General features: G+C 60.3%; 49 protein-coding genes, 1 tRNA gene and 3 rRNA genes (2 of these 53 only partly in view). 21 read left to right on the top strand and 32 right to left on the bottom strand.

All coding sequences use genetic code 11. From position 1 onward, the window contains the following. The 4 genes from pnp to RVM26_RS17880 all read left to right on the top strand — a co-directional run. Positions 1-1,330, top strand: partial view of a polyribonucleotide nucleotidyltransferase gene (gene pnp / locus RVM26_RS17865; RefSeq protein ID WP_081193556.1) — the 3' portion only. Its footprint begins 833 nt before the window's first position; the window shows 1,330 of its 2,163 coding nt (coding positions 834-2,163); its start codon lies beyond the left edge, outside the window; it ends in the stop codon at positions 1,328-1,330. 118 nt (positions 1,331-1,448) lie between these two features. Continuing rightward, entirely contained in the window at positions 1,449-2,618 is a 1,170-nt protein-coding gene (locus RVM26_RS17870; RefSeq protein WP_498939968.1) for an MFS transporter, read from the top strand. A 198-nt stretch (positions 2,619-2,816) separates the two neighbouring features. Then, complete coding sequence (locus tag RVM26_RS17875; RefSeq protein WP_498939970.1) at positions 2,817-7,790, top strand: diguanylate cyclase; 4,974 nt, start codon at positions 2,817-2,819, stop codon at positions 7,788-7,790. A gap of 30 nt (positions 7,791-7,820) precedes the next feature. Beyond that, positions 7,821-9,221 carry a hypothetical protein gene (locus tag RVM26_RS17880; protein ID WP_498939971.1) on the top strand — a complete coding sequence of 467 codons (1,401 nt, stop codon included), beginning with the start codon at positions 7,821-7,823 and terminating at the stop codon, positions 9,219-9,221. Between the two features lie 95 nt (positions 9,222-9,316). Here the strand turns inward: RVM26_RS17880 and RVM26_RS17885 are convergent, their stop codons facing one another. The 11 genes from RVM26_RS17885 to dksA form a co-directional block, all read right to left on the bottom strand. After that, the gene (locus RVM26_RS17885; protein ID WP_498939973.1) at positions 9,317-10,495 is read right to left on the bottom strand and encodes an acetyl-CoA C-acetyltransferase; all 1,179 of its coding nucleotides are present in this window, start codon (positions 10,493-10,495) and stop codon (positions 9,317-9,319) included. Positions 10,496-10,721: 226 nt separating this feature from the next. Continuing rightward, complete coding sequence (gene panD, locus RVM26_RS17890) at positions 10,722-11,102, bottom strand: aspartate 1-decarboxylase (RefSeq protein WP_016915932.1); 381 nt, start codon at positions 11,100-11,102, stop codon at positions 10,722-10,724. A gap of 32 nt (positions 11,103-11,134) precedes the next feature. Next, a complete protein-coding gene (gene panC / locus RVM26_RS17895) occupies positions 11,135-11,995 on the bottom strand; it encodes a 4-phosphopantoate--beta-alanine ligase (RefSeq protein ID WP_498939975.1) in 861 nt (286 codons plus the stop codon). Between the two features lie 21 nt (positions 11,996-12,016). Next, entirely contained in the window at positions 12,017-12,808 is a 792-nt protein-coding gene (gene panB / locus RVM26_RS17900) for a 3-methyl-2-oxobutanoate hydroxymethyltransferase (RefSeq protein WP_096923345.1), read from the bottom strand. A 147-nt stretch (positions 12,809-12,955) separates the two neighbouring features. After that, positions 12,956-13,480, bottom strand: coding sequence for a 2-amino-4-hydroxy-6-hydroxymethyldihydropteridine diphosphokinase (gene folK / locus RVM26_RS17905; RefSeq protein WP_498939977.1), 525 nt, complete (start codon positions 13,478-13,480; stop codon positions 12,956-12,958). Continuing rightward, positions 13,477-14,862: a tRNA nucleotidyltransferase/poly(A) polymerase family protein gene (gene pcnB, locus RVM26_RS17910; protein ID WP_498939979.1), complete on the bottom strand. Its 1,386-nt coding sequence runs from the start codon at positions 14,860-14,862 to the stop codon at positions 13,477-13,479. The genes folK and pcnB overlap by 4 nt, the downstream gene beginning before the upstream one ends. Before the next feature lie 820 nt (positions 14,863-15,682). Beyond that, positions 15,683-17,068 carry a sigma-54-dependent transcriptional regulator gene (locus RVM26_RS17915; protein ID WP_189464097.1) on the bottom strand — a complete coding sequence of 462 codons (1,386 nt, stop codon included), beginning with the start codon at positions 17,066-17,068 and terminating at the stop codon, positions 15,683-15,685. Next, positions 17,046-19,991, bottom strand: a complete 2,946-nt coding sequence (locus RVM26_RS17920) for an ATP-binding protein (RefSeq protein ID WP_498939981.1) — start codon at positions 19,989-19,991, stop codon at positions 17,046-17,048. The genes RVM26_RS17915 and RVM26_RS17920 overlap by 23 nt, the downstream gene beginning before the upstream one ends. After that, positions 19,981-20,157: a hypothetical protein gene (locus RVM26_RS17925; protein WP_016915939.1), complete on the bottom strand. Its 177-nt coding sequence runs from the start codon at positions 20,155-20,157 to the stop codon at positions 19,981-19,983. The genes RVM26_RS17920 and RVM26_RS17925 overlap by 11 nt, the downstream gene beginning before the upstream one ends. A 1-nt stretch (position 20,158) precedes the next feature. Next, positions 20,159-21,058: a glutamyl-Q tRNA(Asp) synthetase gene (gene gluQRS, locus RVM26_RS17930; RefSeq protein WP_498939983.1), complete on the bottom strand. Its 900-nt coding sequence runs from the start codon at positions 21,056-21,058 to the stop codon at positions 20,159-20,161. 120 nt (positions 21,059-21,178) lie between these two features. Continuing rightward, the gene (dksA, locus tag RVM26_RS17935) at positions 21,179-21,616 is read right to left on the bottom strand and encodes an RNA polymerase-binding protein DksA (RefSeq protein ID WP_016915941.1); all 438 of its coding nucleotides are present in this window, start codon (positions 21,614-21,616) and stop codon (positions 21,179-21,181) included. A 201-nt stretch (positions 21,617-21,817) separates the two neighbouring features. On the opposite strand from dksA, the gene RVM26_RS17940 reads away from it, so the two are divergent. Both RVM26_RS17940 and sfsA read left to right on the top strand, forming a co-directional pair. Beyond that, positions 21,818-22,978 carry an aminotransferase class I/II-fold pyridoxal phosphate-dependent enzyme gene (locus tag RVM26_RS17940; RefSeq protein WP_144984255.1) on the top strand — a complete coding sequence of 387 codons (1,161 nt, stop codon included), beginning with the start codon at positions 21,818-21,820 and terminating at the stop codon, positions 22,976-22,978. Beyond that, positions 22,975-23,703 carry a DNA/RNA nuclease SfsA gene (gene sfsA / locus RVM26_RS17945; protein WP_227407489.1) on the top strand — a complete coding sequence of 243 codons (729 nt, stop codon included), beginning with the start codon at positions 22,975-22,977 and terminating at the stop codon, positions 23,701-23,703. Before RVM26_RS17940 ends, sfsA begins: the two co-directional genes overlap by 4 nt. Here the strand turns inward: sfsA and RVM26_RS17950 are convergent. The 6 genes from RVM26_RS17950 to RVM26_RS17975 all read right to left on the bottom strand — a co-directional run bounded on the left by RVM26_RS17950 (position 23,700) and on the right by RVM26_RS17975 (position 28,299). Beyond that, complete coding sequence (locus tag RVM26_RS17950) at positions 23,700-24,161, bottom strand: DUF4426 domain-containing protein (RefSeq protein ID WP_016915944.1); 462 nt, start codon at positions 24,159-24,161, stop codon at positions 23,700-23,702. The genes sfsA and RVM26_RS17950 overlap by 4 nt on opposite strands. 12 nt (positions 24,162-24,173) lie before the next feature. Then, complete coding sequence (metW, locus tag RVM26_RS17955) at positions 24,174-24,773, bottom strand: methionine biosynthesis protein MetW (protein ID WP_189464092.1); 600 nt, start codon at positions 24,771-24,773, stop codon at positions 24,174-24,176. Next, positions 24,773-25,969, bottom strand: a complete 1,197-nt coding sequence (metX, locus tag RVM26_RS17960; RefSeq protein WP_227407490.1) for a homoserine O-succinyltransferase MetX — start codon at positions 25,967-25,969, stop codon at positions 24,773-24,775. The genes metW and metX overlap by 1 nt, the downstream gene beginning before the upstream one ends. A gap of 55 nt (positions 25,970-26,024) precedes the next feature. After that, positions 26,025-26,618 (bottom strand): YggT family protein, encoded by a 594-nt coding sequence (locus tag RVM26_RS17965; protein WP_144984243.1) that lies wholly within the window; start codon positions 26,616-26,618, stop codon positions 26,025-26,027. An 87-nt stretch (positions 26,619-26,705) separates the two neighbouring features. Then, positions 26,706-27,533, bottom strand: a complete 828-nt coding sequence (proC, locus tag RVM26_RS17970) for a pyrroline-5-carboxylate reductase (protein ID WP_100732157.1) — start codon at positions 27,531-27,533, stop codon at positions 26,706-26,708. 67 nt (positions 27,534-27,600) lie between these two features. Then, the gene (locus RVM26_RS17975; protein WP_498939986.1) at positions 27,601-28,299 is read right to left on the bottom strand and encodes a pyridoxal phosphate-binding protein; all 699 of its coding nucleotides are present in this window, start codon (positions 28,297-28,299) and stop codon (positions 27,601-27,603) included. 34 nt (positions 28,300-28,333) lie between these two features. Between RVM26_RS17975 and RVM26_RS17980 the strand changes: the two genes are divergently transcribed. Then, complete coding sequence (locus RVM26_RS17980) at positions 28,334-29,374, top strand: type IV pilus twitching motility protein PilT (RefSeq protein WP_193462161.1); 1,041 nt, start codon at positions 28,334-28,336, stop codon at positions 29,372-29,374. 10 nt (positions 29,375-29,384) lie between these two features. On the opposite strand, the gene RVM26_RS17985 is transcribed toward RVM26_RS17980, so the two are convergent. Next, a complete protein-coding gene (locus RVM26_RS17985; RefSeq protein WP_193462162.1) occupies positions 29,385-30,527 on the bottom strand; it encodes an anhydro-N-acetylmuramic acid kinase in 1,143 nt (380 codons plus the stop codon). Between the two features lie 115 nt (positions 30,528-30,642). On the opposite strand from RVM26_RS17985, the gene tyrS reads away from it, so the two are divergent. Together tyrS and RVM26_RS17995 are read left to right on the top strand one after the other, a co-directional pair. Further along, entirely contained in the window at positions 30,643-31,842 is a 1,200-nt protein-coding gene (gene tyrS, locus RVM26_RS17990; RefSeq protein WP_498939988.1) for a tyrosine--tRNA ligase, read from the top strand. A gap of 474 nt (positions 31,843-32,316) precedes the next feature. Beyond that, positions 32,317-33,849 (top strand): 16S ribosomal RNA (locus RVM26_RS17995). Here the strand turns inward: RVM26_RS17995 and RVM26_RS18000 are convergent. After that, on the bottom strand, positions 33,847-34,005 hold the full coding sequence (locus RVM26_RS18000) for a hypothetical protein (protein WP_498939990.1): 159 nt from the start codon (positions 34,003-34,005) through the stop codon (positions 33,847-33,849). The two genes, RVM26_RS17995 and RVM26_RS18000, sit on opposite strands and share 3 nt — an antisense overlap. A gap of 138 nt (positions 34,006-34,143) precedes the next feature. Between RVM26_RS18000 and RVM26_RS18005 the strand changes: the two genes are divergently transcribed. The 3 genes from RVM26_RS18005 to RVM26_RS18015 all read left to right on the top strand — a co-directional run bounded on the left by RVM26_RS18005 (position 34,144) and on the right by RVM26_RS18015 (position 37,831). Beyond that, positions 34,144-37,036: ribosomal RNA gene (locus RVM26_RS18005) — 23S ribosomal RNA — on the top strand. Between the two features lie 133 nt (positions 37,037-37,169). Further along, positions 37,170-37,285 (top strand): 5S ribosomal RNA (gene rrf, locus RVM26_RS18010). Together the 16S, 23S and 5S rRNA genes form the textbook arrangement of a ribosomal RNA operon. Before the next feature lie 357 nt (positions 37,286-37,642). Beyond that, positions 37,643-37,831, top strand: coding sequence for a hypothetical protein (locus RVM26_RS18015; protein WP_287804711.1), 189 nt, complete (start codon positions 37,643-37,645; stop codon positions 37,829-37,831). 11 nt (positions 37,832-37,842) lie between these two features. Here RVM26_RS18015 and tnpC read toward each other — a convergent pair whose 3' ends face one another. Then, complete coding sequence (gene tnpC, locus RVM26_RS18020) at positions 37,843-39,291, bottom strand: IS66 family transposase (protein ID WP_498938507.1); 1,449 nt, start codon at positions 39,289-39,291, stop codon at positions 37,843-37,845. Positions 39,292-39,513: 222 nt separating this feature from the next. After that, positions 39,514-40,365: a Tim44 domain-containing protein gene (locus tag RVM26_RS18025; protein ID WP_144984767.1), complete on the bottom strand. Its 852-nt coding sequence runs from the start codon at positions 40,363-40,365 to the stop codon at positions 39,514-39,516. Between the two features lie 142 nt (positions 40,366-40,507). Between RVM26_RS18025 and RVM26_RS18030 the strand changes: the two genes are divergently transcribed. Further along, entirely contained in the window at positions 40,508-41,083 is a 576-nt protein-coding gene (locus RVM26_RS18030; RefSeq protein ID WP_498939993.1) for a cysteine hydrolase family protein, read from the top strand. On the opposite strand, the gene yaaA is transcribed toward RVM26_RS18030, so the two are convergent. Together yaaA and RVM26_RS18040 are read right to left on the bottom strand one after the other, a co-directional pair. Then, positions 41,080-41,865: a peroxide stress protein YaaA gene (gene yaaA / locus RVM26_RS18035; protein WP_287804707.1), complete on the bottom strand. Its 786-nt coding sequence runs from the start codon at positions 41,863-41,865 to the stop codon at positions 41,080-41,082. The two genes, RVM26_RS18030 and yaaA, sit on opposite strands and share 4 nt — an antisense overlap. Before the next feature lie 150 nt (positions 41,866-42,015). Next, positions 42,016-43,047 (bottom strand): aldo/keto reductase, encoded by a 1,032-nt coding sequence (locus tag RVM26_RS18040; RefSeq protein WP_498939995.1) that lies wholly within the window; start codon positions 43,045-43,047, stop codon positions 42,016-42,018. A gap of 249 nt (positions 43,048-43,296) precedes the next feature. On the opposite strand from RVM26_RS18040, the gene RVM26_RS18045 reads away from it, so the two are divergent. Together RVM26_RS18045 and RVM26_RS18050 are read left to right on the top strand one after the other, a co-directional pair. Further along, positions 43,297-43,794, top strand: a complete 498-nt coding sequence (locus tag RVM26_RS18045; protein ID WP_039183448.1) for a tetratricopeptide repeat protein — start codon at positions 43,297-43,299, stop codon at positions 43,792-43,794. A gap of 50 nt (positions 43,795-43,844) precedes the next feature. Then, positions 43,845-44,354, top strand: coding sequence for a hypothetical protein (locus tag RVM26_RS18050; protein WP_039183447.1), 510 nt, complete (start codon positions 43,845-43,847; stop codon positions 44,352-44,354). Here the strand turns inward: RVM26_RS18050 and RVM26_RS18055 are convergent. The 6 genes from RVM26_RS18055 to RVM26_RS18080 all read right to left on the bottom strand — a co-directional run bounded on the left by RVM26_RS18055 (position 44,351) and on the right by RVM26_RS18080 (position 47,658). Then, complete coding sequence (locus RVM26_RS18055) at positions 44,351-44,896, bottom strand: LOG family protein (protein WP_498939997.1); 546 nt, start codon at positions 44,894-44,896, stop codon at positions 44,351-44,353. The two genes, RVM26_RS18050 and RVM26_RS18055, sit on opposite strands and share 4 nt — an antisense overlap. A gap of 50 nt (positions 44,897-44,946) precedes the next feature. Next, a complete protein-coding gene (locus tag RVM26_RS18060) occupies positions 44,947-45,468 on the bottom strand; it encodes a DUF501 domain-containing protein (protein WP_193461841.1) in 522 nt (173 codons plus the stop codon). Positions 45,469-45,480: 12 nt separating this feature from the next. Continuing rightward, positions 45,481-45,783, bottom strand: coding sequence for a hypothetical protein (locus RVM26_RS18065; RefSeq protein ID WP_016915962.1), 303 nt, complete (start codon positions 45,781-45,783; stop codon positions 45,481-45,483). 39 nt (positions 45,784-45,822) lie between these two features. Next, positions 45,823-46,230 carry an acyl-CoA thioesterase gene (locus tag RVM26_RS18070; protein ID WP_498940000.1) on the bottom strand — a complete coding sequence of 136 codons (408 nt, stop codon included), beginning with the start codon at positions 46,228-46,230 and terminating at the stop codon, positions 45,823-45,825. Between the two features lie 64 nt (positions 46,231-46,294). Beyond that, the gene (locus RVM26_RS18075) at positions 46,295-47,101 is read right to left on the bottom strand and encodes a hypothetical protein (RefSeq protein ID WP_096921557.1); all 807 of its coding nucleotides are present in this window, start codon (positions 47,099-47,101) and stop codon (positions 46,295-46,297) included. Positions 47,102-47,226: 125 nt separating this feature from the next. Further along, positions 47,227-47,658 (bottom strand): hypothetical protein, encoded by a 432-nt coding sequence (locus RVM26_RS18080; protein ID WP_287804700.1) that lies wholly within the window; start codon positions 47,656-47,658, stop codon positions 47,227-47,229. A 38-nt stretch (positions 47,659-47,696) separates the two neighbouring features. On the opposite strand from RVM26_RS18080, the gene RVM26_RS18085 reads away from it, so the two are divergent. Beyond that, on the top strand, positions 47,697-48,860 hold the full coding sequence (locus tag RVM26_RS18085; RefSeq protein ID WP_498940002.1) for a MalY/PatB family protein: 1,164 nt from the start codon (positions 47,697-47,699) through the stop codon (positions 48,858-48,860). A gap of 23 nt (positions 48,861-48,883) precedes the next feature. Here the strand turns inward: RVM26_RS18085 and RVM26_RS18090 are convergent, their stop codons facing one another. Beyond that, a complete protein-coding gene (locus RVM26_RS18090; protein ID WP_287804696.1) occupies positions 48,884-49,828 on the bottom strand; it encodes a tetratricopeptide repeat protein in 945 nt (314 codons plus the stop codon). A 302-nt stretch (positions 49,829-50,130) separates the two neighbouring features. After that, a tRNA-Met gene (locus RVM26_RS18095) sits at positions 50,131-50,207 on the bottom strand. 276 nt (positions 50,208-50,483) lie between these two features. On the opposite strand from RVM26_RS18095, the gene phbB reads away from it, so the two are divergent. Further along, on the top strand, positions 50,484-51,230 hold the full coding sequence (phbB, locus tag RVM26_RS18100) for an acetoacetyl-CoA reductase (RefSeq protein ID WP_144984743.1): 747 nt from the start codon (positions 50,484-50,486) through the stop codon (positions 51,228-51,230). 99 nt (positions 51,231-51,329) lie between these two features. Here phbB and RVM26_RS18105 read toward each other — a convergent pair whose 3' ends face one another. Further along, complete coding sequence (locus tag RVM26_RS18105; protein ID WP_498940003.1) at positions 51,330-54,143, bottom strand: DUF349 domain-containing protein; 2,814 nt, start codon at positions 54,141-54,143, stop codon at positions 51,330-51,332. Between the two features lie 181 nt (positions 54,144-54,324). On the opposite strand from RVM26_RS18105, the gene minC reads away from it, so the two are divergent. The 4 genes from minC to sbcB all read left to right on the top strand — a co-directional run. Then, positions 54,325-55,071: a septum site-determining protein MinC gene (gene minC / locus RVM26_RS18110; RefSeq protein ID WP_498940005.1), complete on the top strand. Its 747-nt coding sequence runs from the start codon at positions 54,325-54,327 to the stop codon at positions 55,069-55,071. Between the two features lie 158 nt (positions 55,072-55,229). Continuing rightward, complete coding sequence (gene minD, locus RVM26_RS18115; RefSeq protein WP_081138813.1) at positions 55,230-56,048, top strand: septum site-determining protein MinD; 819 nt, start codon at positions 55,230-55,232, stop codon at positions 56,046-56,048. Beyond that, positions 56,045-56,296 (top strand): cell division topological specificity factor MinE, encoded by a 252-nt coding sequence (minE, locus tag RVM26_RS18120; protein WP_016915987.1) that lies wholly within the window; start codon positions 56,045-56,047, stop codon positions 56,294-56,296. Before minD ends, minE begins: the two co-directional genes overlap by 4 nt. 121 nt (positions 56,297-56,417) lie before the next feature. After that, positions 56,418-56,890, top strand: partial view of an exodeoxyribonuclease I gene (sbcB, locus tag RVM26_RS18125; RefSeq protein WP_498940007.1) — the beginning only. The gene runs 1,021 nt beyond the window's last position; only the first 473 of its 1,494 coding nucleotides appear in the window; the start codon lies at positions 56,418-56,420; its stop codon lies off the right edge, out of view.

The following is a 56,890-nucleotide window of genomic DNA, read 5'->3' on the forward strand; positions in this document are numbered from 1 at the left end:
GCTGAAAGAGGCTGCTTTGGCCCAGCTGGTGGCTGAAGAAGGTGACTCCTCGGAAGGCAAGTTCAGTGCCGATGACGTCAAGGGGGCCTTTGCGGCGCTGGAGAAGCGCGTGGTGCGCTCTCGCGTCGTCAAGGGCGAGCCGCGCATCGACGGCCGCGACAACGTCACCGTGCGCCCGCTGGCCATCGAAGTCGGTGTGCTGCCCAAGACTCACGGCTCGGCCATCTTCACCCGTGGCGAAACCCAAGCCATCGCCGTGGCGACACTGGGCACGCTGCGCGACTCGCAGCTGATCGAGTCGCTGGAAGGCGAGCGTAAAGACCGCTTCATGCTGCACTACAACTTCCCTCCCTACTCGGTGGGTGAAGCAGGCTTCATGGGTGGCCCGAAGCGTCGTGAAATCGGTCACGGCCGTTTGGCTCGTCGTGGCGTCCAGGCCATGCTGCCCTCCGAAGAAGATTTCCCCTACACCATTCGCGTGGTGTCGGAAATCACCGAATCCAATGGTTCCAGCTCCATGGCCTCGGTCTGTGGCTCCTCGCTGGCGCTGATGGACGCAGGCGTTCCGCTGAAAGCCCCGGTGGCGGGTATTGCCATGGGTCTCGTCAAGGACGAAGACGGCTACGCGGTGCTGACCGACATCCTGGGTGACGAAGACCACCTGGGCGACATGGACTTCAAGGTGGCGGGTTCTGAAGAGGGTGTTACTGCCCTCCAGATGGACATCAAGATCGAAGGCATCAACGAAGAGATCATGGAAACCGCGCTGCAGCAGGCTCACGATGCGCGTATCGGTATCCTGGCGCAGATGAACGCCGTGATCAGCCAAAGCCGTACCGATGTCTCCGAGAATGCGCCTTCCATGGCCACCATCAAGATCGATCCGGACAAGATCCGTGACGTCATCGGCAAGGGCGGCGCTACCATCCGCAAGATTTGCGAAGACACCGGCGCGTCCATCGACCTGGATGACGACGGCACCGTGCGCATCTATGCCGAAGACAAGGCTGCGGCCAAGAAGGCCATCGATACCGTACTGGCCATCACGGCAGAAGCGGAAATCGGCAAGCTCTACCAGGGCAAGGTCGTGCGCATCGCCGACTTCGGTGCTTTCGTAAACATCATGCCGGGTACCGATGGCCTGGTGCATATTTCGCAAATCGTCGCCGAGCGCGTCAACAACGTGCGCGATTTCCTCAACGAAGGTGACGACGTCGTCGTGAAGGTGCTGGATATCGACAACCGCAACCGCGTGAAGCTCTCGATCAAAGAGATCACCGAGGAAGAGAAGGCCGCGTTTGCCGCTGCCGAGGCGGATATCGCAGGCTAATCGGCCACCCGCGTATGACCACCGCCCCCGCAGCCCTTGGCTGTGGGGGCGGTGTCGTTTGGTAGCCCCGCATATTTGAAGCCCACGTATTTTGATAGACCCATACAGAGGAAGCAGCATGGAGCAGCAGGAGTCACCGCGCTGGTGGGCGGTGGTCGCCGTGATGATCGGCATCTTTTTACTGGTAACCGCCGAGCAGCTGCCCATTGGGCTGCTCTCGCAGGTTGCTGCAGACATGGGCGTGACCCCCGGCATGGCTGGGTTGATGGTCACCGTGCCGGGAGTAGTGGCGGCGTTTTCCGCCCCCTTGCTGCCGGTGGCCGTCGGCCGTCTGGACCGCCGCATCATGCTGACGCTGATGATGGTGGTGATGGTCATTGGCAGCCTGCTGTCGGCCCTGGCCACGACCTTTATCTTACTCCTGGCCGCCAGGGTGCTGGTGGGGATGAGTATTGGCGGTTTCTGGGCCATTGCTGGCAGCATTGCGCCGCGCCTGGTGCCGGCGCATCAGGTGGCCCGTGCCATGACCATCATCTTCGGAGGCGTGGCAGCAGCCTCGGTGCTGGGCGTGCCTTTGGGGACCCTGCTGGGGGATGCCAGCCACTGGCGGGTGGCCTTCGGCGCCCTTGGGGGCATGAGCCTGCTCACCGCCGTGGCGCTATGGGTGTGGTTGCCGCCGCTTCCACCCCGGGAGCCGGTGCGCTTGCGCATGCTGGCGCAGCAGCTGCAAAACCGAGGCGTTCGGGTCGCCGTGCTGACCACCGGGCTGGTGGTGGTCGGGCACTTCGTGGCGTACACCTTTATCAGTCCGATCCTGCAGGAGATCAGCGGCGTGGCCCAGCGGCATGTAGGAAGCCTGCTGCTGCTCTATGGGGCGGCAGGCATTCTGGGCAATATCGCCGCTGGGGCCTTTGCCGGGCGCCATCCTTATCGGGCGGTGTTGGTCATCCCCAGCCTGCTGCTGGTGGTAGTCGGGCTGTTTCCGCTGCTGGGCGTGCAGCCGACCAGCGGCGTGCTGCTGCTGATGCTGTGGGGCGCCGTGTTTGGCAGTGTCTCGGTCAGCATCCAGACCTGGATTCTGCGCACGGCTCCCAATACGGAAGCCGCCACGGCGCTGATGGCGTTTGTCTTCAATATGTCGATTGGCCTGGGCGCCATGGTGGGCGGTCAGGTGGTGGACAGCACCAGCCTGCCGGTGACCATGTGGGCCTCATCAGGGCTCTTCCTGCTGGGGGCGCTGTTGGTCTGGCGGACGCCATCGCGCCTTTTAGCAGAGAAAAGTCGTTGAGCGGCCAGTCGTGATGCATCATGAGTCGCTGGGGCACTGTCTGGTCTCGTTTGCCTTTTTCCAGCCAAAGCCTAGGAGGGCGCCGGTACGGCTAATGTTGGTGAGCATAGGCAGCATCGCCGTGAGTTCGGTGGTATAGTTGACTTTATTTTGAGTTAGCCTCTCGTTGACTTCTCTATGTTAAGCATTGGGTAGTACATGGAACTGTCCTTATCTGCGAACGAACTCAAAGACATTACCTTGCTGGAGGAGACGGCATCGTCAGCGCTTTGGCTGGCAAAGCTCTACGCTGAATCTGTCGTGATCAAACGCAGCAAATGGTCGATGCCGGGGATGTCGCATGCCGACATGCTTCGCCACGAGTTCGATCATTGCCGACAGTTCCCTGATGCCAAGCTGATTGCGGTTAAAGGGCTATTTTCTTGGAACGACACCCCCGTGCTGCTGCGGGAGTATTTCGAAGGCCAGCCGCTTGATCAATGGCTGGCGCACCACTCGTTCACGGAAGATCGATTTTTGCGCTTGGCGGTGGCGCTGGTCGAGGCGGTGCGAGCGATTCATAAAGCCGGATGTATCCATGGGCGACTATCACCTGAACATCTTTTGCTCAGCCCCGATTCGGCTGATTTTCGGCTGCTAGGGTTAAGAGCACGCTCGGGGCATGACGAAAGCACCCAGCACCCGTATCAGGCCTTACGCGGCGATCCTTATCAGGCTCCAGAGCAGCACCCTCGTTCGGGCGCGCCGGTCGATGAACGCAGTGATATATATGCCCTGGGTGCCCTGTTTTGGCTGATGTTGACTGGGCAAGCGCCCGTCGTGGACAAACAGGCGGCAGGGACGTCGAGTTACGCCGACCTACAGCACTTATGTCCCGAGCTGGCGCCGGTCGTGATACGAATCGTGGAGAAAATGATGGCGACCGATCAGCGTCGGCGCTATCAAACGCTGGCCGCAGTGGCCGTCGACTTGCAAATCTGTTTAGGCAGGCGGGAGGTCGAAGCACCCCAAGCAGATTTCCAAATCGATCGGCTGGAAGACGTTCGCCGCCTGTTCAGTCAGGGAGAGCACCATGGTCGAGAGGTTTCCCTACAGCGATTGGTCGATGCACTGGAGCAAGCCGTTGGTCAACCTTTGACAACGGTACTGGTGCATGGTGCCTCGGGGATCGGTAAGTCCAGTTTAGTGTATGCCGCACAGCTGTCCATGGTAGGGCGCTACCATTTTGTCCAAGCGAAATTCGACCAGTATGCCTCCAACAGTCCCTTTCAAGGGTTGTTCGCTGCGCTACAGCAACTGTTGAGGCAGCTGTTATCCGAGTCGTCCGAGCAGGTGAGGCGTTGGGGGGCTCTTTTTCATGACGCTTTGGGCAGTGATGCCGGTATTCTGGTGGAGGCGCTGCCCGAGTTGACGTGGTTCATTGGAGAGACGCCCAAGGCTGTCGCCTTGCCTGCGGAAGATGCCAAGGTACGCCTTCAGCGCTTATTGAGCCGTTTCGTGCAAACCCTGGCCAGCCTCGACCTTCCTTTATGTCTGTTCCTCGATGATTGCCAGTGGGCGGATGCAGCCACGCTTGAGTGGCTGGAGTCGGTTCGCCATGACCTGAGATCGGTGGTGGTGGTGATGGCGTTCAGGGATGATGCCGACAGCATGAATACGACGCTGAGCGGCTTTTTAGCGCGTCTCGAAGAACAGGACACAGGACTGTTGGATCTACCGCTCGAGCCGCTCGGTGCCTCTTTGATTGGTGATGTGTTGCAGAAACGCCTCCAACTCTCGAGTGAGGAAGCCGAGGCGCTGGCAGTGACCATCGTGGAGAAGACCCAAGGTAACCCGCTGTATGTGTCAGAGTACTTGCGCCAGTGTCAGCTGCAAGGCGTGCTGCGGTTCGACCCTGTGGCGTTAGCCTGGAGGCTCGATCTGCAGCAGTTGCACCACATACCCGCGAGTGAAAACGTGGTGCAATTGCTGGCAGGGCGGCTGACATTTTTGCTGCGAGAGGGGCAGCAGGTATTAAAAACAGCCGCGTGTATCGGCAACCAGTTTGGTGTCGGTCTCTTGAAACAGTTGTTACCCGATGTGGCCGTCGAGCCTCTACTGGCCGATGCCCAAGCCGATGGCTGGTTGGTGCCACGCGTGGCGGAATCCAAGGAGTATGCCTTTACCCATGATCGCATACAGCAAGCCGCCTATGGACTGATGGATGAGCAAACCGCTCAGCGCGTGCATCTGTCGATTGCACAGTGCCTGATGGAGAGCCAACCGCCTGAAGCTCACTTGATGGAGTGCGTGCATCACTACAATGTCGCCTTGTCGCACATTGTCGATACGCAGCTCTTGGCTCAGGTGGGCCAGTTGAACCTGCAGGCGAGTGAGGTTGCAAAAAAAAACGGCGATTTTCAGCTTGCCCTAAAGTACGTCGAGCAAGCCATGGCGCTTCTACTACCACGAGAGACGGATCCACAGCGACACGCGGAGATACTGAAGGAGCGGGCGGAGTGCGAGCACCTTTGTGGCCGAAAGTCGGCGGCCCTCAGCCATTATCACCAGGCGCTCGACACCAGCGTCGATGCTCGCCAACGTACGCGAATCTATGAACTGCTGATCAAGTTCTATACCGACTGCAGTGAGTTTCAGCAAGCCTTCGACACTGGACGGGAAGCGCTGGCTCACCTCGGCTTTAGGCTGCCGGCTGGCTTTCATCCACTGAACTTTGCGGCCGATTATGTGCATTTGAAGCGCAAGTTGCTGGGAGCCACCATAGAGACGCTGCTAGCGATTCCCGAGGCCAATGATGCGGCTGTCTGCGATCAGATACGCTTACTGTCAGCCATGCAAAAAGCGGCCTATCAGCTCCGCCCTGAGCTGTGTGTGGCCCTGGCGGCGAAGCAAGTTGGCTTGTGCCTGCGTCATGGTAATACGCGGGAAGCGGTGGTGGGATACATGGTGTTCGGTGTGATTTTCCTTGGCGGTATTCGCGGTGTTGCTGAGGAGGGTGAAAAGTATGGGCGCCTCTCAATGGCGATGCTCGAGCACTATAACAATCAGATGCAGAGTGCTGAAGTTCCCTTCGTATATGGCTACTTTGCTCACTCTTGGGTGCATCCTGCCAGTGATACCGAGCGCCTCTGGATGCGTGCCTACGAGCGGGGGCTCGATATCGGCGACTGGTTTCATGTGGGATGTGCAGCGGCTGCCATACTGCAGAGCCAATTGATGCGAGGACAACCGTTAGAGTCCTTGCTGCATCGCTGCGATGATTTTCTGGCAACGTTGCAGCGCATCGATGCACGGCAGCATGTGCACGTGCTGGTAGGCATTCGCCAGGCGATACTCAATCTGCGTTCTCCCTCGTCTATGCTGCCAGACTTCAGCCACGATAATTTCGATGAAAGCGCTTATGTGAGTGCGCTGAACCAATCGAGTTTGCGTCATTTGGCCCATATGTATTTCGTCAACAAAATGTGGGTCTTATATTTTCATGGTCATTATGAAGAGGCGGCCGCCGTGGCTGTCATCAGTCAGAGTTATATGAAAGATAGTCAGGGTATGCTGCACGCGGCCGAACACTGTTTTGTGCATGCGCTGGTGCTGGCACAAACGTTGCGAACCGGTGGACGGCTGGGACGGCGTCGACATCATCTGCGCATCAAGCGTTATGAAGAAAAATTGCATCGATGGGCCAAACAGCGCCCGGATAATTTCTTGGCAAGGGCGCAGTTACTGCAAGGTGAACGTTATCGGCTTTCTGGGTGTGTGGGTAAGGCGATTGCGTGTTTTCAGGAGGCATGTATGACCGCGCAGTTTTACGGTCAGCTCAATCTGCAAATCGTTGGGCATCAATTACTCGAGCAACTGTATGCCCGTCAAGCACAGCGCGTGGCAGCCCAGAGCCATCGGTTGGAAAAGGAGCAACTGGCCGAAAGGTGGGGCGTCGATAGCCGATACGCCCAGGGGGATGGCTTCCGTTTTGCTCATCAGTCCGGTCAGTTCGACCTCGATGGTCTCTCGTCGGCCGTCGAGGTGATCAGCCAGGAGCGCCAACTACCGCGACTGCTTAAAACCTTGATGACCATTTTGCAGGAAAATACCTTGGCGCGGCGCTGTGTGCTGATGCTGCGGGATAACCAGCAGTACCTGATTCAGGCAGAAGTCTCGGTCGAGGGAGATGTCATTCAAGTGATGCAGAACCTGCCCTACGCTCAGGCATGTGATTTGCCACTGCGTGTCATCAACTATGTGATCGCAACGCAAACGCCCATCCTGTTGGACGATGCCTGCCGCTATGCCGTGTTTTCCAACGAGTCCTACTTTACGCGCTATCGCGTGCTGTCGGTATTATGCGTGCCTTTGATGATTCAAGGGGAGGTCAAGGGAATCGTTTATCTGGAAAACGATAGCGCGGCAGGGGTGTTTACCCAGGATCGCTTTGCCTTGTTGCGCTATCTCGGTGGGCAGATCGCTATTTCGATTGAAAACGCGCTGGTTTACCAGAAGCTGGAACAGAAGGTGGGGGAGCGCACCCAGGATATCGAACGGCAGAAGCAAGCGTTACAGAAGCAAAACGACACCATTGTTCATCTGAATCAGCGGCTGACGAAAGAGAACGGTGAGCGCAAATTGGCCGAGCAAAAGCTCAAGGATGCCAACCGGCGTCTGCAAACGCTAGCGACGACCGATGGCTTGACCGGTATCAGCAACCGTCGTCATTTCAACGAGGTGCTGCAGCGACACCATCTCTACTGCAAACGGCATGAATTGCCCCTTGCCCTGCTGATCTGCGACTTGGATGAGTTCAAGGCGTACAACGACCATTATGGGCATCAGGCGGGAGATGAGTGCTTGATGGCCGTAGCAGAGTGTCTAGCCTCCGTGGTAAAGCGGCCTAACGATCTCGTGGCACGCTATGGCGGCGAAGAGTTCGCGATCATACTGCCCGATACGGATCGTGACGGTGCCCTGAGTATTGCCGAACGGATACACCAAGCCATTGACGCGTGCGCCATTCCCCATCAAGTCTCTTCGGTCGCGTCTCGGGTGACCCTGAGCATGGGGTTGAGCGTTGGTTATCAAGTCGACGCTGTCGAACTTCTTTCTCGTGCCGACCAGGCCCTGTACCGGGCGAAAGGGCTGGGTAAAAATCGTACCTGTGTGTTTGACGCTGACGGCTAATGTTACCCAACCTGTGCTAGGAGAAATGCCATGCGGTTAGTGGATTGCCAACGATTACTACCCGCTGTTTTACTTGCTGGGTTTAGTCTGCCGTTGGCCGCCGACGTGAATCCATTCGCGGTCAACGATGGCAATACGCCTGATGCTGCGGAGTATGACGGCCCGCTTTTTCAGTTCAACTACCACTACCCTTCAACGCTCGAGGCGTCGCGGGCTATGCCTTGGCGAGCATCGTTGAATGACGTGGCGTTGAGCAAGGCGACGGCGTATGAGTATGTCATGGCCTTGAAGCAGTTCGTCGACGACCCCATGCGCATGCTGGTCACGCAACCCGAGGAGTGGAATCGACAGCCACCCGCTCACTGGTACAGCATGCTGTGGGCAGGTGAGGCGATTCCCACAACGGGTTGGGAGGGTCGAGAAGCCATTTATGGCACTTATACGGGTCAGATTCAGTCGGCATCCGTTTATGCAGACTCGGGCCTGACGGTGGACGTGCGCAACCATGCAGCTATCTACTATAACCAGACGGCTGCCTATGCCTTGGGGCAGGTATGGCAAAGCTGTGACCCGGTCTCGACCCAATGTACGCCGAGTCTCATGGCGGGCGAGGCGCAATTTCCCGAAGGTTCGGTGATCATCAAAGCGGCAGCCGCTACGGCAACACCGGAAGAGTGGCCGGTACTGGAAGGCGCTGGTATCTGGCAGATCTACCGGCGCCCCTTCAATCGGCACGGTACGCTAGATGATCAGCCGCCGGTGGTGACGGATGTCCGTGTGGCCATCTTCGATATCATCGTCAAAGACAGCGTTGCCGCGCCGGAGACGGGGTGGGTGTTCTCTACCCTAGTCTATGACCGGGATGCCGAAGGTGACGATGCGTGGGACAAGATGATTCCCTTAGGGGCCATGTGGGGGCTTGATCCTACGGTCGATTCAGCGGCATACCCCCAGCAGCCGCTAGAGCAGACCTACGTCAATCCCGAGGCGCCTGCCTTCTCCACGGTCACGCTGGGCTACGGTGGACGCTTATCGGGCCCCTTTGATATTGCCGTGAAATATGATGTGTCCGTCGAGGGTGAGAGAGTGGCCGCACTGCCAAGCTCGTCATGCATGAGCTGCCATGGCACGGTGGCTTACTTACCGGGCAGCGACCGAATGACCACGTTTTTCTATCCGGCCATACTGCCGCTCAATGCACATGAGCCGATGCGCATGCACCCCCCAGGCTCGATGGAGTGGAATGCCTGGTTCACCAATCGCCTGGGCGACCAGGTGCAAACCAATGAGGTAGGCGCCATTGCCCTGGACTACAGTACTTTTCTCGAAATGGTGTTGATGAATTACGCATCGCAGCATCAGCTTAGTGGTGACGCCTACGATTCGCTTTGGGAAGCATGGCGGCAACGCGTGCAGGCTTTCCGGCACTGACGTAAGTTAACGTACTCCAAATGGCAAAATCCTCGTCCATTGACGAGGATTTTTGCTATCCAGCTGGCGTTTAGTTTGGATGTTAAAGAGGGGCGTCAAGGACGCTCAATCGCCAGTGCAACCCCTTGGCCACCGCCAATACATAGCGTCGCCAAGCCTTTTTTGGCATCGCGGGCGATCATTTCGTGGAGCAGCGTGACCAGCACGCGGCAGCCAGAGGCACCGATGGGGTGGCCAATGGCAATGGCGCCGCCGTTCACGTTGACCTTCGAGGTATCCCAGCCCAGCTCCTTATTGACCGACAGTGCCTGAGCCGCGAAGGCTTCGTTGGCTTCGACCAGATCCAGGTCATCCAGGCTCCAGCCCGCTTTTTCCAGGCAGCGGCGGGTAGCCGGGGCCGGGCCGATGCCCATGATGGCCGGGTCGACCCCTGCATTGGCGTAAGCGGCAATGCGTGCCAGCGGCTCCAGGCCCAGCGCTTTGGCTTTTTCAGCGGAGCACAGCATGACCACGGCAGCACCATCGTTGAGCGATGAAGCGTTGCCTGCTGTCACGGTGCCATCTTTCTTGAAGGCAGGGCGCATGCCGCCCAGCTTCTCGGCCGACACTTCGCGCGGGTTTTCGTCAGTATCAAAAACCACCGGGTCGCCTTTGCGCTGGGGGACTTCCACCGGCACGATCTGGCCTTTGAACTTGCCCTCTTTGATGGCAGCCGCGGCTTTTTGCTGCGAAGCGGCGGCAAATTCGTCCATCTCTTCCCGGGTGATGGCGTATTTTTCGGCCAGGTTTTCGGCGGTGATGCCCATGTGGTAGTTGTTAAACGCGTCCCACAGGCCGTCGTGGACCATGGAGTCGATGGCTTTCCAGTCGCCCATGCGCTGGCCGTTACGCGAATTCGGCAGGATGTGCGGGGAGGCCGACATGTTTTCCTGGCCGCCTGCCAGAATGATCTCGGCATCGCCACAGCGAATGGCCTGAGTGGCCAGGTGCAGCGCCTTGAGGCCGGAGCCACAGACCTTGTTGATGGTCATGGCTGGCACGCTCTCTGGCAGGCCTGCCTTGATGGCGGCCTGGCGAGCGGGGTTCTGGCCGGCGCCTGCGGTCAGTACCTGACCCAGCAGCACTTCATCGATCTGTTCAGGAGCCACGCCCGTCGATGCCATGATGTCTTTGATGACCAGCGCGCCCAGGTCGCTGGCAGGAATACCGGCAAGTGAACCGCCAAATGAGCCTACAGCAGTGCGGCGAGCCGCCACAATGACCACGTCTTGCATACATTGACTCCTTGAGTGAGTGTTGCATCGTTTCTATCGCAGATAAATTCATCGCAGATAGACGTGCCGCCTATCTCTTGTTGTTAGTGTCGTTACTGCGTGTCGTGTCAGGCTTGGCTACCAGCATAGGGGAAGGTTGTGCATTGCGGCAATACGCTTTTTTTGGCAAATAAAAACGGGCCGATCAACGGCCCGCTGGAAACGGCGTGTTTGCAACGCGTGCGTCTTACGCCAGCTGTACCGGAATGGCATTGCTGGTGTGGCTGACGTGGTTGCCTTCCTGCAGGTAGACCAGTGCGGGCTGGTGCTGCTCCACTTCGGCTTCGGAGTAGTGGGCGTAGCTGCAGATGATGATGCGGTGCCCGGGCGAGGCCAGATGCGCCGCTGCGCCGTTGATGGAAATCAACCGTGAGCCTTCTTCTCCACGAATGGCGTAGGTGGTGAAGCGCTCGCCGTTCTCCACGTTGTAGATCTGGATCTGTTCGTTTTCGCGGATCCCGGCCATGTCCAGCAGCTCGCCGTCGATGGCGCAGGAGCCTTCGTAGTTGAGCACGGCGTGGGTGACGCGGGCCATGTGCAGCTTGGCCTTGAGCATGATGGTATGCATGAAAACTCCTGGATGACGAGCCAGCCCAACGGCTAGCTTTGGGCAGCCTTGGGTAGCTGCACACTGATGTTGTCGATAAGCCGTGCCGAGCCGAGTTTGGCAGCTGCCAGCAGAACGGCCTGGTGGGTGGACGGCGTGACTGGGCCGAGTTCGGGGTCACGCAGCTCCAGATAGTCGGGCGTAAAGCCGGCATCATACAGCGCAGCCTTGCCGCGTTGTAGTACCTGTTCGATAGGCTCGCCTTGCTCCAGCGCCTCGCGTAATGCGCACAGCGTGCGATATAGCGCAGGCGCCTGGGTGCGCTCTTCGGCACTGAGATAGCCATTGCGCGATGACAGGGCCAGACCGTCCTCGGCACGCACGATGGGCACGCCCAGAATCTCGATGGGCATGTGCAGGTCGGCGACCAGCTTGCGGATCACCGCCAGCTGCTGATAGTCCTTTTCGCCAAAGCAGGCGACATCGGGCTGAACCAGGTGGAACAGCATGCTGACCACCGTCGAGACACCATCGAAGTGGCCAGGGCGTGACCCGCCGCATAGCCCTTCGCCTACCACCGGTACGTGGACACGGGTTTGTGCCGCCAGACCATTGGGGTAGAGCGCGCTCACCGTGGGGGCGAACAGAACATGGCAGCCTGCCTCGGTGAGCTGGGTCTGGTCCGCTTCGAAGGTGCGCGGGTAGGCATCCAGGTCTTCACCCGGGCCAAACTGCATCGGGTTGACGAACAGGCTGGAGACCACCACGTCCGCGTGCTGCCGGGCAGTGGCCACCAGGGCCAGGTGACCGGCATGCAGGTTGCCCATGGTGGGCACCAGCGCAATACGCTGCCCCTGGCGCCGGTATTCGCGCAGCATGGCGCGTAGCTCGTTGATATCTCGCAAAGTGCGCATAGGAAATTCGCAATGACTCGCTTAGAAGCAGTGTTCCGTGGCGGGGAAGGTGCGGTGCTTGACCGCCTGATGGTACGCTTCGAAGGCCCCTTGAATGGAGCTGGCCTCGCTCATGAAATTCTTCACGAAACGCGGCGTGCGGCCATGGGTAACCCCCAGTACATCGTGCATCACCAGAATCTGACCATCGGTGTCCGGCCCTGCGCCAATGCCGATGACGGGTACATCCAGCGCCTCGGTGACGGCTTTGCCAAGGCTGGCAGGCACGCACTCGAGCAAAATGACCGAGGCACCGGCCTCTACCAGCACCTTGGCATCCTCGATGATCTGCGCCGCCTGTTCGGCTTCGCGGCCCTGCACCTTGTAGCCGCCCAACTGATAGACGGTTTGCGGGGTCAGGCCCAGGTGGGCGCATACCGGAACGCCCCGGCGTGTCAGCTCGCGAATGCCGTCGGCCATCCAGGCTTCGCCTTCCACCTTGACCAGCTCGGCACCGGCGCGCATCAGCGCCGCGCCATCCTGCAGCAGTTGCGTGGTGGTGGCATTGCTCATGAAGGGCAGGTCGACCATGAGCAGGCTGTGTCCCTTGCCCCGCGCGGCACAGCGGGTGTGGTAACAGATGTCGTCGATGGTGACGGGGAGCGTGCTGCTGTGACCTTGCAGCACCATGCCCAACGAATCACCGACCAGCAGCACATCGACACCAGCGGCGCTGGCGGCATGGGCAAAAGAGGCATCGTAGGCGGTCAGGCAACTGAACGTTTCGCCGGCGCGCTTATAGGCTTGCAGCGTGCTCAGGGTAACGGTTTTCATGGCGTGCTCTCGTTGTTTCTTCATGGGGTCGATGGCATGGCTGAACGTCAGCGCTGCTCGACCATTATTATCGCGGCATCCCTGCGTGTGCGAAGGGGTGTAACCGGCAATTGTTACCTGAATGCGGGCATGGTGTCGAGATTTGTGTCAGACGGTAGCCGTCGAGAGGGTGGCCGTGTTGGGTAAGCGGCGGATGTCCTCCAGCGGGAGGGTCGATGCCCAGTGAGCGAGCGGCTGCCCATGCAAGGTGAGTGGTTGATCCAGCGTGCCGGCAAGCTCCGCCAGTGGCACCAGTACGAAGGCGCGCAGGTGCATCTGTGCATGGGGCACGGTCAAGCGCGGCCACTGGCAGTGCTGCGACCCGTAGAGCAGCAGGTCCAGGTCCAGGGTGCGGGGGCCCCAGTGGCGCAAGCGCCGCCGCCGATGGAGTTGCTCCAGCGCCTGTAGCTGATCCAGCAGAGCCAGCGGCGAGAGGCGGGTTTCCAGGCAGGCCACGGCATTGATGAAGTCAGGCTGGTCCTGGGGGCCTATCGGCGGGGTGGCGTAGAGCGAGGAGTGGCCCAGCATCTGGCACAGGGGCAGCTCGGCCAGCGCTTCCAGGGCCCGAGTGAGCTGCCACTTGGGGTCGTCCAGATTGCTGCCCAGGCCAATATAAGCGCGTACCGGGCTCACGCTTCGCCCTTGCGAGATTTACGCTTTTTCTTGCGCCGCCGGTCGCCCTGGCTTGCCGGGTCGCTGCCGACTTTTTGCAGCAGGCGCAGCTGTTCGTGCTCGTCCCCTTTTTGGAAGGCCGTCCACCAGTCGCCCAGGCCACGCGGGATCTCACCCGCCTGCTCACGGAGCAACAGCAGGTCGTAGGCTGCCCGAAAACGTGGGTGCTCGCGGGTCTGGAAGGCGCGCTTGCCCCGCCGCATGGGCAGGCGCGATTGCAGCTCCCAGATTTCCCGCATGGGAATACCGAAGCGCTTGGGAATCGACGTATGCTGCAACTGACGAGAAACGACCTGCTGGGCGGCGGTTTGCAGCGCGGGCACTGGGGGCATGCCATCGCGCTCGAGCTCGGCCTGGCGATGTACCACCGGTGCCCAGAGGAACGCCGCCAGCAAAAAGGCCGGTGTGACCGGGCGGTCTTCGGCAATGCGCTTGTCGGTATTGATCAGCGCCTGCTCGATCAACTCCTCTGCCCAGGCGGCATCGGCCATGGCCTCTTCGGCTTCCGGGAAGAGCATGCCGAACAGGTTGTAGTGGCTCAGCAGGCGGAAGGTAATCAGCCCATGGCCGGACATGAACAGCTTGAGCACTTCGTCGAACAAGCGTGCCGGAGGAATGTTCAGCAGCAGCGGCGCCAGGTCGTACATCGGTGCTTCGGTGGCCGGTTCGATGGTGAAGTCGAGCTTGGCAGCAAAGCGGACCGCCCGCAGCATGCGCACCGGGTCTTCCCGATAGCGCGTGGCAGGGTCTCCGATCAGGCGCAGAGTGCGTGAATCGATGTCCTGCGCGCCGTTGGCGAAGTCGTGAATGGTGAAGTCGGCAATGTTGTAATAGAGCGCATTGACCGTGAAGTCACGCCGTAGCGCATCCTCCTCGATACTGCCCCATACGTTGTCGCGCAGCAGCAAGCCATCGTCGGACTGATGGGCAATGTGATCGCCGTGCTCGTCCTGCGGCTTGCCGCGGAAGGTAGTCACCTCGATGACCTCACGACCAAAGCGCACATGCACGATACGGAAGCGACGGCCGATCAGACGTGAGTTGCGAAACAGGTCACGCACCTGCTCCGGCGTGGCGTTGGTGGCCACGTCGAAATCCTTGGGCATCTTGCCCAGCAGCGCATCACGAATGCAGCCACCCACCAGGTAGGCATCGTAGCCAGCACCATTGAGGCGATAGAGCACCTTCAGCGCGGCTTCACTGATTTGTTTACGAGAAACGGGGTGCTCGGAGCGCGGAATAATGCGTGGGCTGAGCGCGTTGTCAGCGCTCTCTGGGGAATCGAGCAGTGATTTCAAGTGCTCTCCCGGACTATGTAATAAACGGGTAAATCCTTTAAACATGCGGCGATATCGACTCGCAGGGGTATCGATCAAGGCGTTGAGTGTATCCGACCCCCGATAGCTTGCAAAGCGCCGAGGCGGCGTTTGGACGGTAACAGGTGACAAATGCGGAAAGGGGAGGCTACATGAGCCTCCCCCTACTAAGCAGACAATCAGCATCCATGCTGCTGTTTTTATTCATGATGGCACATCGCCCTGAATACGCACCGCAGTCGGTAGGCGTAAGAACCACTCTGATTCCGACCGCCTCGTATTCAAAACAATAATCCAACCGCGAACTTTTCTCTCCCGGCGAATTGTTATTGGCTCCGGGGGTGTACACCTATGCTGCTGTTATTGTTGTTTGGGTGCAGCTTGTTGTGTACGTCGCGTCCTTTTTGGGCACTTGTAGATTGCTGTTGTTTTTGTTGTCGCATCAGGGGCTGCGCCGTGTTTGCAAACCCTGTGCTTACAAGTAGTGAGACTCAAGCCTGTTGTTCTTGTTAGTACCGTTATCTCTGCCTGGCCCTGTTGTTCTTGTTGTGGCTCAGGTCGGGGCGGCGTCATGTTGTTTTTGTTGGCGACTGCCGCGTGGCCCAGTTTGTTCTTCTTGCTGAGTAATATTGCACTCGCTGTGCCACCTATCAGATAACTTTTAGTTTTCATGAGCTTGGCAATTTTCAGGCGGATCGGGGAACTTATCCGCACAGGAAGTGTTACCCCGAAATTGCCCTTTTTGCCGAGTCGTTGTGTGGGAAGGTAACAGTGAAGGGGTAACGGTTTTTGGATAATTCTTATGCAAATCAATCTATTGGACGTTAGTCTTATTATCGACTTAAGTTTATCGGCGTGTCGTTTTTTTACGGGGAATCCCTAGCCGTTGACGCCTTTCCCAGAGGTTCTTGCGGCTGATGCCCAGCTTCTGGGCCAGCTCCGTTTCGCTCATCTGGTCCTGATGCTCCAGCACGAAGTGCTGAAAATAGTCCTCCAGAGAGAGGTCGTCCTCGTTGGGTTCCGGTTCGCCGTCGCTGGCAGGAGCCGTGGGTGTGACGCTGGCGGTGGGGGGCGGCGCCGGGCGATTGGTCACTGGACCAAGCCCCAGGTCGTCAGGGTGGATCAGGTGCCCCTCGGCCAGAATGACACCGCGCTCCAGGGCATTTTCCAGCTCGCGCACGTTACCGGGCCATGGGTAGTCGCGCAGGTCCTGGCGTGCCGCCCGTGAAAGCCGTAGCCCCGGCCGCTCATGTCGCTTGCAAGCCTTCTCCAGCAGAATGTCGGCAATCTTCAGCACGTCATCCTCGCGCTCCCGCAGCGGCGGCAGCGCAATCTGCATGACGTTCAGGCGGTAGTAGAGGTCGAGCCGGAATTCGCCGCTCTTGGAGAGGGCGCGCAGGTCCCGGTGGGTGGCGGCAATCAGGCGCACATCCACATGGCGTGTTTCGACCGAGCCAATCTTGCGGATTTCGCCCTCTTGCAGCACCCGCAAGAGCCTGGCCTGGGCGTCCAGCGGCAGTTCACCAATTTCATCCAGAAACAGCGTCCCGCCGTCCGCGGCTTCCACCAACCCGGTGCGGGCGGCGCTGGCGCCGGTAAAGGCTCCCTTTTCATGGCCAAACAGCTCGGACTCGATCAGCGTTTCGGGGATCGCCGCGCAGTTCACGCAGATCAACGGTGCCTTGGCACGCTTGCTTTGTTGATGAATGGCGCGGGCGACCAGCTCCTTGCCGGTGCCGGACTCGCCCTGGATCAGCACGGTGACATCGGCGGGCGCCGTTTTGCGAATGCGCGTATAGACCTGCTGCATGGCGCTGCAATCACCGATCATCGTCTGCCTGCCACCGCCATCGTCGGTAATGTCCGGGGGAGTACCTTGCTGCATGGATTGCTTGTGCAGAATGCGCTCGACGGTTTCCAGCAGTTCGGTATGGTCAAAGGGCTTGGCCACGTAATCCACGGCGCCCTGCTTCAAGGCATCCACCGCCGAGCGCATGCTGGCATAGCTGGTCATGATGAGCACCGGGGCTGGGGCGGCCAGGGCGATCAGCGCCGTGCCCGGTTCCCCTGGCAGGCGCAGATCGCTGATCACCAGATCGAAGTCGCTGGGGGGGAGCTCGCGGGCTTCCTCGACGCTGGCGGCCTCGCTGACGCGATAGTCATGCCGCTCCAGCAGGCGCTTGAGGGCGCTGCGAATAATCGCTTCATCTTCAACAATCAGTATCCGGGGCATGGGGCAAGTGATCATCCTGTCGGTAAAGCGGGAGCCATAGCGTGATGGCCGTGCCGCGAGGCTGTCCGGGAGGTGGCGAAGCCACTTCTATGTTGCCTTGGTGCTCATTGATGATTTGATACGCCAACGATAACCCAAGCCCGGTACCTTCGCCTGCCGGTTTCGTGGTGGTGAACGGTTCGAACAGCCGGTGTTTGACGCTGTCGTCGATGCCGTGACCGTCGTCGGTCACGCGCCACCAGGCGTGGTTGGCCTGGCGGCCAGCCTCGATCACCACGCTGCCTTGCGGGGCACAGGCATCCTTGGCATTGCTCAGCAGGTTGACCATCACCTGGGTCAGCCGCTGGGCGTCACCACGCACCACAATGTCATCCGCGCACGCATTGGTAAAGCGCACATCCTCCCCTGAGCGGGCCAGGTGGATCAAGTGCAAGGCATCGTCGCTGACGCTGGCCAGGGCGACCGGGGCGGCGGGCTGAGGGAGGGCCGCTCGGCCGCCATGGGCAAAGCCGACCAGCGAGTTGACGATGCGGGTCACGCGCTGGGTCAGCTGTTGGATCTGGTCGGCGGTTTCCAGCAGTGCTGGGTCTTCGGTGTCGTAGCGCAGGTTTTGGGCCAGCGATGAGATGCCGGTAATCGGATTGCCGATCTCATGGGCCACGCCGGCGGCCAGTTGGCCAATCGAGGCCAGCCGCGCGGCGTGCACGAGTTCCTCTTCCAGCCACTTCATTTCGGTGTGGTCTTCGACCAGCACCACGCTGCCGCCACGGCTGTCATGACCACTCAGAACCGCTTTATGCAGGGTGAGAAAGTAATCCTTGCCGTGCAGCGAGACGGCCTGTTTGTAAAGCGGGGTCTGGTCTGCTTCCAGTACGCTGCCTAGCAGTTCCGGCCAGGGTGCGGGCAGGCTGTCGCGGCGTGAGCCGATCACGCTGTCTCCACTGATACCCGAGAGCTGCGACAGCGCCTGATTCCACATCAGGAGTTCGTCGTCGTCACCCAGTACGCAAAGCCCGACGGGGAGATGCGCCAGCGTCTGGCGGTGGTGGCGGCGCAGACCGTCCAGTTCGCGGGCCAGCCCGGTCAGTCGTGAACGGTAGGCTTCCAGGCGGCTTTCGACGAAGTGAATGTCGTCGGTGACCGGCGCATCGTCGTGGCGATAGGGCAGGTAGCGGTCCACGATGTCGCGCGCCACCGAAGGCCCCATGAGCCCGGACAAGTTGGCCTGGATACGATCACGCAGGCGGCGCAGTGCGTAGGGGCGGCGCTCCTGGGGTGTCAGGTTGAGCGCCTTCAGGGCGCGGCTGACCTCACGGCCAGCGGCTTCCTCGCCCAGCGCCTGGGCCAGGTGCGCGGTGAAATCACCGGCGGTGGCGGCCTCCAGCGGCAGGCGCTTGGAACGGATGACCGCGTCCACCGAGCAGGCCTCGGCAGACGAGCTTTCGCCTTCGGACATGCGCGTGAACAGCGATACCACCATCAGCAGAACGATATTGATGGCCAGCGAGATCAGCGTGACGCTGAACCAGGCAGGGTCATCGGCGCTCATCAGCGGGGTGAAGGGCAGGGCGGGCAGCGGGGTGTTGAGCAGCAGGGGCAGCCAAAGCCCCCACAGCCAGATGACGATGCCGCCGACCAATCCCGCCAGGGTGCCCTTGCGATTGGCGCCGGGCCAGTAGAGCAGCGCCAGCATGCCCGGCAGGCACTGGGCCATGCCCACGAAGGCGGCCAGCCCCAGGCTGGTGAGGGAGTGATAGCGGCCCAGGCTTTCGGCGAACAACCAGCCACCGGCAATCACCGCAACCACCAGCGCGCGACGTAGCCACAGCAGCCAGCCATAGAGGTCGCTGCGCGCTTCCGGTGGCCGGGCTACGAGCACCAGGTGATTCAGCACCATGCCCGACAGCGCCAGTGCAATCATCATCATGGTACCGCTGGCTGCGGCCAGGCCGCCGATGAAGGCCAGCGCACCGACCCACCAATGCTCGGTCATCAGATAGGCGGCGTAGGCCGCGACGGGAACGTCGGACTGGGTCGATTGGGTTGCCCATAAGATCAGCGGGACGGGCAGCGCCATCAGCAGCAGAAACAGTGGCAGTGACCAGCTGGCCTGAAGCAGGGTGTGCCGTGAGAGGCTTTCGGCGAAGGTGATCTGAAACAGGTGCGGCATCAGGAAGGCGGCGGCAAAAAACAGCAGCAGCAGGGTTCTCCATTGGGGCGCTTCCAGCTGCGGGGTAGCGGCCTGCACGGCGGCCCCCGGGCCTTCCAGCCAGCGCTGCAGGTCCTGGGGGCCATCAAACACCCACCACAGCGCAATCACGCCAAGCCCCAGCATGGCCAGCAGCTTGATCACCGATTCGAAGGCAATCACGGTCAGCAGCGTATCGTGGCGCTGGCGGTGGCTGTGGCGGGCGCCAAACCGCACCGCGCAGGCAGCGATAGCGGCACAGAGCAGCAGCGTGACGGCCCCGCTGTAATGGCTGCCCGAGAGCAGCGCAATGGTGTCGCTGAGAGTCTGTACCTGAATGCCCAGCAAGGGCAGGACGGCCGCCAGGCTCAGCAGCGTGACCAGCGTACCGGCCCAGCGTGACCGATAGCGGAACGCAAACAGGTCGGCCAGAGAGGAGAGCTGGTAAGTGCGGGTGATGCGCTGGATGGGCACCAGCAGTACCGGTGCCAGCAAGAAGGCACCGGCCGCGCCCAGGTAGTAGGCCAGGTAGCCGAAACCGGCTTTGGAAGCCATCTCGACGCTGCCGTAGACCGCCCAGGCGCTGGCATAGACCCCTAGCGCCAGGGTGTAGACCATGGGGTGACGCGTGACCCGAATAGGGACCCAGCCGCGCTCGACGGCCATGCCGCAGGCCAGCAGCAGGCCAAGATAGCCCAGGCCCAGCAGGGCAACCCCCGCTAGCTCAACGCTCATCCAGCTTCCTCTTCTGTTCGAGCCATAGGGTCAGGGCGATCAGGCCACCCCAGATGGCGAAAGGGCGATACCAGGCCGTGTCCGGGTCGCCCCAGCCGTTCATGAACAGAGGCGATAGCAGATAGCCGCCAAACACCAGAAACAGCATGATGCGGTAAACGTACATGTCAGGGCTCCTCGGGCGTGGGCCGATGGGCGTGGGGCGTCAGGCGCTCGGGCGACCAGTGGGCAATGGCCCACTGCAGCTGAGTGTCGACTGGCTCGCTTGCCAGGGTTGCCGGGGGCGCCTGGTCGAGCAGCGTGAGCGCCTGGTGCAGCTGGCGGCGCACGGCGTCTGGTGCATCGGCCAGCGGCGGGGCCAGGTTCTGCTTGGAGAGCTTCTGACCATCCGCAGATACCACCAGCGGCAGGTGCAGGTAGCGCGGCGTGGCATAGCCCAGTGCCGCTTGCAGTTGGCGCTGCCAGGGGGTGTTGTTGAGCAGGTCGTAGCCGCGCACGATATCGGTGATGGCCTGGTCTGCATCATCGACCACGACCGCCAGCTGATAGGCCCACAAGGCATCCTTACGCTTGAGCACCACGTCGCCCAGCGCCGCCGGGTCGAACTGCTGGCGACCAAACAGGCGGTCCTGCCAGACGACAGGGCGCTGGCCGAGGTCGCTGCGCAGCCGCCAGGCAATAGGTTTGGTCGTGTCGCGCACGCCGTCTCGGCACCAGCCAGGATAGACGTCGAAATCCTGCCACTGCTTTCTCGAACAGCTGCAGGGGTAGGCGAGGCGCTGGGTGATCAGCTGCTCCAGCGCCCGCTGATAGGCGTCTGAGCGGGTGTGCTGCCAGCAGACCGCTTCGTCCCAATACAAGCCGAACCTTTCCAGCTGCTGCAGGATAGTGCGGTCGGCGCCGTCTGGGCAGCGTGGCGGGTCGATGTCTTCTATGCGCACCAGCCATTGACCACCGGCGGCACGGGCGTCCAGATAGCTACCCAGGGCGGCCACCAGTGAGCCCAGATGCAAAGGGCCGGAGGGCGTAGGGGCAAAACGCCCGCGATAGGAAGCGGTAGCGGTCATGGCAACCCGTTTCTGGCAATCAAAGAGCACAAGCGTGGAAAGACACAAGATGACAAACAAAAACGGGCACCTCAAGGGTGCCCGTCAGCGGCCGTCACTCATGTTGCGGTGGCCGCGGTGTCAACCGCCCAGCTGCTTCTCTTTCAGCTCGGCCAGCGTTTTGCAGTCGACGCACAGCGTGGCCGTCGGGCGTGCTTCGAGGCGGCGAATACCGATCTCGACCCCGCAGGCCTCGCAGAAGCCATAGTCGTCTTCATCGATCTTTTCGATGGTTTCGTTGATCTTTTTCAGCAACTTGCGCTCACGATCCCGAGTGCGCAATTCCAGGCTGAAGCCTTCTTCCTGGGTCGCGCGGTCGGCGGGGTCGGCGTAGTTATTGGCGTCTTCCTGCAGGTGGCGTACGGTACGATCCACCTCTTCCATGAGGTCCTGTTTCCAGTCCAGAAGCAGCTGGCGGAAGTGCGCGAGCTGCTTCTCGTTCATATACTCTTCACCCGGTGCCGGCTCGTACGGGATGAAGGACTTGGACGCTTCCGATTTCTTTTCCGCTACTGGCATGGGAGTGCCCCTTACGTTGTGACTACTGAACGTTGTGACTGCTGATCGACCATGTGCGTGTGTCACGATCGCACGCCAAAGGGGTGCTTGTTTAGCTGAAAATTAGCTGCGATGCAAGCATAATAGTGCGTTTTCGACCATGGTCCTACATCTTGTACGCCATGGGTCATGTTTTGACTACTGCTAGGAAAAGGAACCGTTATGGCCTGGAATACGCGTGTGGAACACGTCGCACCTTTTCGCGTGATGCACTTATTGGAAATGGCGCAGGCGCGTGAGGCGGCGGGTCATGATGTCATCCACCTGGAGGTAGGAGAACCCGATTTTGCCACGCCAGCCCCCATCGTGGCGGCAGGGCAGCAGGCGCTGGCGGAAGGCCGTACACGCTATACACCGGCGGCGGGGCTGGCCTCACTGCGTGAAGCGATTGCCGACCATTATGCCCAGCACTTTGGGGCAACGGTGGACCCGGCGCGGATTCTGGTGACCCCCGGCGCGTCCGGTGCCCTGCTGCTGGCCAGCCAGCTGCTGGTGGAAAGCGGTCAGCGCGTGCTGATGGCCGACCCCAATTACCCGTGCAATCGCCACTTCATGGCGCTGGCCGGTGCCCACATCGACAGCGTACCGGTGGGCCGTGACAGCGGCTGGCAGCTGACCGCACCGCTGGTCGAACGTCACTGGCAGCCCGATACGCGGCTGGCGATGCTGGCCACGCCTTCCAACCCCACCGGGCATACGCTCAGCGCTACCGCGCTAAGGGAGGTCATGCAGACGGTGGCCGCCAAGGGCGGCGATCTCATCGTCGACGAAATCTATCAGGGGCTGAATTACGACGATGCCCCGCTGTCGGCTCTGTCGCTGTCGGAGAATGCGTTTGTGGTGAACAGCTTTTCCAAGTACTTCGGCATGACGGGCTGGCGGCTGGGGTGGCTGGTGGCGCCCGAGCAGGCGGTCGAGCCACTCACGCGGCTGGCGCAGAACGTGTTTCTGGCTGCGCCGACGCCCTCCCAGTATGCGGCGCTGGCGGCCTTCACGCCGGAGTGTCGCGATATTCTCGAAACCCGTCGGGCCACCCTCAAGCAGCGGCGTCAGGTGTTGCTGGATGGCCTGGCGGCGCTGGGGCTGGCGCCGGACCTGCCACCCCAGGGGGCGTTTTATGTATGGTTGGATATTTCTCGCTACAGCCGCGACAGCCAGGCCTTTTGCGAACGCCTGCTGCAAGAGGAGAACGTGGCCATCACTCCGGGGATCGACTTTGCCGTCCAGGGCGGAGAGCACCATGTGCGAATCGCGTTCACCAATGAAGTGCCCAGGCTTCAGGAAGCCATGGAGCGCCTGGCCCGCTTCGTAGGTCGCTTATGATGCACTACCCCACGCTGGTGCCGGGTACGCTGCTGCGCCGCTACAAGCGTTTTCTGGCCGATGTGCGGCTGGACAGCGGCGAAGAGGTGGTGGCGCACTGCCCCAATACCGGTTCGATGAAGGCGGTCAACGTGCCGGGGGCTCGGGTATGGCTATCGCCCAGCGACAACCCCAAACGCAAGCTGGCCTGGACCTGGGAGTGGATTGCGCTGCCCCAGACGGACGGCGCGCTGGCGCTGGCCTCGGTGCACACCGGGCGGGCCAATCGGTTGGTCGAGTCGGCCATACAGGCGGGAGACATCCCCCCTCTGGCAGGCTACGCCACGCTGAAGCGTGAGGTAAAAGTGGCCGATGCGCGGCTCGATTTTCGCCTCGACGACCCGGTGAAGGGGGCGGCCTATGTCGAGGTCAAGCAGGTAACGCTCAAGGAGGACGATGGCCATGGCTATTTCCCGGATTCGGTCAGTGAGCGTGGCACGCGGCATTTGCATCATCTGACGGCGCTGGCCCAGCAGGGCGAACGGGCGGTGCTGCTGTTTTGCGTGGCCCATGAAGGGATCGAGGACGTGGCTCCAGCGGCCCACATCGACCCCGTTTACGCGACCGCGCTGGCCGAGGCCATGGCGGCGGGCGTCGATGTGCTGGCCTACGGCATTCGTCTCGAGTGGCGCGACGCAGCGCCGTTCACTGCACGTTTGAACCGGGCGCTGACGGTGCGGGCCTAACGCTCGATGTAGAAACGCTGGATAAAGCTGACCGGCTGCGGGGGCGCATTGCGGTCGTGGCGCACTTCCAGGTCGAAGCGCATGGGTTCGTCATGGCGCAGGGTGAACAGCGCGATGTGGTAGGTGGCATCGCCGTCGCGGACATTGCGAAAGCCGAGAGACTCCCCGGCGTCATTCAGTCCTCCGACGCTGCCCTGGACGTTGGCCATGACCGGGCGCGTCGTGCCATCGGGCTGGCGCTGGCGCACGGCCACGTTGACCAGCCCGTGCCCGGCGCTGCGCTGGATGCGGTGGGCTTGAGCGACTTCCGGGCTCAGGTGCCGCGTGGCGATGGCGCTGTAGTGAATTTCATAATCGCCCACTTCGACCCACTGTTCTGCCGTGGCCTGGGTCGACATCAGCAGCAGACCCAATAGTGTCAGTAGCGCGAGGCTGCGGCGCAGTCTTGCCATCGCCATGGCGGTTCTCCTCTACGATGGGCGGCGGCGAACCCTGAAAATGGCAATTTCGCCAAACAGATTCGGCCACCATTTGGATGTCCAGTGCCCTTTGTGGTCGCCCACGCCCACGGCGCGGTCCACGATCACCAGCCCCTTCTCGCCACAGAGATGCTCGAAGTCATTGAAGGTCGACAGGTGAATGTTGGGCGTGTCGTACCAGGCGTGGGGCAGCGACTTCGATACCGGCATGTAACCGCGCACCCCAAGGTGGACGCGGTGACGCCAGTAGGCAAAGTTGGGGAAGGTAATGATGCCTTCCTCCGCCACCCGCAGCATCTCATCGAGCATCTTGTCCGGGCGGCGCAGTGCCTGCAAGGCCTGCGTCATGATGACCTGGTCATAGCTGTTGTCGCTGAAGCTGGCCAGGCCGTCGTCCAGGTTGTGTTCGATCACGCTGACCCCCTTGGCCACACACTGGGTGATGCCCTCCGGGTCGATCTCCAGCCCGTAACCGGAGACCTGTTTCTCGTTGGCCAGCCGCTCCAGCAGCGTGCCGTCGCCGCAGGCCAGGTCGAGGATACGGGCGCCGTGGGGCACCCAGTCATAGATCAATTCCAGATCGGTGCGCATTAACGAGCCTCCTTCTTGGCGACGGCGTCGATCTTCAGCTCGCGAGCGACGCGACCCATGAAGGCACTGAACAGCGCGTGGTAGCGGGGTTCAGACAGCAGAAAGGCGTCGTGGCCGTGAGGGGAGTCGATATTGGCATAGCTGACCGATTTGCCCGCCTGGGTCAGGGCATCCACCAGCTCACGGGAACGCGAGGGCGGGAAGCGCCAGTCGGTGGTGAAGCTGACGATCAGGAAAGGGCATTGGGCCGGGGCCAGCGCTTGGGCAAGGTCGCCCCCGTGGCGGGCGGCAGGGTCGAAGTAGTCCAGCGCCTTGGTCATCAGCAGATAGGTATTGGCATCGAAGGCGGTGGAGAAGGTATCGCCCTGATAACGCAGGTAGGACTCCACCTGAAACTCGACATCGAAGCCGAAATTCAGGTCGTCGCTGCGCAGGTCGCGGCCAAACTTGCTGCCCATGGCGTCTTCGGAGAGGTAAGTAATATGACCGACCATCCGCGCCAGCTTCAGGCCCCGCCTGGGCACCGTGTCGTGCTCTGCGTACCAGCCGTCGAAGAACTCCGGGTCGGAGCGAATGGCCTGTCGAGCCACCTCGTTGAAGGCGATGTTCTGGGCCGACAGGCGTGGCGTGGCGGCAATGATCACCGCATTGGCCACCCGCTCCGGGTATGTGATGCTCCACTGCAGTACCTGCATGCCGCCCAGGCTGCCACCCACGGCCGCGGCCCAGCGCTCGATGCCCAGGTGGTCGGCCAGGCGCGCCTGGCTGGCCACCCAGTCGTTGACCGTGATCACGGGGAAGTCAGGCCCCCACTGGCGGCCAGTGTCTGGGTTATGGCTGACGGGGCCGGTACTGCCGTGGCAGCCGCCCAGGTTGTTCAACGACACCACGAAGAAACGGTTGGTGTCGATGGATTTGCCCGGGCCGATATGGGCATCCCACCAGCCGGGCTTGCGGTCCTCGGCAGAGTGGTAGCCCGCCGCATGGTGGTGGCCGGAGAGTGCGTGACAGATCAGTACCGCGTTGGAGCGCTCGGCGTTGAGCGTGCCGTAGGTTTCATAGATCAGCTCGTATTCTGGCAGCGTCTTGCCGCAGGCAAGCGGTAGCGGCGTATCAAATTTGGCAACGTGTGGTGTGACCAGACCCACGGAGTCCGCTGGCCGGTCAGCAAAAGCAAGAGTGTCTGAATCAGGCATCGAAAGCGCTAGTCCTGCAAAATGGATCCTGCTCAAAAAGACGCGACGACCAGCCTCAGAGGCCGACCAGCGCGCCCGAGATTCCCGCCGCGCGGATCAGCGCGCCAACCACCAGCCCATCGACCAGGTTGATGGCGATGAACACCACGATGGGTGACAGGTCGATCATGCCCAGCGGCGGGATGACCTTGCGCACGGGAGCCATGATGGGCTCTACCAGCTGCATGACCAGCAGCGCGCCTGGATGACTGGCATTGGGAGCCACCCAGCTCAGGATGATCATGACGATCATGGCAAAGAAGTAAATCTTCAGGATGGCATTGGCCAGGGCCGCTACTCCGGCAATCAACAGGCCGGGAATCGGCGGCATGCCCAGACCAATGACCATGAAGATGGCCACGATGCTGACGACCTTCAAGACGAACCCTGCCGCAAGGGTGGCCAGGTCGAAGCGACCTGCCACGGGGCCCAGGAAGCCCTGGAATAGCCCTACCACCGGCTGGGTGATCTTGACCACCGACTGGCTCAGGGGGTTGTAGTAATCGGCCCGTGACGCCTGCAGCAAGAAACGCAGCATCAACAGAAACAGATAGATATTGATCAGTGTGTTGACGAGCATTAGCCCCGCGCTGCCCAGTTGGCTTCCCATTGCTGCCTCTCCTTCGATCTTGGTATTGGTGTGCAAAATAAACGCTAAAGGCGTATCAGGCACGTCATCCTGTGTGTAACGCAGGCATTATGTGTGTTGGCCGAGCTCTTTGGCCATGGCATCGGCACGCTGAGCGCACGCTTGCATGGCATCGGCGATGATGGTTCTCAGTTCGGCCTCTTCCATGTGGGCAATGGCGCGTTCGGTGGTGCCGCCCGGCGACATCACATTCTGTTTCAGCGTGGCGGGGTCTTTGTCGCTGTGCTTGGCCATGGTGGCGGCACCCAGCGCGGTCTGGATGGCCAGCCGGCGCGCCGTGGCGGCCGAAAGCCCCTGTGCCACGGCGGCTGCTTCCATGGCTTCGAACATCAGGAAGAAATAGGCCGGTGCACTGCCGGACACGGCGGTGACGGCATTCAGCAGGTGCTCTTCTTCGACCCACTCGACGATGCCCACTGCTTCCATCATCTGAGTGGCCAGTTCGCGCTGGGCCTCGCTGACGGCCTGATTGGCATAGAGGCCACTGGCGCCCATGCCGACCAGGGAGGGCGTGTTGGGCATGCAGCGTACCAGGGCGTTACCACCCCCTAGCCACTGGTCGATGGTGTCAGCGTCCAGACCTGCCGCAATCGAGACGACCAGCGGTGCCTGCTGCTGGACGCTATCGCGCAGGGCCTCACAAACGCCGCGCATGATTTGCGGCTTGACGGCCAGGACGACCACGTCAGCGCCACTCACCGCCGCGTTGTTATCGGTATGGGTATGAATGCCCAGGCGCGAGGCCAGGGCTGAAAGCTCGCTCTCGTTGGGGGCCGTGGCGGTGATGTCGCCAGGCGCGACACCGCTGTCGATCAGGCCGCCGATAATGGCGCTGGCCATGTTGCCTGCGCCAATGAAGGTGATCTTGTTCGCCATGGGGGATCCTTTTTCGCAAATGGCTGCGACGTGCAGCAGAAAATAAGCCGTGTTCGGGTGGTTGCCGTCAACTCCGAGCGCCAAAAATGGCGGTGCCCAGCCGTACCAGCGTGGCACCTTCCAGAATCGCGGCTTCGAGGTCATTGCTCATGCCCATCGAGAGCGTATCCAGAGGGGCGTCGGGCAGGGCTGCCTGCAGCGTTTCCAGCAGCGCCCGTAGCTCAGCCAACGGTTTGCGCTGCGCTTCCTGCGTTTCCGCCGGGGCAGGAATCGCCATGAGGCCCCGCAAGGCGAGGCTGGGCAGGGGCGCGATTTCCCGGGCCAGGGCCAGCGCATCTTCCGGCAGTACCCCGGATTTGCTGGCTTCGCGACTGATATTGACCTGCAGGCAGACATTCAGCGGTGGCAGGTTGGCCGGGCGCTGTTCGCTCAGGCGCTTGGCAATCTTGAGGCGGTCGACGCTGTGGACCCAGGCAAACTGTTCGGCCACGGGCCGGGTCTTGTTGGATTGCAACGGGCCAATGAAGTGCCAGACAATGTCTTCCAGGTCGGCCAACTGCGCCTGCTTGTCCAGCGCTTCCTGCAGGTAGTTTTCGCCAAACGCCCGCTGGCCGTGCTGCCAGGCCAGGCGCACGCTGCTGGCGGGCTTGGTTTTGCTCACCGCCAGCAGCGTTGCACCGTTCGCGGGTCGCCCGGCCTGGACGAGCGCCTGGCCCAGGCGTTCGCGCGCAGCGGCCAGTGACTCGGGAAGCGCGTTGTCTGTCATACTCAAACACCTTACCGCAGCTGGGAAAAGAGAGATGGATATTACCGAACTGCTGGCATTCTCGGCAAAGCAGAATGCGTCCGACCTGCATCTTTCTGCAGGCTTGCCTCCCATGATACGTGTTGATGGCGATATCCGTCGGCTTAATGTGCCCGCCATGGAAAACAGTGACGTTCGGCGATTGATCTACGACATCATGAACGATCGTCAGCGCCGCGACTATGAAGAGCATCTGGAAGCCGACTTCTCTTACGAGGTGCCCGGCGTTGCGCGTTTCAGGGTCAATGCCTTCAATCAGGCGCGGGGGGCCGGGGCGGTGTTCCGTACCATTCCCAATGAAGTGCTGTCGATGCAGACCCTGGGCATGGGTGAGGTGTTCGAGCGTCTTGCCATGCTGCCGCGGGGATTGGTGCTGGTGACAGGGCCAACGGGGTCGGGCAAGAGCACGACGCTGGCGGCCATGATCGATTACATCAATGACCACCGCTTCGAGCATATCCTGACCATCGAAGACCCGGTGGAGTTTGTGCATACCAGCAAGCGCTGCCTGATCAATCAGCGCGAGGTGCATCGTGACACCCACAGCTTTGCTGGCGCACTGCGCAGTGCGCTGCGGGAAGACCCGGACGTGATTCTGGTGGGCGAGCTGCGGGACCTGGAGACGATTCGGCTGGCGCTGACCGCCGCCGAAACCGGCCATCTGGTGTTTGGCACCCTGCATACCACGTCGGCGGCCAAGACCATCGACCGGATCATCGACGTGTTCCCCGGGGAAGAGAAGTCCATGGTGCGCTCGATGCTGTCCGAGTCGCTGCAGGCGGTCATCTCGCAGACGCTCCTCAAGCGACAGGGGGGCGGACGTGTGGCCGCTCACGAAATTCTGATTGCCACGGCAGCGGTGCGCAACCTGATCCGCGAAGACAAGGTGGCTCAGATCTACTCCGCCATTCAGACCGGTGGCGCGCTGGGCATGCAAACGCTGGATGCCTCCTTGGCGCGGTTGGTCAAGGAGGGGGTGGTCACACTGGGCGATGCTCAGGCCCGAGCCAAGGGAACGCTGTCGGTCAAGGAGTAGCGGCGCGGAATCAGGCGGCGTAAATACCGCCCAGTACACGCGGGCCGCTGGCACCCGTCACGGAAGGCAGGTTGCCGGGGAGCCCATGCAGGCGCTGATGGGCCAGCCAGGCAAAGGCACCCGCTTCGATCCAGTCTTCTGGCCAGCCCAGCGTGGCCGGTGATACCAGCGCCATGTGCGGTAGGCGAGCCGCCAGCCTCTCCATCAAATGGCCGTTATGGGCGCCTCCTCCGCAGACCAGCAGGGTCGCTTTTTGATCGCCCAGCGGCAGTTGGGCGATGCCTTGCGCGATACTGGCCACCGTGAGTTCCGCCAGCGTTGCCTGAATGTCACAGGGCGCTTCGTGGCCGGTGAGGTGGCGCTGTAGCCAATCCAGGTGAAAGAGCTCACGGCCCGTGCTGCGTGGCGGTGGCTGCTGAAAGAAGGGCTCTTGCAGCAGTCGCTCCAGCAGGGCGGTGTCCACGCAGCCACTGGCTGCCCAGGCACCCTGTTGGTCAAATCGGCCGACATGATGCTGGCCAAACCAGGCATCCAGCAGCACATTGGCCGGCCCCGTATCGAACCCCACCACCGCCTGCCCCGGTTGGCTCGATAGCCAGGTAAGGTTGGCAAAGCCGCCCAGGTTGAGCACCAGCTGTTCACCTGCCCGTGCTCCGAACAGTGCCTGATGAAACGCCGGAGCCAGGGGCGCCGCCTGGCCTCCTGCGGCCAGGTCACGACGGCGAAAATCCGCCACGACGGCGCAGCCGGTCAGTTCTGCCAGCAGGCTCGGGTTGTCCAGTTGCCAGGTATAGCGTGGCCCGCCCTGGTGCCCCTCGGGGGCATGTTCGATGGTCTGGCCGTGGCTGCCGATGGCCGCTATCTGGTGGTGAGCGACGCCATGCTCTGCCAACAGGGTGTTGACGGCCCGTGCTTGCAAGCGGCAGAAGGCATCTTCGGCAGCGGCCAGCTCGGCAAACGTCACCGACGACGAGTGGCATAAATGCAGCAGCTGCCCATGCAGCGCATCGGGCATGGCAACCGCCGTGGTGCCGATCAGGGTCGGAGGGGTATGGGGCGTTATTTCGACGAGGGCGGCATCGATGCCGTCCAGGCTGGTGCCCGACATCAGCCCGACATACAAGGTCGGTAACGCGAGAGGTGAAGTTTTCATATCGCCATGCATCCAAAACGGGGTGAAGGCTCAACCAGTGCCTTGGGGCGTGGTAATATCGCCCGCTATCACGGTTAATCGCCTATATACGGCATATAGTACATGGAGAGAGGCAATGAGTGAGGTGGATCAGGCGTTAGCGCTGCTGTCGCGAGGTACGCATGAAATCCTGGTAGAAGACGAGCTGCGCAAGAAACTGGCGTCGGGCCGCAAGCTGCGCATCAAGGCTGGATTCGATCCTACCGCCCCCGACCTGCACCTCGGCCACAGCGTGCTGCTCACCAAAATGCGCCAGTTCCAGGACCTGGGGCACACGGTGATCTTCCTGATTGGTGACTTCACCGGTCGGATCGGTGATCCCACCGGCAAGAACGTCACCCGCAAGCCGCTGACCGAAGCCGATGTCAAAGCGAATGCGGAAACCTATAAAGAGCAGGTTTTCAAGATCCTCGATCCTGAAAAGACCGAAGTCCGTTTCAATGCGGAATGGTTCGGTGAGCTGACCGCCGCGAAGATGATCGAGCTGGCCGCCCAAAGCACCGTGGCCCGCATGCTGGAGCGTGACGACTTCGAGAAGCGTTACAAGGCCAACCAGCCCATCGCCATTCATGAATTCCTCTACCCGCTGGTGCAGGGCTACGATTCGGTTGCGCTGGAAGCCGACATCGAGCTGGGCGGTACCGACCAGAAGTTCAACTTGCTGATGGGGCGTGAAATCCAGAAGCATTTTGGCCAGGAGCCACAGGTCGTCATTACCATGCCGCTGCTGGAAGGGCTGGACGGCGTCCAGAAGATGTCCAAATCGCTGGGCAACTACGTCGGCGTGGATGAAGCGCCTGGGTCGATGTTCAACAAGCTGGTCTCCATGCCTGACAGCTTGATGTGGCGCTACTTTGAATTGCTCTCGTTGAAAACCAACGAAGAGATCGCCGCGCTGAAGCTCAGCGTGGAGCAGGGTGCCAATCCTCGGGATGTGAAGATGGAGCTGGCGCGTGAGCTCATCGCCCGTTACCACGGTGATGAAGCAGCCGCGAATGCGCACAAGTCGGCGGGCAACCAGCTGGCCGAGGGTGAGCTGCCGGAAGACCTGCCGGAAGTGACGGTGGATTTCGAAGGCAGCGAGCAAGCGCCCATCGCCGCTGTTCTGAATCGCTCCGGCCTGACAAAGAACAGCGCCCAGGCCAAGGACATGCTGAAAAATGGCAGCGTCAAGGTCGATGGCGAGGTCGTTGCTCAAGATGCCATGCTGGCCACCGGTAAGGTGTGCGTCATCCAGGCAGGCAAGAAACGTTACGCCCGTGTGACGCTTGCTTGAACTTTTTGAAAACTTTTTCAAAATAGCCCTTGCCAACCCGGCAGCGAATCCGTAAAGTACGCATCCGCTGCTGGGGGCGCCAAGCGTTACCAGCGGTGAAGAAGGTTGAAAAACCTTCGGTTTGTCAGGAAGTTAGCGTCATCTGCTGGTTGGATTGATCGCTCGCTTCACTCGCTGAAAACAGCCCTTGACAAACACCACGGAATGCGTAGAATACGCCTTCCTCGCTGAGGCAGCACGGTTCAGGTCACCGAGCCAGTCACAGCGAAATGATTACAGCAGTATCGCTCTTTAACAATTTGATCAGGTAATTCATGTGGGCGCTTGCCGATGAGGGTGAATCATCACCTAATATCAAGGCAAGCGAACACCAAGATACTCTTCGGAGTATCGCAGTGAATTCGTTTGAACCTTGAGCCAAGTTTGATCCGCTTTTGTTGCCTTCGGGCAGCGAGTAAGGATCGCATTGATCTTAAACTGAAGAGTTTGATCATGGCTCAGATTGAACGCTGGCGGCAGGCCTAACACATGCAAGTCGAGCGGTAACAGGGGTAGCTTGCTACCCGCTGACGAGCGGCGGACGGGTGAGTAATGCATAGGAATCTGCCCGATAGTGGGGGATAACCTGGGGAAACCCAGGCTAATACCGCATACGTCCTACGGGAGAAAGGGGGCTTCTGCTCCCGCTATCGGATGAGCCTATGTCGGATTAGCTAGTTGGTGAGGTAACGGCTCACCAAGGCAACGATCCGTAGCTGGTCTGAGAGGATGATCAGCCACATCGGGACTGAGACACGGCCCGAACTCCTACGGGAGGCAGCAGTGGGGAATATTGGACAATGGGGGGAACCCTGATCCAGCCATGCCGCGTGTGTGAAGAAGGCCCTCGGGTTGTAAAGCACTTTCAGTGAGGAAGAACGCCTGGTGGTTAATACCCATCAGGAAAGACATCACTCACAGAAGAAGCACCGGCTAACTCCGTGCCAGCAGCCGCGGTAATACGGAGGGTGCGAGCGTTAATCGGAATTACTGGGCGTAAAGCGCGCGTAGGTGGCTTGATAAGCCGGTTGTGAAAGCCCCGGGCTCAACCTGGGAACGGCATCCGGAACTGTCAAGCTAGAGTGCAGGAGAGGAAGGTAGAATTCCCGGTGTAGCGGTGAAATGCGTAGAGATCGGGAGGAATACCAGTGGCGAAGGCGGCCTTCTGGACTGACACTGACACTGAGGTGCGAAAGCGTGGGTAGCAAACAGGATTAGATACCCTGGTAGTCCACGCCGTAAACGATGTCGACCAGCCGTTGGGTGCCTAGCGCACTTTGTGGCGAAGTTAACGCGATAAGTCGACCGCCTGGGGAGTACGGCCGCAAGGTTAAAACTCAAATGAATTGACGGGGGCCCGCACAAGCGGTGGAGCATGTGGTTTAATTCGATGCAACGCGAAGAACCTTACCTACTCTTGACATCCTGCGAATTCGGTAGAGATACCTTAGTGCCTTCGGGAACGCAGAGACAGGTGCTGCATGGCTGTCGTCAGCTCGTGTTGTGAAATGTTGGGTTAAGTCCCGTAACGAGCGCAACCCTTGTCCTTATTTGCCAGCGCGTAATGGCGGGAACTCTAAGGAGACTGCCGGTGACAAACCGGAGGAAGGTGGGGACGACGTCAAGTCATCATGGCCCTTACGAGTAGGGCTACACACGTGCTACAATGGTCGGTACAAAGGGTTGCCAACTCGCGAGAGTGAGCCAATCCCGAAAAGCCGATCTCAGTCCGGATCGGAGTCTGCAACTCGACTCCGTGAAGTCGGAATCGCTAGTAATCGTGGATCAGAATGCCACGGTGAATACGTTCCCGGGCCTTGTACACACCGCCCGTCACACCATGGGAGTGGACTGCACCAGAAGTGGTTAGCCTAACGCAAGAGGGCGATCACCACGGTGTGGTTCATGACTGGGGTGAAGTCGTAACAAGGTAGCCGTAGGGGAACCTGCGGCTGGATCACCTCCTTAAACGATGTCTTCCCCTCGCGGCAAGCGCTCACAATGAATTACCTGATCAGAATGCTGTTGATGAGCAGTGATAAGCGTTTTCTTCACATTAAAAAAAGAAAAAAGGTCTTTCTTTTTCTTTTGAAGTGAAAAAAGCATCCGCTTACCACTGCGCATAGCAGTCGCTCTTTAACAATGTATATCATGCTGACAGAAACGCGTTGAACGCGTTTCTACGTAAATTGTATTGTGATACGTCTCAAGCGTATCCGGCAATCGTTATCATTGCGAACCCCAGACTCCTTCGGGTTATAGGGTCAAGCAATGAAGCGCACACGGTGGATGCCTAGGCAGCCAGAGGCGATGAAAGACGTGGTAGCCTGCGATAAGGTTCGGTGAGGTGGCAAACGACCTGTGACCCGGACATCTCTGAATGGGGAAACCCACTCATCACAAGATGAGTATCTTGCGCTGAATACATAGGCGTAAGAGGCGAACCAGGGGAACTGAAACATCTAAGTACCCTGAGGAAAAGAAATCAACCGAGATTCCCCTAGTAGCGGCGAGCGAACGGGGACCAGCCCTTAAGCGTGTGACTGATTAGACGAACAGACTGGGAAGTCTGGCCATAGCGGGTGATAGCCCCGTAGTCGAAAATCTGATCACGTGAAATCGAGTAGGTCGGGGCACGAGAAACCTTGACTGAAGACGGGGGGACCATCCTCCAAGGCTAAATACTCCTGGCTGACCGATAGTGAACCAGTACCGTGAGGGAAAGGCGAAAAGAACCCCGGAGAGGGGAGTGAAATAGATCCTGAAACCGTGTGCGTACAAGCAGTAGGAGCCCACTTGTTGGGTGACTGCGTACCTTTTGTATAATGGGTCAGCGACTTATATTCAGTGGCGAGGTTAACCGTATAGGGGAGCCGTAGGGAAACCGAGTCTTAACTGGGCGACACAGTCGCTGGATATAGACCCGAAACCGAGCGATCTATCCATGAGCAGGGTGAAGGTTGAGTAACATCAACTGGAGGCCCGAACCAGGATCTGTTGAAAAAGATTTGGATGACTTGTGGATCGGAGTGAAAGGCTAATCAAGCTCGGAGATAGCTGGTTCTCCTCGAAAGCTATTTAGGTAGCGCCTCACGTATCACCGCCGGGGGTAGAGCACTGTTTCGGCTAGGGGGTCATCCCGACTTACCAACCCGAGGCAAACTCCGAATACCGGTGAGTGCCAGCGTGGGAGACACACGGCGGGTGCTAACGTCCGTCGTGAAAAGGGAAACAACCCAGACCGTCAGCTAAGGTCCCCAAATCCTGGTTAAGTGGGAAACGATGTGGGAAGGCTCAGACAGCTAGGAGGTTGGCTTAGAAGCAGCCATCCTTTAAAGAAAGCGTAATAGCTCACTAGTCGAGTCGGCCTGCGCGGAAGATGTAACGGGGCTAAACCAGGTACCGAAGCTACGGGTTCATCCTTACGGATGAGCGGTAGAGGAGCGTCGTGTAAGCCGATGAAGGTGTGTTGAGAAGCATGCTGGAGGTATCACGAGTGCGAATGCTGACATGAGTAACGATAAAGGGAGTGAAAAACTCCCTCGCCGGAAGACCAAGGGTTTCTGTTCGACGCTAATCGGAGCAGAGTGAGTCGGCCCCTAAGGCGAGGCCGAAAGGCGTAGTCGATGGGAAACGGGTCAATATTCCCGTACCGGACATGATTGCGATGGGGGGACGGAGAAGGCTAGGTGAGCCAGGCGTTGGTTGTCCTGGTGAAAGTGAGTAGGCTGGGGTCTTAGGTAAATCCGGGACCCTTTAAGGCCGAGACACGAAACGAAGACACTACGGTGTCGAAGTCATTGATGCCACGCTTCCAGGAAAAGCCTCTAAGCTTCAGATCATGTGCGACCGTACCCCAAACCGACACAGGTGGTCAGGGTGAGAATCCCAAGGCGCTTGAGAGAACTCGGGTGAAGGAACTAGGCAAAATGGTGCCGTAACTTCGGGAGAAGGCACGCCGGCGTAGGGTGACGAGACTTGCTCTCCAAGCCCGAACCGGTCGAAGATACCAGGTGGCTGCAACTGTTTAGTAAAAACACAGCACTCTGCTAACGCGCAAGCGGACGTATAGGGTGTGACGCCTGCCCGGTGCCGGAAGGTTAAGTGATGGTGTTAGGATTCGTCCGAAGCTCTTGATCGAAGCCCCGGTAAACGGCGGCCGTAACTATAACGGTCCTAAGGTAGCGAAATTCCTTGTCGGGTAAGTTCCGACCTGCACGAATGGCGTAATGATGGCCACGCTGTCTCCACCCGAGACTCAGTGAAATTGAAATCGCCGTGAAGATGCGGTGTACCCGCGGCTAGACGGAAAGACCCCGTGAACCTTTACTATAGCTTCACACTGGACGCTGATGTTGCCTGTGTAGGATAGCTGGGAGGCTTTGAACCCCGGACGCCAGTTCGGGGGAGCCAACCTTGAAATACCAGCCTGGCATCATTGGCGTTCTCACTCAGGTCCGTGATCCGGATCGAGGACAGTGTGTGGTGGGTAGTTTGACTGGGGCGGTCTCCTCCCAAAGCGTAACGGAGGAGCACGAAGGTACCCTCAGCACGGTCGGACATCGTGCAATGAGTGCAAGAGCATAAGGGTGCTTGACTGCGAGACAGACACGTCGAGCAGGTGCGAAAGCAGGTTCTAGTGATCCGGTGGTTCTGTATGGAAGGGCCATCGCTCAACGGATAAAAGGTACTCCGGGGATAACAGGCTGATACCGCCCAAGAGTTCACATCGACGGCGGTGTTTGGCACCTCGATGTCGGCTCATCACATCCTGGGGCTGAAGTCGGTCCCAAGGGTATGGCTGTTCGCCATTTAAAGTGGTACGCGAGCTGGGTTTAGAACGTCGTGAGACAGTTCGGTCCCTATCTGCCGTGGGCGTTGGATGTTTGAGAAGAGCTGCTCCTAGTACGAGAGGACCGGAGTGGACGACCCTCTGGTGTTCCGGTTGTCACGCCAGTGGCATTGCCGGGTAGCTATGGTCGGACGGGATAACCGCTGAAAGCATCTAAGCGGGAAGCCCCCTTCAAGATGAGACATCCCTGAGGCCTAGAGCCTCCTGAAGGGCCCAGCGAGACCAGCTGGTGGATAGGCACGGTGTGGAAGCGCTGCAAGGCGTTGAGCTAACGTGTACTAATGGCCCGTGAGGCTTGACCCTATAACACCCAAGGGGTCTGGTCGTGATGATAACGAAAACCGGATACGCAGCAGTGAGCCAAGGCGCTTGCTGACAAGAGACGATCACACAACACGTCAATGACGCCTCAGCATGATATGCATTACCTGTTACGCCTGACGACCATAGCGAGCGTGAACCACCTGATCCCATGCCGAACTCAGCAGTGAAACCGCTTAGCGCCGATGGTAGTGTGGGGTCTCCCCATGTGAGAGTAGGTCATCGTCAGGCACTTATTACGAAACCCCGGCCTTATGGTCGGGGTTTTGCTTTTTGGGGGTCTCCCCCTGAAGAGTAGCGGAGCGCCGCCCGCCGGGTGGCCGGCCCGAACATCGTCAGGCACTTATCCCGTAGAAAGCCCCGAGCACACTGTGTTCGGGGCTTTTTGCTGTGCGTTACATACCTCAGGTGCTGAATACGCCGTATCGCTGATCAATGTATCGCAGATCAATGCACGATATTTGCTCAAAGCTGGCTGGCTTAACATAATTTATAACAACTCCTTACCCTTCTCATCTGGTGTATAACCCTGTGCTCTTTTAGGATATGACTGAACGATCTGGAGTTATGGCTCAGGAGGAGAACGACATGAATGCGACGATCATCAAGAAGCTGGCGACTGCGCTTTTCATTGCGCTGATGGTAGGTGGTCTGGCGGCCTGTGATAATCAGGGCCCCGCCGAGGAGGCTGGCGAAAGCATTGATAACAGCATCGAAAGCGCCGGTGAAAGCCTGGAAGAGATGGGCGAGAGCATCGAAGAGTCTGCCGAAAACTAAATTTGAAGTAACTATTCAGCACCGGTTGGCTGAGTCGGGGCTTCTTGCTGCATGAAGGCTGGCACATCACCCGCAAACAGTTGCTCCAGTGCGGTATGCGCCGCCACCCCTTGCTTGACGGCGGTCGAGAGGAAGCTACGCATGCGGCAGAAGATCTCAGCACCCTCCCAGGAGCGGAAACAGCCCGAGATTTTCTGCTGGACCTTGGTCATTCGCAGATCGCGTTCCCCCTGGTTGTTGGTGAAGGGAGCGGCAGGGTCGTCGAGGAAGCGCAACACGTCGTCCTCGTACGCCTGGAGGCGTTCCAGGAGGTTGCGCGACTTGGTGCGCTTGGCCCGGCCTCGCGTTCCAGGTGGCGGTTTCACCGGCGGGGGGCACTCGGCGTCCCCTTTCGCCAGGCAATCTCGATAGCGCTGCCGCCAGGCTCGGGTCTCATCGGCCGAGAGGCAGCCGTCGGCCACCTCCACGGCGCGATGCATCTCCAACAACAGGTCATGCAAGGCCTTGGCCCATGCCTGGCCATCGTTCTCCCAGGCCGCTGTCAGCTCCCGAAGGTGGTGCGCATTACACAGCGCGTGCCGGCAATCCGGATAGCGGTAGTAGGGCTTCCAGTGATCATGCACCAGCACGCCACGCACGAAGGGCAATACGCCGATGGCGTCCATCGCTTCCTGGCCGCGCTTGGGGTGCGGGGCCAACCAGGTCAGGGCCTCGTTGGAGGCGCTGTGTAGCCAGTAGCGTTTGCCACCGACCTGCATTCCGGTTTCATCGGCATGGACGGTGTCTGCTTCACGTAGCGCCGGGATCACCCACTCGGCGAACGCCTCGGCCCGCTGGTAGGCCTCCTGGTTGAAGGCGAACAGGGTGCCGGTGCTCAGCGACAGGCCGCACTGCGAGGTGAGCAACTCGCGGATACGCGCATAGGGCAACAGCTGATACTGGGAGAGATAGACGACATGCGCCTTGAGGCGAGGGCCATACTGGATGGGGCGAGTCACGCCCTCGGGGAATGGCGCCACGTAGCGTTGCCCCTGATCATCTTCGAGGACCTCAGCCTGATATTCGGTGACCACGGCCTGGATTACGATGTCCTGCACTTGGCGCGTTTCGACGCCGACCGGGCGGTAAGAACGCCCCTTGGGGAGTTGCCGACGATCGACACGGAGCTTGACCACCTCGTCGGGGTCCGTCACCGGCGCCAACGTCTTACCCTCATGCCCTGGCTGTCCGCCGGGGCGCCGCTCGCCTTTGGCGCGCGAGCGGCGCTGGCGATTGGGATCCTGGGACGGTGGCTTGCTGCTGTTGCGGCTACTGGTGGCCAGGCGATCGGCCATGAGCTTGACCAGCAACATCAGCACATCGATGGCCGCACGCAGCGACGGAGAGACCGTCTGGTCTTCCTTGAGCTGCTGTCGGACCCGCTCCAGAGCCTCGTCGACGTTGATATCGCTGATGGTCATGTCACCGCATAGATATGCCGAAGGATTAGGCACACTATACCAGAAAAATCAGGTGGTTGGCGATATCCCATCCGCAGCCACCTGAATAGTTACAATTTGAAAAACTAAATCTGAAAAACTAGGCAATGCACTACCCGCTATCCGAACATGACGGGTCAAGCATAAAAAAACAGCCGCTGAATCAGCGGCTGTTTTGCGTTGCAGCGGTCAATGACCAGCGTATCAGGCACCCGGGTTCTGCTCGATACCTTGCAGGTACCAGGGCGCCTGGTCACGCATGGCGCGTGTGAGGTGCCAGGTTTCGTTGAACTCGGTCTGTTCGCCGTTCTCTTCCAGTAGGCCATGGAAGATGACCGTGGCTTCGGCAACGCCGTCGTACTCATTGATATCGCCAAGCTCGGCGAACAGGCGCACGACCTCCGTGCGGTTGTTGGCAGGCTCCTGCGCGCGCTCTTCGCGCAGCAGGTTGTAGAGCTCGGGGGTCACGTACTCCTGAATCTGGCTGAAGTCGTTATTGTCCCAGGCGCGCTGCAGCGTCATGAAGTGCTCCTTGGCGCCGCCGAGAAAGCGCTCTTTGTCGAACCAGTCAGGCGTGCTTTGCAGACCGCTGGCTAAACTGCCGGGAGCCGCAGACGAAGAGAAGCTGGTGGGAGCGGGGGCAGCGTTACCATGCTGCTCTCGCTGGTAACCTGCTTGCGTGGCAGGACGGCGTTGGCGCATGAAGGCGCGGAACGCAAAGATGGCGAGCGCCGCAACACCCACCATGACCAGCAGGTCCATCATGCGCAGCTCATCGAAGGCACCGCCAAAGAACAGCGCTGCCAGCAAGCCGCCGGCCAGCAGGCCGCCCATCATGCCTCCCATGCCGCCACGGCGTGCTGCGGCAGCGCCTGCCTGGCCCTGCTGGGCAGGCTGAGCCTGTTGCTGTGCGGGCGTGCTGGCAGGGCGGTCCGCCGAGCGAGACATGCTGCCCACGTTACCACCACCGCCCATGCGTCGTGCTTCGGCATGCTCGATGGCAGCACTCATACCCATCACGCTGACCAGCAGCATGACAAAAAACTGTCGTAACATTGAGGTTTCTCCCTTCAGGATGCAGAAAACGGAAGGCGCTGGGGACCCAGCTCCCAATCCATAAGCGATGGTCAGTGTACCTTGTAACGTCCTGTCTGGGTTATGCTGACACTCACTATAAAGACAAAAGTAGGGTGAAAAAGTGCGTATTCAAAAGACAGATAGTCTGCTGCTGCTGATCGATTTCCAGGCCGGGTTGCTGCCTGTCATCGAGAGTGGCGAACTGGCCATTCGCGAAGCCGCCTGGCTGGCTGGAGTCGCCGAGATGCTGCAGGTGCCGCGCTGGCTGACCGAACAGTACCCGGAGCGTTTAGGCGGCACGGAGGCGGGGCTGGTAAAGGCCGTGGGCACACATGAACGATGGCAAAAAACGCATTTCAGCGCCATGGAAGAGCCAGATTTTGCACAGGCCCTCAAAGCGCTGGGGCGGCATCAGATCGTCGTGTGTGGCACGGAAGCCCATATTTGCGTACTGCAAAGTGTGTTGGGCCTGCGAGAGGCGGGCTACGAGGTGTTCTGGCTGAGCGAAGCAACGGCTAGCCGTCGCCGCGAAGAGGCGCAGCTGGCCAAAGCGCGTGCCTGTGCGGTAGGCGCGGTGGCCGTCAGCGCCGACATGGTGGCGTATGAATGGCTGCACCGCTGTGACACCCCGCTTTTCAAGGAGGTGCACCAGCGATTCCTCAAACCGCGCTCACCGCAGCCGGTGACCTTTTTCTAGCGGTCCCGGTCGGCTTCCTTGCGTGTAAAGACCAGCGTATCGCCTTCCGATGCGGCGGGATCGAAGCGGTAGCCTGCCACATCGAACGATGCCAGGGCATCGGGGTCGTTGATCTGTTGCTGGATGATCCACGCGCTCATCAAACCACGGGCTTTCTTGGCATAGAAGCTGATGATCTTGAACGTACCGTTTTTTTCGTCCTTGAACACTGGCGTAATGATGCGTGCATCCAGCTTCCGAGTGTCGATGGCCTTGAAGTATTCGTTCGAGGCCAGGTTGACCAGTACCCTGGAACCACTTTCTTCCATTGCCTGGTCGAGCGCGGGAGTCACCACAGGCTTCCAGTAGGCATAAAGGTCCTTGCCAGCATCGTTGGGCAGTTTGGTGCCCATTTCCAGACGGTAGGGCTGAATGAGATCCAGCGGGCGCAGCAAGCCGTAGAGACCTGAGAGGATACGCAAGTGCTGCTGCGCAAAGCGGTTGTCTGCCTCGCTGAAGGTCTCGGCCTGCAGGCCGGTATACACGTCCCCTTGAAATGCCTGAACGGCGGGCTTGGCGTTGTCGAGGGAGAAGGGGGGCTGCCATTCGGCAAAGCGCGCGGCATTGAGCCCGGCCAGCTTGTCGCTGATGCCCATCAAATCGCTCAGCTGTTGAGGTGAATAACCACGCAAGATACCGATCAGCGGCTGGCCATGCTTCAGGAGATCAGGCTGTGTCACCTGGTCGGTAGTGGATGGCGTTTCGAAATCCAGCGTTTTGGCCGGGGAAATGACGCTCAGCATGGCGGGCTCCTTTTGCCGTGACCAAGGATAAGCCACTGCCCCACGTTAGCGTGCGGGCAGTGACAAGAAATCGTGCAGCTATTATATCAAGCCTTGGGGTGTGCCAAGGCTATCGGGGTGATAGCGGCAGGGCTATCGGGCGCAGGGGCATCAGGGGCAGGGATTTGGCATGCGGCGATGAATGTCATCGATGGCCGTGAGCACGTCCTCGTCCAGTTTGAGCCCTTCGCTGGCGAGGTTGCTTTCCAGCTGGTCCATGGTCGTCGCGCCGATGATGTTGCTGGTCAAGAAGCTGCGCGAGTTGACGAAGGCCAGCGCCATCTGCGCGGGGTCCAGGTCGTGCTCTCGGGCCAGGTCCACGTAAGCCTGTGTCGCCGCTTCCGCTTCTGGCGAGGTGTAGCGCTTGAAGCGCTCATACAGCGTCAGGCGGCCCTTGGGAGGCTGGGCGCCGTTGAGGTATTTGCCTGACAGAACGCCAAAACCCAGTGGAGAATAGGCCAGCAGCCCGACATCTTCACGATGGGCGATTTCCGCCAGTCCGACCTCGAAGGAACGGTTCAACAGGTTGTAGGGGTTCTGAATGGAGGCGACCCGGGGCAGGCCCAACCGCTCCGACAGATGCAGCATGCGCATGACGCCCCAGGGGGTCTCGTTGGAGAGACCTACGGCGCGAATTTTGCCTGCATCGACGAGTTCCTTCAGTGCCGACAGTGTTTCTTCGAGCGACGTGGTCTCTTCCTGGGCATCGTGCACATAGCCGAGCTTGCCAAAGAAGTTGGTGCTGCGCTCGGGCCAGTGCAGTTGATAAAGATCCACGTAGTCGGTCTGGAGCCGCGCGAGACTGGTGTCGATGGCCTGATGAAGGTGCTCCCGGCTCATCTTGGGCCCGCCGCGAATATGATCCAGGCCCGGGCCGGCTGCCTTGGTGGCGATAATCACGTCATCACGGGCGCCGCGCGCCTGCAGCCATGTGCCAATGTAGCGTTCGGTGAGCCCCTGCGTCTCTGCCTTGGGGGGAACCGGATACATTTCCGCCGTGTCGATGAAGTTGATGCCAAACGCAACGGCGCGATCCAACTGTTCGTGAGCTTCGGCTTCGCTGTTTTGCTCACCAAAGGTCATGGTGCCTAAACACAGACGACTGACGTCGATGCCCGTTCTACCCAAGGGGCGCGTTTGCATTGACTCTCTCCTTAATTGAGACGTGATGTGCTCGGGTGGCAAGGCGCTGAGAAGCGCCATATTCGACCACTGGCAGCCATGTTAACGAGGCGCTACAAAAGCAGCAAATCAATAGGGTTGAGTCGGCGCCAAGGCAAGCGTATGCTTGCCAGCCCATTGATCGGCCCAGCGCTGATTTATCGCGTGGTTAGCGGCTCCTGAACGGCGCTAGCCGAAGTTTTCCAAGCAAAAGAGGCAGGGTGGTTTGCCATGCCGCAAGTATCATCGCTGTTGACTCGGCTGGAGTTTCGTCTGGCCGAGCAGCTGTTTCACACGCGTTGGCTGTTGCCGCGCTCGCCGCGTACCCAACGGCTGACGATGCGTCTTTTCAAGCGTTGTGCGGAAGCGGGCCACCCCGATGCGCAGTCGCTGTACGGACACATGCTGTTTCACCGTAGCGTGTCGCCTCAGGATAAAGCGCGCGGGGCTCGCTATGTATTGGAAGCTGCCCAGGCGGGTGATGTAAAGTCACAGTATCAGGTTGCGCATATCTACGAGCATGGCTGCGTGCAGTATCCGCGGCGCGAGGATTACGCGGTGACCTGGTATGCACGAGCGGCTCAAGCAGGGCATTATCTGGCGGCACAGCGTTTGGCACGTGCTTACAGCCGAGGTGAGCTAGGGCTGGTGGTGGACCAGGCTCAGGCAGCCTACTGGCTGCGCCTGGCTGAACAGCCTTTACTGGCAGGGCGCAGGGCTGCGGCGTGAGTGCGCTTGCAGCCGGTCGTTTGCCCGACGATAGACTGATGAGGAATGCAGTGTCCGAGACGCTACCAACAGTGCTGGATATTGAAGCGTCCGGATTTGGACGTGGCAGCTACCCGATCGAGGTTGGCATCGCGCGTGCCGACGGCAGCTGCTGCGCGTTTCTGATTCAGCCCCTCGAAGAGTGGACCCACTGGGATCCGAAGGCCGAACTGCTGCATGGTATTTCCCGTGATCGCTTGATCAAGGAGGGCTACCCGGTGCGCCAGGTGGCCCACTGGCTCAACGACGAGCTGCGCGGGCTTGGCAAGGCATACAGCGATAGCTGGGGCTACGACAATACCTGGCTGTCGCTGCTGTTCCATCATGCGGGCATGCTGCCTCGGTTTCGTCTGGAGGCGCTACGCATTCTGATGAGCGAAGAGCAGCAGGCGATCTGGAGTGCCACCAAGGAAGCCATCGTGGCCGAACGCAGTATCCATCGCCATCGGGCAGGCGAGGATGCGCGCCTGTTGCAACTGACGTATCAGCGCACCCTCGCCCAGCTGGTTCGCGCGTCCTAGCGGAGCTGCGCTTCCAGCATGTCCAGCAAGTGAGCAGGCGTGGGCGCGTCCAGCAGCATGTCCCGCGTTGCCTGGGCCATGAATCCGTGGTCAACGGTGCCATCCAGGAAGGTCAGTAGCGGGGCATAGAAACCGTCGGTGTCCAGCAGGCCCATGGGCTTGTCATGGAGACCCAGATAGCCCCACGTCCATATCTCGAACAGCTCTTCAAACGTGCCAATGCCGCCGGGCAGGGCGATGAATGCATCGGCGTTGGCCGCCATGGTCGCCTTGCGTTCGTGCATGTTGGGGACGCGAATCAATTCGGTCAGCCCGAAGTGCGCCTGTTCGCGCTCCACCAGGTGGTCCGGCATGACGCCGATGACGTCACCGCCCGCAGCCAGGGCAGCATTGGCCAGCTCCCCCATCAGACCAACCCGTGCGCCACCATATACCAGGGTGTGGCCGCGCTGTGCCAGTGCGCTTCCCAGCGTATTCGCAGCGTGACGAAAGGCGGGGCTGCTGCCCTCGCGTGAACCGAGGTAGACACATATCCGTGACATGGTGACGAGTCCTTATCGTAAACGGGTAGGGGCGATATTTTGCTGCCGTATCAAGCCAGGCAGCGTTGCACGTCGTAATGCTCATCCATCCATTGGCCGATCACATTGTGGCCGCACAAGTGGTGTGCATACTGCGTGTGCAGGCAGCGTACCTGCTGCCAGTTGCTGATGCCGCCAACGCCACGCTCGGTGAGCACATCGGTATAGCCTAGCCGTGCGACTGCTTCCCGCTGGGCCTCGCTCATGAAATGCCAGCGTGCCGCCACGTAATCCTCATGGCTGTGTCGATAGGCGGCGAGAAACTCGGGTTCCTCCTGCAGGCGCTGCTCCAGCGACTTGATGACGCCCACGGCCTCGATACGCGAGATCTCGATCTTGAGCAGATCCGAGCAGAGCCAGTACAGGGTAGGAAACGGTTTGTCGTCAACGATGGGGGCCATGCGCAGCACGAGAGGGGTGCCATGCGCATCGGTGGCTGCAACGGCTTCGATACCGCGTGGGGCACGCCCGAGCTGCTGGGTGATAATCGCCAATTGGCGTTCGTCGGGTGCTTGGTCGGTACGAATAACCATTGCTGAGGGGTCTCACTGTTGGTCGTCTTGGACGAATTTGGTCGAACGGCCTACGGCTCTGAAAAAGCAGCGGTTCAGCTGTTCCGGTGACGCCACGTAGCGCCATTTCTCTTCACAGTACTCCGCCGCACGGGCCATCAGGGCGTCGTAGAGCCGATTGAACGGGGCATCATAATCGTAGGGGTCTGCGCCAAACAAGCGGATGTGCGGGTAATCGGCAAAACGCTCCATGAAATAGCGCTCCAGGTCGGCCTCGACGGCGCGGTGCTGCGCCGTATTGTCGGGATCGATCCAGAGATTGTAGCGGATAGCCATAAGGACTCCTGATGCCCTGCCCTGGGTGGCCCAAGCGGATCAGACTGTTGCGGGCTCGGCGACTAAATGGGTGGAAAGTGCCCGACGCAGCGCTCCTTCGAGGGGGACGGCACGCTTGGCATGATGGTCATAATGCACCATGACCGTGTGTCCCAGGTTCGTCAACGTTTCGCGCTGGCGAGCTTCCTGTGTCACGGTGAAGGAGCTGTTGCCCAGCCGAGTCAGGTAGGTACGTATTTCGATATCGTGGCCATAAAACAGTTCAGCACGATAATCGATTTCCATTCGGGCCATGATCAGCCGCCACTGGCGTGGGTTCAGGTCGGGGGTGAAAAGCTTGAACAGATCGTTGCGTGCCAGCTCGAACCAGGCGGGCAGGCGGGTATTGTTGATATGGCCCAGAGCGTCGGTGTCGTAAAAGGCAGGCTCGATGATACGTGTAAACATCGTTTTATCCTTGTTATGGAGGCGTCAAAACACCTTGTCAGCATTCACCCAAGCGAGCGCTTGGTCAAGCGCGACGTCGATGATACCAGGCAGTGAGCTGCATCCAGCCCAGCAGCCAGAGCGTCGCCACGGCAAACCCGGCCAGCGTGCCCCAGAAAAGCCCCAGCGTGTCATAGGTATAGGAAACGCACAGCGCATAGCACAGCAGTGAGCCCAAGCCCATGGGGTAGTGTTTGATGACCGTGGCCACCGGCGCATGGCCGTGATTCAAGTGCAGGATGAGCAAAAAAGGCAGCATGGTGACGGGGAAAGCCGCCAAGGTTCCCGCCCACTGAGGGGGCACCCAATGGGCAATCCGAGTGATGGTGAAGATGATGACGGTGGCCAGCGTGGCGCGTGCCAATAACGCTGACCAGGAAAACGCTCTGCCTGCCGAGCTTTTGACATCGGGCACCGTGCGAAATAGCCAGCTGAACAGCACGATGGCACACAGCGTGACCAGCGTACCAGTGACCCGCGTGAAGCTGAATTGTGCCAGCAGCGTACTGACGGCCAGCCAGGCAGCGAAACCGCCCAGTACGCCGCCGAGTACGCCCGGCATGCCGGGTCGGCGCCCCGCCACGATGTAACCAGCCCCAAGGGCCATGGTGGCGGTAAAGCCCGCCAGGGTGTGAACGGCACTTTCGCTGGCAAAGGCGGGTGAGATTTCCAAACCGATGAAAAACAGCGCCAGTGCCGTGCCCAGCGGGTAGCCCGAGAGCAGTCCAGCCACGCGTGGGCTGGCGCGAACGGCGACCGCCCCCAGCCCCAATACCATGCTGACTGACAACCCCAGTTTGGCCAGTTGCCAGGTGAGCGGAACTTCTATCATGCGGCGTTTTCCTTGCTTTATTATGTGATTTATTAGTGGTGTGACGTGGCTGGCTACCAAACCTGCTGGTTTCAAGCCCAAATCGCCGGTGCGCAAGCGCCGCTGAGCCCGTTTTCAGCCAGAGCCTAAACCAGGCGCAGCCCCTGCTGGTCTTGCCAGGCCGCCTCCAGCGCTTGCTCGAGCGGTGCCTTGAGATGCTCGGGCAGTGCGGCGTGGGCATCGTTCAGCGACACGAAGTCACGGTTGCGCAGCCAGCAGTAGGCCCAGGCGCACGCCTCTTCTTCGCTTTGCGGCGCAGGGCGGGCAGGCATCTGGTTGAGCAGAAACACCGCCGTACGAGGCGCCCAGAGCGGTATTTCAGCGCTCTTCTCTACGCTCCACTGTCGGAGTGTAGCGCCATTGGGGGTCGATTCCGGCGTGCCCAGCTTCGCGACGCGAGCCGTTTCCGCCAGAATCAGCGCCAACTGGTCTCCATCGGCTCTGCCCAGCGACAGCCACTGACGCAGCAGCGTCGGGAGCCCCCTGCGCACCTTGGTATAAAAGTCATCTTGCGGCATGCTGCGTGACTACCTCGTAAACATAAGTGAGACCGATCATGGCATTCGATTTTGCCACGCCTGTTGAGCGACGCGCCCCTGCTGGAGGTTATGCATCCCAAAAATGGCACCGCTTTGATGCCGACGTGTTGCCGCTGTGGGTGGCCGACATGGACTTTCGCTCGCCCCCTGCCGTGATAGACGCGCTGCGGGCACGGGTCGATCATGGCGTCTACGGGTACGGCGAAGTGCCCGCCAGTTTGCCCGATACCCTCTGCCAATGGAGCGCCCAGCACTATGGCTGGACGATTGAGCCGAGCTGGCAGCAGTGGCTGCCAGGCGTGGTGCCGGCGCTGCACTTTGCCGCCATGGCGCTGACCCAGCCAGGCGAAGGCATCTTGACGGTCGCCCCGATCTATCCCCCCTTCATGGCGGTGGCTGCCCGTACAGGGCGCGTGGCGCAGCAGGCGATGTTAGCCGAGCCCGCCGCCCCTGGCGAGCCCTGGACGCTGGATATTGCCGCGCTGGAAGCGGCCATTACCCCACAAACGCGGCTGCTGCTATGGTGCCATCCCCACAACCCAACGGGGCGCGTCTGGTCCACAGAGGAACTGACGGCCCTGGCAGCGTTGGTGGAGCGCCATGACCTGTGGGTGGTCTCGGATGAACTGCACTGTGACCTGCTATTGGGAGAGGGCGACAAGCATCGCCCGTTGGCGGCCATGTTTCCCACCCTGGCCAAGCGCACCATCACGCTGTGGGCACCGTCCAAAACCTTCAACCTGGCCGGGTTGACCAGCGCCTGTGCCGTCATCGCCGATGCCGAACTGAGAGAGCGCTTTGCCACGGCCACCAAAGGGTTCTTGCCCGATGGCAATGTGCTGGGACTGGTGGCTGCCGAGGCTGCCTACCGTGACGGGGAGCCGTGGCGGCAGGCGTTGCTGGAGGTGCTACGCAGCCATCGGGCAATGCTGGAAGCACGCGTGGCCACGTGGCCCGGTGTCTCGCTGAGCGCGCCAGAGTCCACCTATCTGGCGTGGCTGGATATGCGTGAGGCGGGTCTGGGGGCGTCTCCCGCTCAGGTGCTGTTGGAGCAGGCAGGCGTCGCGTTGTCGGACGGTGCCGCGTTTGGCTGCCCGGGGTTCGTACGGCTCAATTTTGGAACCACCGCTTCCCAGCTGGAAGCGGCGTTATCGCGGATGGATACGCTGCTAAACGCGTGATGCGCTGTGCTGGTTGTACAGCATCAATAAAGCAGGGCAAACAGCTTGCGGCGGTAGGTGACCGTCAACGGGTGGTCGGCTCCCAGCGCATCGAATACCTGCAGTAGCGTTTTGCGGGCCGCGTCGTCGTTATAGGCGCGGTCCTGCTTCATCAGCGCCAGCAGGGCTTCCAGGCCTGCGTCGTACTGGCCATCGGCCACCTGGCGCAGCGCCCGCTGGTATTGAGCTTCGCTATCCGTGCGCTCGCCCAGTGCAGCGATCTCTTCGGCAGGTAGCGCCTGTTCGCTGAACTCGATGCTGGCGCGCACGCCGCGCGCGGGCGCGGCATCGCGCTCTTCGGGGGGCAAACTGTCCAACACACTGCGCGCCTCTTCACCGCGGCCTTCGGCGACCAGCGCTTTGGCCAACCCCACCTGATACGCGTAGTGCTCGGGATATTGGCCCATCAGCGTTTGGTAGATCTCCCGTGCGCCAGCGGCGTCGCCAGCCCCCAAGGCTTCCTCTGCCTGCTCTTCGGGGCTGAGCGGTGCATCACCGGGAGCAGGGAAGTAGCGATTGAGCCACTCGCGGACTTCTTTCTCTGGCAACGCCCCCTGGAAGCTATCCACCAGGCCACCCTGGCTCACCAGCTTCACGTCTGGCACCGAGCGCACGCCAAGCTGGCTGGCAATTTCCGGGTTGGCTTCCACGTCCAGCGTGGCCAGCAGAAACGCCCCGGCATACTCGACGGCCAGCTTCTCGAGCACCGGCATCAGGTTTTTGCACGGCTCGCACCAGGGTGCCCAGCAATCCAGGAGTACCGGTACCTGCATGGACGCTTCCAGCACCTGCTGAATATTGCCCGCGTTCAGTTCGATGATGACCTCTTCGCGAGTAACGGAGGGGCGCTCGCCCTGTGCAGCAGCACTCTGGCTGGTCGCGGGGTCGGTCGTCAAAGGGTTGCCGGTGCGTGGATCGATAATCGACATGGGTAAACTCTGCATCGCGTGAAAAAGGGATTACCCTTGGATATGCAGGCGTGAGGCGGAGGATTCAAGCAATGTGTTGGAAATAAAACGTTGGCCGCAAAAGTTTTGCTGCACAAATGACACGCACAAAAAAGCCGATCCTCGAAAGAATCGGCTTTTCTATGTTGGGTAGCGGGAAGCGGATTTGAACCGATGACCTTCCCGGGGTGACCAAGAGCTGAGCCCGACGAGCTGCCTCCCTGTGCACTTACCGCACAGGCACAAAAAAGCCGATCCTCTAAAGAATCGGCTTTTTCTATGTTTGGTAGCGGGGACCGGATTTGAACCGATGACCTTCGGGTTATGAGCCCGACGAGCTACCAGACTGCTCCACCCCGCATCAACGTGGGGCGTATTTTACGCATTTTTATCGCTAAGTCAACCCCTTCGATAAAACGCTTTTATGCTGGCGGTCATGGTCATCGTGCTGCAACATGGCCAGAGTATAGCTATGCTTTCAATAGGCATAATAAAAAGCATGCTGTCAGCAGGCCGTCTGTACATTCACGCGGCGTGCTGTAAGTGAAAAAAGCGTGAAGGCGCTTATTCAAAGTGGCTTGCGACGCCATAACAGTGCTTACAGTCCAAGCCATTTGTCATATCAGGGAGGTAGTCAATGGCCAATCAAGCCCCCGTCGCCTGGGTAACTGGTGGAACTGGTGGAATCGGAACGGCAATCTGCCGCGCGTTGGCAGATGCGGGTTATTTGGTAGTGGCGGGGTATCACAACCCTGACAAGGCCAAGACGTGGCTGGAAGCGCAGCAGGCCGATGGCTATGACAACATTGCATTGTCCGGTGTGGATTTGTCCGACCACAATGCCTGTGTCGAAGGTGCCCGCGAGATCCACGAAAAGCATGGGCCCATCAGTGTGCTGGTCAACTGTGCCGGTATCACTCGCGATGGCACCATGAAAAAGATGTCCTACGAACAGTGGTATCAAGTCATTGATACCAACCTCAATACGGTATTCAACACGTGTCGCAGCGTGATCGAGATGATGCTGGAGAATGGCTACGGCCGGATCATCAACATCTCTTCCATCAATGGACGTAAAGGCCAGTTTGGCCAGGTGAACTATGCGGCGGCCAAGGCCGGTATGCATGGTTTGACCATGTCGCTGGCGCAGGAAACGGCCACCAAGGGGATTACGGTCAATACCGTGTCGCCGGGCTATATCGCCACCGATATGATCATGAAGATTCCCGAGCCGGTGCGCGAAGCGATCCGCGAAACCATTCCGGTGAAGCGCTACGGCACACCGGAAGAGATTGGTCGCCTGGTGACGTTTCTGGCGGACAAGGAGTCAGGGTTCATTACCGGCGCCAATATCGACATCAACGGCGGCCAGTTCATGGGTTAAGCCCTGCTGCCAAGCGCGGCGCTTCACAAGAGCGACGTGGAAAACGGGAGGCCATGCGCCTCCCGTTTGCATGCGTGCCGAACGACGTGTTCGGTTAGCTCAAGGCTGAGGCGGTCTGGCCAGCCGCTGAAGCATGCGGTCTATTTCAGACGCTTCTTTTTGCCACAACGGGCTGGGTAGCGGCCCCAGGGCGAGCAGTTCGGCCAAGACGTCATTCAGCTCATCGACGGGGCTGCGCGTTTGATGGATACCGCTGTTGAGCCGCTCGACCTGAATGGCCAGGCGCAGCGGCTCGTCACGTTGATTGACGGTTCCTAGCGCCAGCAACGAAAGATGCACCCTCAGGCGGGCCAGTGGCTCTTCCAGAGCGTTATCCTGCGCGGGCGTGCCGGCGGCAAGCAGTGCTTGTCGCGCCTGATTGCGCTGTTGATGAGCGTGTGCAAAGGTCTCGGGTAGCGGCCTGTCCTGCACGTCGGGCACCTCGACGTCAGCAGCAGGCCCGCCTTGCAACGCTTGCTGGTCGGCCTGCAGGTGTGCATGGACGAGTGGCATCAGCGCTTGCCATTGATGCACGGCCTCGGTCATGGCCAGCTGGTTCAGACGCTCGCGTTTGGCGCGCACGATGCCGCCCAAACGGCGCTGCATGCCCTCGCTGCGCCGATGCCTGGGCAGGGGTTCCCACTGTTCGATACGAGAGAGATACTCCTCGAGGGTGCGGGTATCGCTGGCGCGGGTGGGCTGCCAGCTTTCCATTTCATCGATGATCTCCTGCAACTGGTCCAGGGACTGCTGTTGTCGCGTGGCTTGGGCCTGCTTGCGTGCTTCCCGCTGTGCAAACAGCTGGTCGCAGGCGCTGCGGAAGGCTTTCCAGAGGGCCTGTTCCTCACCTTTTGGCGCACGTCCCAGGGTTCGCCACTGCTGTTGCAGCTGTTTGGTGCGCGCAATGCGCGCTTCCAGCGGCTGGGCGTCATCGCTTTGCAGAGCATTGACCTGTTCGATCAGATTGCGCTTTTGGTTGGCAATCTGCTCCGCACGCTGATCGATCAAGGCCTGGAGGCGATGGCGAATGGCGCCAAATCGTCGGCCAATCGCTTCGCCATGCTCGCGTGGTACGGGGGAGTAGTGGCGCCACTGAAGACGTGCCTTGTCACGAATTTCTCGTAGCGCGTCCGGGTCGGCATCCTCGGCCGGCTGGGCCAACAGGGTTTCGAGCTGTTCGCAGAGCGCTTCACGGCCACGCAGATTGGCGTCGCGCTCGGCGTCGAGCTGAGCGCGCCAAGGGGCCAGGCGCTCGTGAATCCGGTCGGAGGCGTGGCGAAAGCGTGCGGATTGCTCGCGATTGGCGGCGGCATCTCCCAGCGCTTTCCACTCCTTGACCAGTTGGCGGTGATGGCGGTCCAGTGCCGCTTCGGCCATGTGCTGGTCATCGGCCAGGGCCTCGATGCTGGCGCACAGCTGTTCACGTTTGGGGCCTGCCACGAAGCCGCGCCAGTCCCGCAGTTCGGCCAGTCGGGCGCCTAGCTGCTTGAGTCGGCGCTTGAGGGGCTGGGCCTCGTCGCCGGACAGCGCTTCTATCAGAGGCTTGAGGCGCTGGTGCTGGCGGCTGGCGCTTTTGAACGGGCCGCGCTCCAGCAGATGCTCGAAGCTGTCCAGGTCGGCTGCCAGGGCCTCGAACGAGGGCCCCGAGGGCGGTGAGGCGCTGGTCTTGGGCGTATGTGCCAGCTGTTTTTGCGCCTGGATCAGCAGGGTGGGAGGCGTCAAGGTGGCAGGCCAGTCGCACTGGGTCATCAGTGCGCGGAGCGCCGTGGTGTCATGCTGTACCACCGCTTGTTCCAGTGCGCTGCGTACCGACAGCCAGCGCTGCCAGGCCTCCAGGCAGTGTTCGTACTGCTGCAGCACATGGAAATAGCGCTGCTGGGCAGTCTCATGGGGAGCGTGTTGATCGGAGAGCGCCTGCCAACGCTGGTCCAGAAGCTGTCGCTGGGCGCGCAGGCTATCGATATCCTGAGCCGTCAGGTCGGTGCCGTGGGTCAGGCCTTCCAGCGTTTCTTCGAGCCCGCTCAAGAGCTGATCGCGAGTGTTCTCTACTTCGGCTCTTCTTGCCAGGCTTTGCTGGCGTGCCTGCTCCTGTGCTTCATGGTCTTGCAGCGTTTTGCGGCAACCCAGTACGGCCTGCTGGAAGCGTTGCTCCTGTTCGGCAGTGGCCGGGTGATCCAACTGACGCCATTCCCGCTCGAGGTGGCGAAAGCGACCGCCATAGAGTGGTTCCCAGGGCGCGTGAGCGTGCTTTTCCATTTGCGTCAGGATGTGTTCGCGTTGAGCCAACTGATCGGCCAGCCATTCGGCATCGTCGCGACGCTGGGTGAGCTTTTCCTTGGCCAGCCGCACCACCTGCCGGTCGCGCCGGGCTTCTTTCAACAAGCGCTTGAGGTTGTCTTCGTCGGTGATGCGCTCGGCTGCCTGCTGGCGAACGACCGCCACGCTGTTATGGCAGGCGTGCTCCACCAGTATCTGCTCATCGGTAATCCGCTCCAGGGCGGCCAGGCGCAGGCTCAGGTTGTCGCCTAGGCCAGTCAACGCGTTCAACACTCGTGGGTCGCTCAGCTCGGCCACCAGGGTTTGGCGCGTGGCGAGGTCGGTGCGGCCCTCGGCCCCGGCAAGTCGCTGGCAAAGCGCGTTGAACCACGCCTCATTAGCGGCTTGCCCGGAGTAGCCTGCCATCAAGCCTTTCAGGTCATCCAGCGCCAGCAAAGCGGCCAGTGCGACGTCGGCGTTGTCGTCCCGGGCGAGCGTGACAAGCGCGGTGCGCTGCTCAGGATGCTGCGGGTCCAGCGTGTGAAGTGCCTTGAGACGCACCTCGGGATCGGGGTGTTGCCACCGAGGAGCGAACAGGCGTCGTAACAGTCCGTGCATGGATCATCCTGCCAAGAGGTGCGTAACATGAAAAAAATCAGCCATCGATGAGTAGGTGGTTGCAGTCATCGCCGCTGTCGCTTAGCTTTGCCCTATGGTTGTGAGTTTTCCAGTCAATCACAACCCAAGGCGCGAGATTGCGCTACCCTTATTTTACCTGAACAAGACATGGAGTTCGGCCATGAGCCTCAACGCCAACAGTGCCGACATAGCCTTCACCTTCAAAGGCGGCATGCTGCCGATGACCGTCATGGAGTTGACCAGTGCTGATCCGGAGCGCATCCGGCGTCAGTTGGCAGGCAAGTTGTCGCAATCACCCGCGTTCTTTCAGCATACACCGGTTGTGTTGAGTGTGGAAAAGCTCGATGAGCCGCACCTGGCGCTGGAGCGTATCTGTGCCGTATGTCGCGATCACAAGCTGTTGCCCGTGGCCGTACGCGGAGGCGCCGAGCCGATCCGCCAGTCTGCCTGGGCGCTGGGGCTGGGCTGGTTTGCCCCGGTAGAAGAGGGGCGTGCAAGGGCGTTGGAAAGCGTCGCGCCGCTGACTGAACCAACCCAGGAAGATGAGGAAGAAGCGCTTCAGCCCACGCAAGTGCCGGGGGTTACGCGCCTCTACAGAGGGACGGTGCGCTCCGGGCAGCAGGTAAGCTCTGCCGCAGGCGACCTGATCGTGATTGGCGCGGTGAACGCAGGCGCCGAAGTATTGGCGGCAGGCAGTATCCATATTTACGGTGCCTTGCGAGGGCGTGCCCTGGCAGGTATCCATGGCAATACCGATGCCGGCATCTACTGCCGGGAACTGGAAGCCGAGCTACTGTCCGTGGCGGGCAACTACAAGCGTCTGGAAGATATCGACTCTCAACTGCTGGGGCGGGCAGCTGAGGTGCATTTCATCGCGGAACAGCTGGATATCAAACCTTTGGACTGAGCCGAGTGGCTGAACCGCCGGGCAGAGGCTGATGTTTTCTGCCTAGCGACGCCGCCGTCGCGATCCGTTACAGTACCGCTTTTGACGACATTGATGTTCCCGTTAGGTGAATAGCGCCACGGCGCTCGCCATAAACGACTTCAAGAAGGAAGTGACTCTTGGCCAAAATTATTGTGGTGACCTCTGGTAAAGGGGGGGTCGGTAAAACTACCAGCGCTGCGGCGATTTCGACGGGCCTGGCACTGCGCGGAAAGAAAACCGTAGTGATCGATTTCGATGTGGGGCTGCGTAACCTGGACCTGATCATGGGGTGCGAGCGTCGCGTGGTCTACGATCTGGTCAACGTGATCCAGGGAGAAGCTGGTCTGAATCAGGCGTTGATTCGTGACAAGCGGGTAGAGAACCTGTTTATCCTCCCCGCGTCGCAAACCCGCGACAAGGATGCGCTGACTCAGGAAGGCGTGGAAAAGATCCTGGAGCAGTTGAAGGAAGACTTCGACTTCATCCTGTGTGACTCCCCGGCAGGTATCGAGCGTGGCGCCCAGTTGGCCATGTACTTTGCTGACGAAGCCATCGTGGTGACTAATCCCGAGGTGTCGTCGGTACGTGATTCGGATCGTATTCTGGGGCTGTTGGGCTCGAAAACCCAACGTGCCGAGCAGGGGCTGGAGCCGGTCAAGGAGCACCTGTTGATCACCCGCTACAACCCGTCGCGTGTGACCTCGGGCGACATGCTCACGCTGGAAGACATTCGCGAGATTCTGGCCATCGACCTGTTGGGGTTGATTCCGGAATCCGAAGCGGTGCTGCGCGCTTCCAACCAGGGGGTGCCGGTGACCCACGATGCGGCCAGTGATGCTGGGCAAGCCTACGCCGACACTGTGTCTCGGCTGCTGGGTGAAGAGATGCCGCTACGTTTTCATGAGCTTCAGCGCAAGGGATTGCTGAGCCGGATGTTTGGGGGTAGTCGTCGATGAAACTGCTGGAATTCTTGAAGCGTGAGCGCAAGAAATCCGCCTCGGTGGCCAAGGAACGATTGCAAATCATCGTGGCGCATCAGCGTAGCCAGCGTGGTCAGCCAGACTACATGCCGCTGCTTGAGCGCGAACTGCTGGAGGTCATCCGCCGCTATGTGCACGTGGATGACGATGCCATTCAAATCTCCCTGGACAGTGAAGACAACTGTTCGGTGCTGGAGCTGAACGTGACGTTGCCCAAGAGCTAGAGGCTGGGCGATGTAGCGGCGATAGGCGTCGTGGGTGTGCTAGTCTTGAGCTTTTGTTCCCACCCGACCCGCATGGGCGTTGCCTGTGGGTGGGGGATTTCGCTCAAGGGAGTATGCATTCATGGCGCCATCCCATGCCGCCCCGGCCAGTTTTCTATGGCACGACTACGAGACCTTCGGTGCTGACCCACGCCGTGATCGGCCTGCCCAGTTTGCGGCACTGCGCACCGACGCCGAGCTCAACGAAATCGGCGATCCCATCGAGCTCTACTGCAAGCCCGCCGACGACTACCTGCCGCATCCGGCAGCCTGTCTGATTACCGGCATCACGCCTCAGAAAGCCCGTCGCAAAGGGCTGCCGGAAGCCCAGTTTGCCCAGCAGGTGCAGCGCGCCATGAGCGAGCCGGGCACCTGTGTCGCGGGTTACAACAGTCTGCGCTTCGACGATGAAGTCTCCCGCCACCTGTTTTATCGCAACCTGCTCGACCCCTATGCCCGTGAGTGGAAGAACGGCAATTCTCGCTGGGACCTGATCGACGTCGTACGGGCTTTTTACGCGCTGCGCCCGGAGGGTATCGAGTGGCCGCTACGTGA

The sequence above is a fragment of the Halomonas sp. KM072 genome (assembly GCF_050710315.1).
Classification (GTDB): Bacteria; Pseudomonadota; Gammaproteobacteria; order Pseudomonadales; family Halomonadaceae; genus Vreelandella; species Vreelandella hamiltonii.

What these genes read in the sequence shown, in the direction of transcription:
- RVM26_RS17870 (WP_498939968.1), top strand. Translation starts at nt 1,449, where the DNA reads ATGGAGCAGCAGGAGTCACCGCGCTGGTGGGCGGTGGTCGCCGTGATG.
- RVM26_RS17875 (WP_498939970.1), top strand. Translation starts at nt 2,817, where the DNA reads ATGGAACTGTCCTTATCTGCGAACGAACTCAAAGACATTACCTTGCTG.
- RVM26_RS17880 (WP_498939971.1), top strand. Translation starts at nt 7,821, where the DNA reads ATGCGGTTAGTGGATTGCCAACGATTACTACCCGCTGTTTTACTTGCT.
- RVM26_RS17885 (WP_498939973.1), bottom strand. Translation starts at nt 10,495, where the DNA reads ATGCAAGACGTGGTCATTGTGGCGGCTCGCCGCACTGCTGTAGGCTCA.
- panD (WP_016915932.1), bottom strand. Translation starts at nt 11,102, where the DNA reads ATGCATACCATCATGCTCAAGGCCAAGCTGCACATGGCCCGCGTCACC.
- panC (WP_498939975.1), bottom strand. Translation starts at nt 11,995, where the DNA reads ATGCGCACTTTGCGAGATATCAACGAGCTACGCGCCATGCTGCGCGAA.
- panB (WP_096923345.1), bottom strand. Translation starts at nt 12,808, where the DNA reads ATGAAAACCGTTACCCTGAGCACGCTGCAAGCCTATAAGCGCGCCGGC.
- pcnB (WP_498939979.1), bottom strand. Translation starts at nt 14,862, where the DNA reads ATGTTTAAAGGATTTACCCGTTTATTACATAGTCCGGGAGAGCACTTG.
- RVM26_RS17915 (WP_189464097.1), bottom strand. Translation starts at nt 17,068, where the DNA reads ATGCCCCGGATACTGATTGTTGAAGATGAAGCGATTATTCGCAGCGCC.
- RVM26_RS17920 (WP_498939981.1), bottom strand. Translation starts at nt 19,991, where the DNA reads ATGAGCGTTGAGCTAGCGGGGGTTGCCCTGCTGGGCCTGGGCTATCTT.
- RVM26_RS17925 (WP_016915939.1), bottom strand. Translation starts at nt 20,157, where the DNA reads ATGTACGTTTACCGCATCATGCTGTTTCTGGTGTTTGGCGGCTATCTG.
- gluQRS (WP_498939983.1), bottom strand. Translation starts at nt 21,058, where the DNA reads ATGACCGCTACCGCTTCCTATCGCGGGCGTTTTGCCCCTACGCCCTCC.
- dksA (WP_016915941.1), bottom strand. Translation starts at nt 21,616, where the DNA reads ATGCCAGTAGCGGAAAAGAAATCGGAAGCGTCCAAGTCCTTCATCCCG.
- RVM26_RS17940 (WP_144984255.1), top strand. Translation starts at nt 21,818, where the DNA reads ATGGCCTGGAATACGCGTGTGGAACACGTCGCACCTTTTCGCGTGATG.
- sfsA (WP_227407489.1), top strand. Translation starts at nt 22,975, where the DNA reads ATGATGCACTACCCCACGCTGGTGCCGGGTACGCTGCTGCGCCGCTAC.
- RVM26_RS17950 (WP_016915944.1), bottom strand. Translation starts at nt 24,161, where the DNA reads ATGGCGATGGCAAGACTGCGCCGCAGCCTCGCGCTACTGACACTATTG.
- metW (WP_189464092.1), bottom strand. Translation starts at nt 24,773, where the DNA reads ATGCGCACCGATCTGGAATTGATCTATGACTGGGTGCCCCACGGCGCC.
- metX (WP_227407490.1), bottom strand. Translation starts at nt 25,969, where the DNA reads ATGCCTGATTCAGACACTCTTGCTTTTGCTGACCGGCCAGCGGACTCC.
- RVM26_RS17965 (WP_144984243.1), bottom strand. Translation starts at nt 26,618, where the DNA reads ATGGGAAGCCAACTGGGCAGCGCGGGGCTAATGCTCGTCAACACACTG.
- proC (WP_100732157.1), bottom strand. Translation starts at nt 27,533, where the DNA reads ATGGCGAACAAGATCACCTTCATTGGCGCAGGCAACATGGCCAGCGCC.
- RVM26_RS17975 (WP_498939986.1), bottom strand. Translation starts at nt 28,299, where the DNA reads ATGACAGACAACGCGCTTCCCGAGTCACTGGCCGCTGCGCGCGAACGC.
- RVM26_RS17980 (WP_193462161.1), top strand. Translation starts at nt 28,334, where the DNA reads ATGGATATTACCGAACTGCTGGCATTCTCGGCAAAGCAGAATGCGTCC.
- RVM26_RS17985 (WP_193462162.1), bottom strand. Translation starts at nt 30,527, where the DNA reads ATGAAAACTTCACCTCTCGCGTTACCGACCTTGTATGTCGGGCTGATG.
- tyrS (WP_498939988.1), top strand. Translation starts at nt 30,643, where the DNA reads ATGAGTGAGGTGGATCAGGCGTTAGCGCTGCTGTCGCGAGGTACGCAT.
- RVM26_RS18000 (WP_498939990.1), bottom strand. Translation starts at nt 34,005, where the DNA reads ATGCGCAGTGGTAAGCGGATGCTTTTTTCACTTCAAAAGAAAAAGAAA.
- RVM26_RS18015 (WP_287804711.1), top strand. Translation starts at nt 37,643, where the DNA reads ATGAATGCGACGATCATCAAGAAGCTGGCGACTGCGCTTTTCATTGCG.
- tnpC (WP_498938507.1), bottom strand. Translation starts at nt 39,291, where the DNA reads ATGACCATCAGCGATATCAACGTCGACGAGGCTCTGGAGCGGGTCCGA.
- RVM26_RS18025 (WP_144984767.1), bottom strand. Translation starts at nt 40,365, where the DNA reads ATGTTACGACAGTTTTTTGTCATGCTGCTGGTCAGCGTGATGGGTATG.
- yaaA (WP_287804707.1), bottom strand. Translation starts at nt 41,865, where the DNA reads ATGCTGAGCGTCATTTCCCCGGCCAAAACGCTGGATTTCGAAACGCCA.
- RVM26_RS18040 (WP_498939995.1), bottom strand. Translation starts at nt 43,047, where the DNA reads ATGCAAACGCGCCCCTTGGGTAGAACGGGCATCGACGTCAGTCGTCTG.
- RVM26_RS18045 (WP_039183448.1), top strand. Translation starts at nt 43,297, where the DNA reads ATGCCGCAAGTATCATCGCTGTTGACTCGGCTGGAGTTTCGTCTGGCC.
- RVM26_RS18055 (WP_498939997.1), bottom strand. Translation starts at nt 44,896, where the DNA reads ATGTCACGGATATGTGTCTACCTCGGTTCACGCGAGGGCAGCAGCCCC.
- RVM26_RS18060 (WP_193461841.1), bottom strand. Translation starts at nt 45,468, where the DNA reads ATGGTTATTCGTACCGACCAAGCACCCGACGAACGCCAATTGGCGATT.
- RVM26_RS18065 (WP_016915962.1), bottom strand. Translation starts at nt 45,783, where the DNA reads ATGGCTATCCGCTACAATCTCTGGATCGATCCCGACAATACGGCGCAG.
- RVM26_RS18070 (WP_498940000.1), bottom strand. Translation starts at nt 46,230, where the DNA reads ATGTTTACACGTATCATCGAGCCTGCCTTTTACGACACCGACGCTCTG.
- RVM26_RS18075 (WP_096921557.1), bottom strand. Translation starts at nt 47,101, where the DNA reads ATGATAGAAGTTCCGCTCACCTGGCAACTGGCCAAACTGGGGTTGTCA.
- RVM26_RS18080 (WP_287804700.1), bottom strand. Translation starts at nt 47,658, where the DNA reads ATGCCGCAAGATGACTTTTATACCAAGGTGCGCAGGGGGCTCCCGACG.
- RVM26_RS18085 (WP_498940002.1), top strand. Translation starts at nt 47,697, where the DNA reads ATGGCATTCGATTTTGCCACGCCTGTTGAGCGACGCGCCCCTGCTGGA.
- RVM26_RS18090 (WP_287804696.1), bottom strand. Translation starts at nt 49,828, where the DNA reads ATGTCGATTATCGATCCACGCACCGGCAACCCTTTGACGACCGACCCC.
- phbB (WP_144984743.1), top strand. Translation starts at nt 50,484, where the DNA reads ATGGCCAATCAAGCCCCCGTCGCCTGGGTAACTGGTGGAACTGGTGGA.
- RVM26_RS18105 (WP_498940003.1), bottom strand. Translation starts at nt 54,143, where the DNA reads ATGCACGGACTGTTACGACGCCTGTTCGCTCCTCGGTGGCAACACCCC.
- minC (WP_498940005.1), top strand. Translation starts at nt 54,325, where the DNA reads ATGAGCCTCAACGCCAACAGTGCCGACATAGCCTTCACCTTCAAAGGC.
- minE (WP_016915987.1), top strand. Translation starts at nt 56,045, where the DNA reads ATGAAACTGCTGGAATTCTTGAAGCGTGAGCGCAAGAAATCCGCCTCG.